Origin of the sequence: Pseudomonas sp. VS40 (assembly GCF_018587885.1) — a bacterium.
In the GTDB taxonomy this organism is placed as follows: Bacteria; Pseudomonadota; Gammaproteobacteria; order Pseudomonadales; family Pseudomonadaceae; genus Aquipseudomonas; species Aquipseudomonas pergaminensis.
Genome location: NZ_JAGYWD010000008.1, coordinates 173015 through 230222 on the forward strand (window position 1 = coordinate 173015; position 57208 = coordinate 230222).

Consider the following 57208-nt stretch of genomic DNA (forward strand, 5'->3'; position numbering starts at 1 on the left):
TCGGCGGCGAAAAAACGCTTAACTTGCATAACCCACTACCCTCAGCCGTTGGGCCCTACTGTCGCGACGATAGTCACTTGCTTGTTGTCAGGAATTTCCTGATAAGCCAAAACGTGCAAATTCGGTACTGCCAAGCGTCCAAACCGCGACAACATCGCCCTGACCGGGCCGGCCACCAGCAGTATCACCGGCTGGCCCTGCATTTCCTGGCGCTGTGCGGCGTCAATCAACGAACGCTGCAGTTTCTCAGCCATGCTTGGCTCCAGCAGAACGCCCTCTTCCTGGCCTTGTCCTGCCTTCTGAATACTATTGAGCAATATTTGTTCCAACCTTGGTTCCAAGGTGATCACAGGCAGCTCGGAGTCAAGCCCTACAATGCTTTGGACGATTGCACGCGACAATCCGACGCGCACCGCAGCCACCAGGGCGGCAGTATCTTGACTCTTGGCGGCATTGTTGGCGATGGCCTCGGCAATGCTGCGAATGTCGCGTACCGGCACCTGTTCGGCCAGCAGCGCCTGCAACACCTTGAGCAATTGCGACAGCGACAGGATGCCCGGCACCAGTTCTTCGGCGAGTTTTGGCGAAGCTTTGCCGAGCAAACCCATCAATTGCTGGACTTCCTCGTGGCCGATCAGCTCGTGGGAGTGCTTGTACAGGATCTGGTTGAGGTGGGTGGCGACCACCGTGCTGGCGTCCACCACGGTGTAACCCAGGGACTGTGCCTGGCTGCGCTGGCTGATTTCGATCCATACCGCGTCCAGGCCAAAAGCCGGATCTTTGGCGGTGATGCCGTTGAGGCTGCCGAACACCTGCCCCGGGTTGATCGCCAGTTCGCGGTCCGGGTAGATCTCGGCTTCGGCCAGGATCACGCCCATCAGGGTCAGGCGGTAGGCGCTCGGGGCCAGGTCGAGGTTGTCGCGGATATGCACCGTGGGCATCAAGAAGCCCAGGTCCTGGGACAGTTTCTTGCGCACGCCCTTGATCCGCGCGAGCAATTGGCCGCCCTGGTTGCGGTCCACCAGCGGGATGAGGCGGTAGCCGACTTCCAGGCCGATCATGTCGATCGGGGTCACGTCGTCCCAGCCCAGCTCCTTGGTTTCCTGGGCGCGGGCCGGGGATGGCAGCAGTTCCTGCTGGCGCGCTATCTCTTGCTGGGCCTGGACCTTGACCGCATTCTGCTTTTTCCAGAACAGGTAGGCACCGCCAGCCGCCATGGCCGCCATGCTCAGGAACGACACGTGAGGCATGCCCGGCACGATGCCCATGATCGCCATGATGCCTGCCGCCACGGCCAGGGCCTTGGGCGAGGCAAACATCTGCCGGCTGATCTGCTTGCCCATGTCTTCGGAGCCCGACGCACGGGTCACCATGATCGCCGCAGCTGTGGATAACAACAGTGATGGCAATTGCGCCACTAAACCGTCACCGATGGTCAGCAGCGCGTAAACCTTGCCCGCATCGCCGAAGGTCATGCCGTGCTGGAAGATCCCCACGGCCATGCCGCCGATAAGGTTGATGAACAGAATGAGCAGGCCGGCGATGGCGTCACCGCGCACGAATTTGCTGGCACCGTCCATGGAGCCGTAGAACTCGGCTTCCTGGGCAACTTCCAGGCGACGGGATTTGGCTTGGTTCTGGTCGATCAGGCCGGCGTTGAGGTCGGCGTCGATGGCCATCTGTTTGCCGGGCATCGCGTCGAGGGTAAAACGCGCGCTCACTTCGGAGATGCGCCCGGCGCCTTTGGTGACCACCACAAAGTTGATGATCATCAAAATCGCGAACACCACGATACCGACCACGTAGTTACCGCCGATCACCACCTCACCGAAGGCCTGGATCACCTTACCGGCGGCGGCGTGGCCGTCCTGGCCGTGCAGCATGACCACACGGGTCGACGCTACGTTGAGCGCCAGGCGCAGCAGGGTCGCCACCAGCAGAATCGTCGGGAATACCGCAAAATCCAAGGGCCGCAGGGCGTACACGCAGACCAGCAATACCACCACAGACAGGGCAATATTGAAGGTAAAGAACACGTCGAGCAGGAACGGCGGCATCGGCAACATCATCATTGCCAGCATCACCAGCAACAACAACGGCACACCCAGATTGCCTCGCGAGAGGTCAGTCAGGGTGCTGCGGGCGTTGCCGAGCATTTGAGAGCGATCCACCACCGGTATTCCTCGTGTCCTTTGAAGCAAAGTTTTGACGCAATTGGGCGTCTTGCAGGCGGTATTGCAAGAAGCCTTCCAACTTTTGCTCTAAGGGTCAGATCGCTCTCAGGGGCATTGCCTTGAAACCATCGGAGAGGACGAAACTACAAGGGTTTGACGTTATCGGCCTGGGGGCCTTTTGGGCCTTCAACGATGTCGTATTCGACTTTCTTGCCTTCTTCGAGGGTTCTGAAGCCATCGGTTTTTATTGCGGAATGGTGGACAAATACATCTGCGCTTCTATCGTCTGGCGAAATAAAGCCAAACCCCTTCTCCGCGCTAAACCACTTCACTGTACCTGTTGCCATTACCTTTCTCCCGGCCGCTCGCTCGATGCCCCCTATGGACATCGCGCGATGAGCTTGATATTGAACGCATAAACCCCTTTGGGCCGCTGGATCCTCGATAACTGCATGTGCAGGCCATTCTTCAGCCAGACCCCGGCTGAACTGAGAAGGTCAACACGTACAGGTTCATCCTCGCCATCCAGTGCAATCAAGCCTTCACCGGTTTTTCGACTATAAGATTTGATCGTGCCGGTTAGCGCTTCCATCACCGCTCCTCCGCACCGTTCAGGCATGCAGCGTGTAGCGCCATGGAACCGCGAGCTGGCAATACTGGCTACTGTTAACGTTGACAGGTAGAGCGACTTGGCGACGAACGGTATCCGCATTTCCTTCTTCCCCAAAACATGAGGGCGCATAGATCGTGTTAGACAAATGCGCCCTCATTTCCCGCCGCATAAAATACGCTTCAATATATTGACTACACAGACACTATCAACAACCCAGCATATTCAGCTTGATAGAAATGATCTGCTCCTCCAATGTCATCTCCTGCCCCTCATGCATTTTTTCAATGACATCCATTTCCCGACGAGTAGGCAAACCTTCATGGGTTAATATTGTTTCCAAGTCTTCTGTTTCAACCGGCACTGTTTGCGCTGTGAATTCAGTCGGGTCCATGGTCAGATATTTTTCCAGTTGACGCTCAACCACGGCAAACTTCTCAACCGCCCTTCGCTCCTCCGCTGTACGTGGATGACGCCCGTCGAGAAATTGGTACAGCCGTTGATCCTCGGGTGTAATCGTGGCTTTGGCTGTCTCCAGCACCTGCCCCATAACACTCTTATGGGCCTTAATCTCAGATTTGCCATCCACCCCTACAACCGGTTTTTCCGAGACATTCTGTGCGACGGAAGCACCAGGCATAAAGCCCTTGAGAAAACTCGCAAGCGTTTGTGCGAGCTGATGAAACAAATCACTCAAAGACTGAACGACTGGATTACTCAATGGCTGATTCGTCATCTCACCCACCCAATTGGTGCCAACAACCGGCTGTGTGTATGAACGCTTCATCACATGACCGTCGCGATCACCGGGCGCCAAAGCAACCGCTTTATATAAATGTTTCTCCCTTCCAAATCTATCACCACACTGTTCTTCACGATGATGGGCAGGCATAGATAAGTGCCGAGATGCAATATCCATTATTCATAGTCCCTCAGAGAGCGATTCATTGAGTGTTTCATTTAAAAAAACACAGCATAAGATGCAGCCCTGATTGAGTGGGATAATCCCCCTCCAAGTTCCGACCCATAAAATTCAAGAAATTACATACAACGAATAAACACCCCAATCACCGACCCACAACAGCAGCATTAAAGGAAAACCACACTATCAAGTCTGACTGAACAGAAAGAAACGTCCCACCCGCCGGTTTGCCGGCAAAAAAACCAAGGGCGTCGCGTTCAGCCTGTCTGCCTGCGTATTGTTAACGACCATCGCTGGCAAGCCAGTTCCTACAGCAGGTGGGTCTGCCGTTCGTCGTAAACTGTGCTTGACCTGTCAACTTTGACAGTAGTCACAGGGTGCTTCCCGTTGTTTATTACACGCCATGCACTTCGCGCATGTAGTAAACGAGATGCAGGAGAGCGGTATTGAAGGTGAGTAGAGGTATTGTCAAATCCTATGAATTGACCCGTGGTGAGTGGTTGATTGCGTTGGACGACGGAGAAGAAATCGTCTTCATCGATTGGAGCGACTGGCAATGGGCTGCGCTGTCGATTGGTGAGCCGATAATGTTCCAAATGGTCCATAAACCCCAGGGCGTTTATGCGCTTCCCATTCGTGCGCATAACGATACCGAGACGGGTCCAGAGGTGTAAAGGAGAGCGGCAGTGGCAACAGGCACAGTGAAGTGGTTTAACGCGGAGAAGGGGTTTGGTTTTATTGCCCCGGATGATGGGAGTGCGGACGTTTTTGCCCATTACTCGGCAGTTACGTCAGATGGGTACAAAAGCCTAAATGAAGGCCAAAGAGTAGAATTTGACGTAGTACAAGGACCAAAAGGTCTTCATGCGGCGAATATACGACCTATTTAAAGGTTCAAATGTGGAGCGGGCTTTCAGTCGCTAGATGGCTGGCTGATATTAGCCACATCAGGCTCGTTAGGTCTTGACCCCAATAGAAATACGCACCGGTATTCCCATCAAGCAATAGTTGGAAGGCGTCTTGCAATACCGCCTGCAAGACGCCCAACAGCGTCAAAACTTTGCTTCATGCATTGAGGTTCGACACCGCCCCCGGATTAAGTATCGCGGCGCAGTTCCGGGGGAATGGGTAGGTCTTTGAGCGGGTCCGGGCGCTTACCCTTGCCCGCGCGGTACTGGCGAATCTGATAAACGTACGCCAACACCTGCGCGACGGCCAGATAGAGCCCGGCGGGGATTTCCTGGTCCAGGTCGGTGGAATAGAAGATCGACCGCGCCAGCTCCGGCGACTCCAGCAGCAGGATGTCGTTGGCCACGGCGATTTCGCGAATCTTCAGCGCCGTAAAGTCACTGCCCTTGGCCAACAGCATCGGCGCGCCGCCCTTCTCCGGGTCGTATTTGAGCGCCACGGCGTAGTGGGTCGGGTTGGTGATGACCACGTCGGCGTCGGGCACCGAGGCCATCATCTTGCGCTGGGACATTTCCCGCTGCAGTTGGCGAATGCGCTGCTTGACCTCGGGGCGGCCCTCTTGGTCCTTGTGCTCGTCGCGCACTTCCTGCTTGGTCATCAGCAGTTTCTTGTGGCTTTCCCACAGCTGGATCGGGGCATCCACGGCAGCGATGATGATCAGCCCGGCGGCCATCCACAGCGCGCTCCAGCCCACCACCTGCACGCTATGGATGATCGCTGACTCCAACGGTTCATGGGCGATGCGCAGCAGGTCGTCGATGTCGGACGACAACACCATCAGCGCCACAAACAGAATCAGGATGAATTTGGCCAATGCCTTGAGCAACTCCACCAGGGCCTTGGTGGAAAACATGCGCTTGAGCCCGGCAGCCGGGTTCATGCGGCTGAACTTGGGCGCCATGCTGCCGGCAGCGAACAGCCAGCCACCCAGGGCGACCGGGCCGATCAGCGCGGCCAGCAGCAAGGTGATGAGGATCGGTTGCACCGCCAGGATCGCGATCTTACCCGAGTGCAGCAGGTACTGGCCCATGGCATCAGGGTTGAGCAGCACCTCGCGGGGCAAGGCGAAGTTATGCTTCATCAACTCCATCAAGTCCAACGCCAGCCCGCCGCCATAGATCAACAAGGCGCCGGCACCGGCCATCATGGTGGCGACGGTATTGAGCTCTTTGGAGCGCGCAATCTCGCCCTTTTCCCTGGAGTCCTTTTTACGTTTCTCCGTGGGGTCTTCTGTTTTGTCCTGACCACTCTCGCTCTCGGCCATGGCTCAGCGCGCCCGTGCCAGATCACGTAAGAACTGCAAGGCATCGGTCGCCAGCGGTTGATACTGATTGAGAATGTCGGCCAGGCCGACCCAGAAAATCCCCATGCCCAACACCAGGGTCAATGGGAAACCAATCGAGAAAATGTTCAGTTGCGGCGCTGCACGGGTCATGACGCCAAAGGCGATGTTGACCACCAGTAACGCGGTGATCGCCGGCAGCACCAGCAACAGCGAAGCCCCCAGCACCCAGCCGAGGCGCCCCACCACTTCCCAGAAGTGATTGACCACCAGCCCCGAGCCCACCGGTAAGGTGGTGAAGCTTTCGGTCATCACTTCGAAGGCCACCAGATGGCCGTTCATGGCCAGGAACAGCAAGGTCACCAGCATGGTCAGGAATTGCCCGATCACCGCCGCCGACACACCGTTGGTAGGGTCGACCATGGACGCGAAGCCCATACCCATCTGGATCGAGATGATTTGCCCGGCAATCACAAACGCCTGGAAAAACAGTGAGAGGGAAAACCCCATCAGCGCGCCGATCAGGATCTGCTCGGCAATGAGCAGCAATGCACTCAGATCGATCGCGTTCACCGCCGGCATCGGCGGCAACCCAGGCACGATCACCACGGTGATCGCCACCGCAAAGTACAGGCGTATCCGGCGTGGCACCAGGGTCGTGCCGAACACCGGCATGGCCATCAACATCGCTGTTACCCGAAACAGCGGCAGGATGAAGGACGCCACCCAGGTGCTGATCTGGGTGTCGGTCAATGCCAGCAAGGACTGCATCGGGTCAGCCGATCAACTGCGGAATACTGCCGTACAACTGCAGGATGTATTCCATGAAGGTCTGCACCAGCCACGGGCCAGCCACGATCAGGGTGACCAGCATCACCAGCAGGCGCGGCAGGAAGCTCAAGGTCTGTTCGTTGATCTGGGTCGCGGCCTGGAACATCGCCACCAGCAAGCCCACCAACAGGCTTGGCACCACCAGCACGGCGACCATCACGGTGGTCAGCCACAACGCTTCACGGAACAGGTCGACGGCGACTTCTGGCGTCATTGCGCTATACCCCGCCGAAACTGCCGGCCAGGGTGCCGATAATCAGCGCCCAGCCGTCCACCAGCACAAACAGCATGATCTTGAACGGCAACGAGATGATCAACGGTGACAGCATCATCATACCCATGGCCATCAACACGCTCGCCACCACCAGGTCGATGATCAGGAACGGGATAAAGATCATGAAGCCGATCTGGAACGCGGTTTTCAATTCGGAGGTGACGAACGCCGGCACCAGGATGGTCAGTGGCGCCTGGTCCGGGGTGGCGATGTCGGTGCGCTTGGACAAGCGCATGAACAGCTCAAGGTCGCTGGAACGGGTCTGCGACAGCATGAAATCCTTGATCGGGCCCTGGGCCTTGTCGATCGCGTCCTGGGCGGTCATTTTCTCCGCCAGGTAGGGTTGCAGGGCTTGCTGGTTCACCTTGTCGAACACCGGCGCCATGATGAACAGCGTCAGGAACAAGGCCATGCCGGTGAGGATCTGGTTCGACGGCGTCTGCTGCAGGCCCAGGGCCTGGCGCAGGATCGAGAACACGATGATGATCCGCGTGAAGCTGGTCATCAGCATGACGAACGCCGGGATAAAACTCAGCGCGGTCATGATCAGCAGGATCTGCAGGCTGACCGAATACTCCTGCGCACCCGCCGCGTTGGTCCCCAGCGTAATCGCCGGGATCGACAACGGGTCGGCGCCGAACGCCAATGGCGCCGCCAGCAGCAGCATGAGCGTCAATAAAACGCGCATTACTTCTTATCCTTCTGATCCTTGCCCAGCAACTCCATCAGGCGCTGGGCGAATTCTGGCGTGGCGGACTGGCTCTGATCCACGCTCACCGGGGTCTTGAGCACATGCAGCGGGGTGATGCGACCGGGCGTGATGCCGAGCAGGATCTGCTCCTCGCCCACTTGCACCAGCACCAGCCGATCACGCGGACCGAGGGCGCGGGCGCCGATCATCTCGATCACCTGGCCGTTGCCCGGGCCCACGCGCTGCACGCGGCGCATCAGCCAGGCCAGCGCAAAGATCAAACCCACCACCAGCAACAGGCCCAGTACCAGCTGGGTCAGTTGCCCGCCGATGCCGCTGCTCACCACCGGCGCTGCCGTCGCAGCCGCTTGCGCGACCGGCTCAGCCGCGAGGGCGCTCAATGGCAGCGCCAGAAACAGTCCCGCCATCGAATACTTCATATCAGCGCAACTTCTTGATGCGTTCGCTTGGGCTGATCACGTCCGTCAGGCGGATGCCAAACTTCTCGTTGACCACCACCACTTCGCCGTGGGCGATCAGGGTACCGTTGACCAGCACGTCCAGCGGCTCACCGGCCAGGCGGTCCAGCTCGATCACCGAACCCTGGTTGAGTTGCAGCAGGTTGCGGATGTTGATTTCGGTGCTGCCCACTTCCATGGAAATCGACACCGGGATGTCGAGGATCACATCCAGGTTCGGGCCGTCGAGGGTCACCGGGTCGTTGTTTTTCGGCACGCTGCCGAATTCTTCCATCGGCAGGCGGTTGCCGGCCGGCGCGGTGGCGGCGTCAGCGGCCAACAGCGCATCGATATCGTCCTGGCCAACATCGCCGGTTTCTTCCAGGGCTGCCGCCCATTCGTCAGCCAGTGCCTGGTCTTCGGCGGAAGTGTTTTCGTGTTCGGTAGCCATTACATGTCCTCGGCGGAGCAGAAATTAATGTGGATCAGCGACGGTTGATCGGTTCAATCACTTGCAACGCCAGGTTGCCTTTGTGAGAGCCGAGCTTGACCTTGAACGACGGCACGCCGTTGGCGCGCATGATCATTTCTTCCGGCAGTTCGACGGGAATCACATCCCCCGGCTGCATGTGCAAAATATCGCGCAAACGCAACTGGCGACGGGCCACGGTGGCGCTCAGGGGCACGTCGACGTCCAGCAGGTCTTCGCGCAGGGCCTTGACCCAGCGTTCGTCCTGGTCGTCCAGGTCGGACTGGAAACCGGCGTCGAGCATCTCGCGCACCGGTTCGATCATCGAGTACGGCATGGTCACGTGCAGGTCGCCACCACCGCCATCGAGTTCGATGTGGAAGGTCGACACCACAATGGCCTCGCTGGGGCCGACGATGTTGGCCATGGCCGGGTTCACTTCCGAGTTGATGTACTCGAAATTGACTTCCATGATCGCCTGCCAGGCTTCCTTCAAGTCGATGAAGGCCTGCTCCAGCACCATGCGCACCACGCGCAGCTCGGTCGGGGTGAATTCACGCCCTTCGATCTTGGCGTGGCGGCCGTCGCCACCAAAGAAGTTGTCCACCAGCTTGAACACCAACTTGGCGTCGAGGATGAACAGCGCGGTGCCGCGCAGCGGCTTGATCTTGACCAGGTTGAGGCTGGTGGGCACGTACAGCGAGTGCACGTACTCGCCGAACTTCATCACCTGCACGCCGCCTACCGCCACGTCCGCCGAGCGGCGCAGCATGTTGAACATGCTGATCCGGGTGTAGCGGGCAAAACGCTCATTGATCATCTCCAGGGTCGGCATGCGTCCACGGACGATACGATCCTGGCTGGTGAGGTCATAACTTTTGACGCTGCCGGGCTCGGCAGCCATTTCGGTCTGTACCAGACCATCGTCGACGCCATGCAGCAGCGCGTCGATTTCATCCTGGGACAGCAGGTCTTGCACGGCCATGTCGTGATCCTACTGCAATACGAAGTTAGTGAAGAGCGCCTGCTCGACCACGACTTTGCCGAGTTCCTTCTGGGCCACTTCCTGCACGCTGGCCGTGACCTTCTGGCGCAGCATTTCCTGGCCCACCGGGGTGGCGAGTGTGTCGAAGCTCTGGCTGGAGAACAGCATCACCAGGTTGTTGCGGATCACTGGCATGTGCACCTTGAGGGCGTCCAGGTCCGACGCGTTGCGGGCCAGCAAGGTGATGCTCACTTGCAGGTAGCGCTGACGACCGTTCTGATTGAAGTTGGCGACAAAGGCCGGGAGCATCGGCTCGAAGATTGCCGGTTGCTTGACGTTAGTGGCGGTTTCGGCGGCGGGTGCCGGTTTGCTTGCACTGCTGTGCATGATGTACCAGGTGCCACCCACCGACGCGCCGATGGCCAGGAGCAGGCCCAGGACTATCAGCAGGATAAGCTTGAGCTTACCTTTGCCTGCGGGTGCTTTTGCTGCGTCGTCGCTCTTCGCCATGCCAATAATCCGTCACTATTCGGGGATTCATAGATCTACGGAATGGCAAGAGCAAGTGTTATGCCAGAGTTGTCTGGAAGTCGAGGAGGTACGGGCGCAGCAAATCAAATTGTGGGAGGGGGCTTGCCCCCGATGAGGGTGTATCAGTCACCCATGTTTCAGCTGACACACCCTCATCGGGGGCAAGCCCCCTCCCACATTTCGTCCGGATCAGGCGTAGTAGTCGACCGCACTGGAGCCGATTACGGTTGAGGTGACCGGCGTCACGGCTTCAGCCACATCAAGGTGGTTGCCGCTGTCGCCATTGTCACCACCGCGCCCGCCGCTACCGCTCACACCACGGGTCTGGGCCTGTTGCTGCTGTTGCTCCTGGCCACGGGACTGGTCGGACACGTTCACATCCACCTGCCCCATGCCCTGCTGGGCGAACATCTCCCGCAAGCGGCCGGACTGGCTTTCCAAGGCTTCACGTACCACCGGGTGGGCGCTCATGAAGTTGACCTGGGCTTGCTGGTCGGCGGTCATGTTGACCTTGATATCCAAGCGACCGAGTTCAGCCGGCTGCAACTGGATCTCGGCCGACTTGAGGTTGGCGCTGGACAGGTACATCACACGGTTGACGATTTCGTCGGTCCAGCCGCTCTGGTGCATGGCCAACGGCGCATTGGTCACCGGCGGCAAGGCATTGGCGGTTTTCGGCGTGGCCGCTTGCGTCAACGCGGCCAGGCGGTTGGCGAAGTCATCGACACGGGTGTCGCTGCTGGCATTCTTCAGGTCCTTGAGGCCGTCGTCGATCAGCCCGCTGAAGGCCTTGTCGCCGCCCTGGTCGGTGCTGTCCTTGGTGGCTTGTTGGTCAACCATATTGGCCAGGCCAGCGGCGAAGTTCTGCGCGGCGGTCGGCTGATCCTGGGTCGGTGCCGGCGCGGTTTTGGCCGAGGCCTGGCTGCTGGCCGACACGTGGCCACCCTGCTCCATCGCCAGGCGCACGGTCGGCATGGCGTCGAGGGGATCGGCCTCCGGATCGAAGGCCGGCTTGGCCTCCTCGGTCGCGGCGACCGGCGCTGCCACCACCGGCTGGGTTTTGTCGTCCTTGGCGGTGGTGACAGGCGCTGGGGTTTCAACCGGCACTGGCACGGCCACCGGGGTGACGGTGGCAATCAGTGCCGGATCGACCACCGGGTCTGTCGGGGGCTGCTGTACCAGGGATGGGTCGGCAGGCGCGTCGTCGTCCTTGCTGGCACTGTCGTCGGTGTTGGCCGGTGGCTTGGCAGGCAAGGTATTGCCGCTATCGGCAACCGCTGGCGTGCTGGCGGCAGGTTTGTCGTTGCTTGCCGCTGGCTTGGCACTGGCGTCGGAAGACTTGCCGGCGGTGGGCTTGGGCGAATTGTCGTCGGCCTTGGCCGTGGGTTTGGAAGCCTGGTTGGCGAACACTTGAGCGAAGCCAGGGCCCTTGTCCCGTGGGTCCGCAGCCACTGCCGGTGGGTTGGCGGCGGGCGCTTGAGGCTTGGCCGCGGGGGCAGCCTGAAGGAGCGAATTCGGGGCGACTGGCATAGGTAAAGGTCTCCACTGCATGGGGGTCGGGGATGCAGTATTGGGAGGTAGAGCAAGAGTCGGGCCAGGTTTGGGGGCGGTTGGTTTTATTGAGTACATATCCGTTTTTTAGGTAACGGCTGATATTGGTTCCGCCCTTACGGCGGGTCACTTTTGAAAAGAGCCCAAAAGTAACCAAAAGGCTCTTGCCCCAACACTCGGTACCTCGCCTAGGCTCGGTATGCCCGTAATCCGACAGTGATTTGTGGGGCCGCCGCCACGCGCCATCCATGGCGCGGGGCGGCTAAACCGGCATCCCTGCCGGTTTACCCCCCAAATCCCTGCCGAATTCCGGCCAGCGTGTTTGACGGGGCGCCTAAGATCAAAATCAAAAGCAAAAGCACAGCGGCCTGACAGCCGGCTTGAGTGGTGTGAAGCAAAGGCAAAAGCCAACGCGGTCCTGTAGGAGCCGGCTTGCCGGCGATGGTCGTTAACGATGATGGGGGTACATCTGGATAAACGCGGCGATCTCACGTTTTTCGCCGGCAAGCCGGCTCCTACAATGGACCGCGTATCCACGATGCGAAGCGAGTCGCTCTTGATCTTGATCTGAGGCGCCCCGTTAAACACGCTGGCCGAACGCAGGCTTTGGAGCGTGGGTAACCCGGCAGGACGCCGGGTTAGCCGCGCTGGGCCAAGGATGGCCCATCGCGGCGGCCCACGCTCCAAAGCCGGAGTGAGGGCACACCGAGCCTAAGCGAGGTGCCGAGTGTTGGGGCAAGAGCGTTTTGCTTACTTTTGCGCTTTTCAAAAGTGAGCCGCCGTAAGGGCGGAACCGATACCCGCCGTTACCTAAATAACGGATATGTACTCAATCAGATCTGAAACCGCTGCCGCTCCGTCTCATACAACGGCTTCACCAACGCAAACTCCCGAACAATCTGATCCACCAATGCCCCCAAATCCCTAACCTCAGCCCCAACGGACTCAACCTCCAACCGCTGACACAACTGCGCCAACCGCACCGCCCCAAGGTTCCCACTGCTCCCCTTGAAGCTATGCGCAATGCGCCCCAACGCCTTCGCATCATCCCTGGCCTTGCGCAACGCTTCGACGCGCTTCTGGGAATCATCGAGAAAGGTATCAAGCAACTTGGGATACTCGCCTTCCATGACTTCCTGCAGACCCGACAACACCTCCGGGTCCAGATGTAGATCAACCACTTGCTCGCTCCTTGATCAAGAATCGGCGGATTATGCCAGAGCCTCCCAGCAAAACTCCACGCAGACACTGCGCCCGCCATCAGACCAGCGTACATCGCTGCTCAACTGACGCACCAGGCTCAAACCCCGGCCAGACAGACGGTCAATATCCAGCGGCCGCGCCAGCACCTGTTCCACGTCAAAACCAGGCCCGCTGTCCTCGACGCGCAGGGTCATGCGGCCGCCCGCCGCGGTCGGCAGCACTTGCACATGCACGCGTATGTAGCCGCTGTTGAGCTGCGCCAGGCGGTCATTGCGCTGGCGGTAATACTCGGCAAACCCCTGGGCATCGCGCTTGAGCCGCGAATCCAGGCCCAACACCCCGTGTTCCAGGGCATTGGAATACAACTCGGCCATCACGCTGTAGAGCGCCCCGCTCTGCTCCCGCAGGCCATGGATCTCCAGCAACAATTGCAGCAGGTACGGCAATGGGTTGTAACGCTTCAAGGTCTCTGCGCGGAATTCAAAACTCACCGACCAGTCCAGCGGGCACGACTGGCCGCTGTCAGCATACAACGGCCCGCTGGCACGCAGTTGCTGGCCGGCTTGCAGGGTGATCTCCACCATGCTCACGTCATCTCGCGCCTCACCCCGAAACGCCGCCAAGGCCTGTTCAATGTCTTCAAACAGACGATCCGGCTCACGGTTGGCAGCGAATACCTGCTGCAAGCGTTCGGCGCCAAACAGCTGATCATTGGCATCGGCGGTATCCAACACACCATCGGACAGCAGGAACACCCGGTCACCCAACGCCATCGGCCAGACTTCGGTGCGGTCATCAAATGCTTCGGCCGACAACACCCCCAACGGCAAATGCCGCGACGCCAGCGGTGTACGCTTGCCGCTGGCGACTTCATGCACATAGCCTTCGGGCATGCCGCCGTTCCACACTTCCACCACGCGCCGCTGCGTGCTCAGGCACAACAGGGTGGCGCAGCAGAACATGTCCACCGGCAGGATGCGCTTGAGCTTGGCGTTCATCTCGCGCAGGGTCTGTGCCAGGCCGTAACCCTTGGCGGTCATGCCATAGAACACTTCCGCCAGGGGCATTGCGCCCACCGCCGCCGGCAAGCCATGGCCGGTAAAGTCGCCGAGCAGCACGTGCATATCGCCGGACGGTGTGTAGGCGGCCAGCAGCAGGTCGCCGTTGAACAACGCATAGGGCGATTGCAGGTAGCGAATGTTCGGTGCGGCATTGATGCAACCGGAATGCGCGACCTTATCGAATACCGCCTTGGCCACCCGCTGTTCATGCAGAAGGTAGTCATGATGCTTGGCAATCAGGTCGCGCTGCTGCAAGACCGTGGCCTGCAACCGCCGCAGGCGGTCCATGGCGTTGATCTTAGCGGCGAGAATAAGCTGGTTGTAGGGCTTGGGTAAAAAGTCATCGCCGCCCGCATCCAGGCACTGCGCCAGCGCTTCGCTCTCGCGCAGGGAGGTAAGGAAGATCAGCGGCACCAACTCTTCACCCGCCAGTTGCTTGATCCGGCGCGCCGCCTCAAAGCCGTCCATCACCGGCATCAATGCGTCCATCAACACCAGTTGCGGGCGCTCGCGGATAAATACCTCGACCGCTTCGGCACCATTGGTGGCCGTGAGCACCTGGTGCCCTTGGCGCCGTACGATGGTCGACAGCAACAGCAGGTCGGCGGCGCTGTCTTCGGCGATCAGGATCGTCAGCGGCTCAAGGACCGGGGCCAGGGCGCTCAACTTATGTCGAACAGTTTGTCGAAGTTGGAGATGGCGAGGATCTTGCGCACATCGGAGTTGCTGTTGATCACCTGCACTTCGGCATTATCGCCACCGGCATGGTCACGCAACAGCAGGAGCATACCCAGGGCGGAGCTGTCCATGTAGGTGGCTTCCTTCAAGTCGACGACGTACAACTCAGGCACTTTATAGAAACGCTCGTAAGCATCACGAAACGCTTGATGGCTGCCGAAATCAAACCGGCCCTTGACCGCGATCGTCAACTTCGTCCCATCCAGGGATACTTCCGACTCGACTGACATGCGACTGCTTCCTTGTCTTTGGCAATGAGACAAGGTTTAGCAGGCGAACCCGATCTGAGCAACACCACACATCAACTGTGGGAGCGGGCTTGCTCGCGAATACGGTGTGTCAGTTGATATATCTGTGACTGACCCACCGCATTCGCGAGCACATTTAGAACTGGGATTGGCGTGGGAGGCGCTGGGACAGTTCGTCGAGCAGCTTTTGCTCGCGCTTGTCTTCAAGCGCGCGCGCTTCGTCGATATAACGCTGCACCAATTTGCGCAAACCTTCGACCCGGGCAAACGCCGCTTGCCAGCTCTCGCGGGCTTTATCGAGATTGTTCTGGTGCCACGCCAGGCTCTGGCGCTGCTGGCCGACAGCCGTTTCCAACTGATTGAGAAAGCCCTGGTAGCCCATCAACCACTGGCCCGATACGCCTTTGCTGCCGCGCTCGATCCACTGCTGCTGGTACTCACCCCGGAAACGCTCCAGGTCGCCCAGTTTGCTTTCGGCCAAGCGCACCTGCCCCTGGAAATAACCCAGGCGCTGAACGGCGGTTTTCTCGGCCTTTTCGGCCATGTCCACCACCGGAGCCAGGCGTGCGGCGCGGCTGTTGGCCATGGCTTAGCCGCCCGGCGCGGGGGCGAAGATCGTCTGCAAGTGTGCTTCGCTCTCGCCCATGCTGATCTTGTCGTTGAGGCCCTGGCGCAGGTAGGTCACCAACTGCGGTTGCAGGGCGATGGCCAGGTCGGTGTCGCGATCACCGCCGGCCACGTAGGCGCCAACGCTGATCAAATCGCGGCTCTGTTGGTAGCGTGACCACAGTTGTTTGAAATGCTGGGCGCGGGCCATGTGTTCCGGCGTAACCACCGCCGGCATCACCCGGCTGATGGACGCTTCGATGTCGATGGCCGGGTAGTGCCCTTCTTCAGCCAGGCGCCGCGACAGTACGATGTGGCCGTCGAGCACGCCCCGCGCCGAGTCGGCAATCGGGTCCTGCTGGTCATCGCCTTCGGACAATACAGTGTAGAACGCGGTGATCGAGCCACCACCGGCTTCGGCGTTACCGGCGCGCTCCACCAACTTGGGCAGCTTGGCGAACACCGACGGCGGATACCCCTTGGTGGCCGGCGGTTCGCCGATGGCCAGGGCAATTTCCCGCTGGGCCTGGGCGAAACGCGTGAGCGAGTCCATCAGCAACAGGACGTTCTTGCCCTTGTCGCGGAAATATTCGGCGATGCGTGTGCAGTACATCGCCGCACGCAAACGCATCAGCGGTGCATCGTCCGCCGGGGATGCAACCACCACCGAACGCTTGAGGCCTTCTTCACCGAGGCTGTGTTCGATGAATTCCTTCACCTCGCGACCCCGCTCGCCGATCAGCCCCACCACGATGATGTCGGCCTCGGTAAAGCGGGTCATCATGCCCAGCAACACCGACTTACCCACGCCGGTACCGGCGAACAGGCCCAGACGCTGGCCGCGGCCGACCGTCAATAATCCGTTGATACTGCGAATGCCCACGTCCAGCGGCACGCTGATCGGGTTACGGTTGAGCGGGTTGATGGTAGGGCCATCCATCGGCACCCAGTCCTCGGCCTTCATGCCGCCCTTGCCATCCAGCGCGCGACCGGCACCGTCGAGCACGCGACCAAGCATGCTCATGCCCATCGGCAGGCGGCCGGTGTCAGCCAATGGCACCACGCGGGCGCCGGGGGCGATGCCCGCCAGGCTGCCCACGGGCATCAGGAAAATCTTGCTGCCGGAGAAGCCCATCACTTCTGCTTCGACCTGCACCGGGTGGTAGCTGTCGTCGTTGATCACCATGCAGCGGCTGCCCATGGCGGCACGCAGGCCTTCGGCTTCGAGGGTCAGGCCAACCATGCGCAGCAAGCGTCCTTCGAGGATCGGCTGGCCGGGCAACTCGGCGGCCTCGGCATAACCGCTCAAGCGCTTGGCGAAGCTGGTGCGATCAAGGCGCATCGGGGGCGTCCAGGTCCACGCTCAGGTCGGGCTCGGCCGGGTTCAACACCTGCTCGTGGGCTTGATCCAGCAACTTGGCCATGATCTGGCTGATGCGGGTTTCCACCGTGGCATCGATGCGGCTGTGTTCGGTTTCGACGCGGCAACCACCGGGCTGCAACGAGGCGTCCTCGACGATGCGCCAGGTTTCTTCGTGGCGCTCGCGCAGGGCTTTGACCTGTTCGAAATCCTGCGGGTTGATGTACAGCCGCACATTGCCGACACCCAGTGGCAGCAGTTTGAGGGCCTCGCGCATGACGCTTTCGATATGGCTGGAGTCCAGCACCAGCTCGCGCTGGATCACCTGCCGGGCGATGTGCTGCACCAGGTCGACCATGGCTTTTTCGATCTGTGAATCCTGCTCGGCGATCGGGTCGAACAACACCCCCATCAAGCGTTCCAGGCTGGCGAGCTTGACGCTCAGCGCCTCCTCCGCTTCCTGGCGCACCTTGAGGGTGGTGCTGCGAAAACCGTCTTTTTCACCCGCCGCGAAGCCCTCGTTGTAGGCCTCCTGGCGGATGGCTTCCAACTCTTCCAGGGTCAGTGGCTGGACTTCATCCAGCGGCACTTCTTCCATCTCCGCCGGAGGCTCTTCAACCGGTTCCGGCTCAGGCTCGGGCAAATGTGGGTCGAAGCTGGGCAACGACCAGATGTCGAACCCACCGACGTCCCGCGCGCGAATCAGATCGCTGGGCGCCTCATCTTTGTTCGACATGAAAGGCGCCTTAGATCATTTCTTCGCCGCCCTTCCCGCCGAGAACGATTTCTCCGGCTTCGGCCATACGGCGGGCAATGGTGAGGATTTCTTTCTGCGCGGTTTCCACGTCGCTGACGCGCACCGGTCCTTTGGCTTCCAGGTCGTCGCGCAACAGCTCCGAGGCACGCTTGGACATGTTCTTGAAGATCTTCTCTTTGACGTTTTCGTCCGAGCCCTTGAGGGCCAGCACCAGCACGTCCGAGGACACCTCGCGCAGCAACGCCTGGATGCCACGGTCGTCGACATCGGAGAGGTTGTTGAACACGAACATGAGGTCTTCGATCTGGCCGGACAGGGTGTCGTCGATCTCGCGGATCGAGTCCATCAACTGGCCTTCGACCGAGCTGTCGAGGAAGTTCATGATGTCGGCCGCGCGCTTGATACCGCCCAGGGTGGTACGCGAGGCATTCGAGTTGCCAGAGAACTGCTTCTCCAGAATCGTGTTGAGTTCTTTCAGGGCCGCCGGCTGCACGGTGTTCAGCGACGACACGCGCAGGATGATATCCAGGCGCACCTTATGGTCGAAGTGGCCGAGCACTTCACCGGCCTGGTCCGGGTCAAGGTAGGCCACCACGATCGCCTGGATCTGCGGGTGTTCGTAGCGGATCACGTCGGCAACGGCACGCGGCTCCATCCATTTGAGGCTGTCGAGGCCGCTGGTGTTGCCACCGAGCAGGATACGGTCGATCAGGCCGTTGGCTTTGTCTTCGCCCAGGGCCGAGGTGAGCATCTTGCGGATGTAGCTGTCGGAGCCGACGCCCAGGCTGGTCTGGTCGCCGACGATCTCGACGAACTCGCTCATCACCTGCTCGACTTGCTCGCGGTGCACATTGCGCATTTGCGCCATGGCCACGCCCACCCGTTGAACCTCTTTGGGGCCCATGTGGCGCAGCACTTGGGCGGCGTCGGTTTCACCCAGGGACAGCAGCAGGACTGCGGCTTTGTCGACCTTGGTGAGCTTGGCAACAGCGGCTCGATTATCACTCATCTGCGTTGATCCACTCTTTCACGACCTGGGCCACACGGCCCGGGTCTTCTGCCACCAGACTCTTGATTGCATTCAGCTGAGCGTCATAGCCTTCGCTCGGGCTTGGCAACAGGATACTTTGCGGGCCACCGAGGCTGACGCGGTCGTTGGCCAGTTCGCCGTCCAGGCCGCCCATGCCACCCAACTCGACGTCGCCGCCTGCCAGGGCAAGCTGTTTCTTGCCGTTGCCGGTGATGTTGTTGAGCACCGGGCGCAGCACGCCGAACACCAGTACCAGGATAAACAACACACCCAGTACTTGCTTGACGATGTCCCAGAACCACGGCTGCGAGTAGAACGCCGGCTCGGCGATCACTTCGCCACGCTCGGCGGAGAACGGCATATTGATCACGCTGACACTGTCACCACGGCTCGCGTCGAAACCGACGGCGTCCTGCACCAGGCGCGTGAAGCGCGCCAATTCGTCGGCGCTCCAAGGAGCACGGGTGACGGCGCCATCCGCGGCATTGACCTTGACCTGGTCATCCACCACCACCGACACCGACAGGCGATTGACGCGGCCTTGTTGCTGCTTGGTGTGGCTGATGGAACGGTCGAGCTCGAAGTTCTTGGTGGACTGGTTACGCTTGTCCGCCGGGTACGGGGCGAGCATCGGCTGGCCGGTGGCCGGGTCCATGATCTGCTGGCCGTTGGCATCCAGCAATGGCTGGCCTGGCTGAATCGCGCCAGCGCTGGCGGTAGCGCCACCGGTGGTCTGCGGCGCAGAGGCCGGGGCCGGCGGCTGGTTGCTCAATGCGCCCGGCACACCTTGCGGCGGGCCATTGGCGGCGGTGCGTTGTTCGCTGGTGGACTGCTCGCTGCGCAAGGCAGGCTGGTCTGGGTTGAATTGCTCGGAGGTCGACTCGACGGCGCTGAAGTCCACGTCTGCGGACACTTCCGCCTTGTAGCGGTCGTTGCCGAGCACCGGTTGCAGAATGTTGTGTACACGCTGGGTAAGCATGCTTTCGACGCGGCGGCTGTAGTCGAACTGCTTGCCGGCCTGGGTCAACGCGGAATTTTCCGCCTGGTCGGACAGCAGGTTGCCCTTCTGGTCCACCACGGTGATCTGCGATTTGCTCAGTTCAGGCACGCTGGTGGCGACCAGGTTGACGATCGCCAGGACCTGGCCAGGCTCCAGGGAGCGGCCCGCAAACAGTTCTACCAAGACCGAGGCACTTGGCTTGCGCTCGTCGCGCACAAACACCGAGCTTTTCGGAATGGCCAGGTGCACGCGGGCACCCTTGACGTTGTTCAGGCTGGAGATGGTACGTGCCAGTTCGCCTTCCAGGCCACGACGGTAGCGGGTGGCTTCCATGAACTGGCTGGTGCCCAGGCCCTGGTCCTTGTCGAGGATCTCAAAACCGATGTTGCTGTCGGACGGGGTTACGCCGGCGGCGGCGAGTTTCATGCGCGCACGGGCCACATCGTCGGCCTTGACCAGCAGCGCCCCGGAGTTGGGCTCTACGGTGTAGGCGATGTCGGCGGCGGCCAGGGTTTCCATGATCTGCTTGGAATCCATGCCCGCCAGGCTGCCATACAGCGGCCGGTAATCGGGTTGCTGCGACCACAGCACCACGGCAAAACCAATCGCCACGCTGGCAGCCAGGCCGACCATCAGGCCCACCTGACGCAACATGGTCATTTCGGAGAGGTTTTCCAGGAACGACAGGCCAAACAGCGGCGGTTTGCCGTCTGCCTTGGCGGGTACGTTGTCCACGACTGCTTCTGCCATGACTTAAATCTCGTCCTTAAACCGGCATCTGCATGATGTCTTGGTAAGCCTGAACCAGCTTGTTACGCACCTGGGTCAACGCCTGGAACGAAACGCTGGCCTTTTGCGAGGCGACCATCACGTCGGTGAGGTCCACGCCGCTCTTGCCGATCTCGAACGCGTTGGCCAACTGGCTGGAAGCTTGCTGGGTGTCACTGACTTTGTTGATGGCCTGGCCGAGCATGTCGGCGAAGCTGCTTTGGCCCAATTCCGGCGCTGGCGCGACGGATTTCGGTTGAGCCATGGCATCCATTTGCATGGAGCGCATATCCAACATCAACCGATTGAACTCAATACCCTGGCTCATGAACTTCTCTCTCCGACAACCCGCATTTTTTTTGACGCTACGCCGCACTTACTAGGGGAGGTAGCAACAAGGGTGCCAGCTCTGGTTCAACTCGTAAGAAAAGGCGACAAACCTTGTCGGCCTCGATACTAATCAGGTGGCGAACAGATACGCCTCGACATCCATCCCCGCGTCACGCATCTGCGCCAGCTTGTAGCGCAAGGTGCGCGGACTGATGCCCAGGCGCTCGGCGGCCTCTTTGCGACGGCCACGCTCGGCGCGCAGGGTGTCGATGATCATCTGGAATTCGCGGCGACGCAGGTCGTCGCCCAGCGCACCGGCGGTTTCGGTTTCGGCCACCACGGGCGCCGGCGCCAAGGATGGCAGCGGCGCGGCCCCGCTGCCCATGGCCAGGCAGAAATCCTGGGGCTGGATCAGGCCGCCCTGTTGCAGGATCAGCGCACGCTGGATGGCGTTGTCGAGCTCCCGCACATTACCCGGCCACGGGTAGGCGATCAGGCAGGCCTGGGCCTCAGCCGACAGCCGCGCCTGGGCGTGCTTCATTTTTTTGACATGGTTGTTCAGCAGGCGCTCGGCCAGCGGGATGATGTCCGCCGGGCGTTCGCGCAACGGGCGCCAGGCCAGGGGGAATACCGACAGACGGTAGAACAGGTCTTCGCGAAAACGCCCCGCCGCCACTTCGCCCGCCAAGTCACGGTTAGTCGTAGCAACCACACGAATATCCAGCTGGATCGGCTTGCGGGCGCCGACGCGCTCCACTTCACGTTCCTGCAGCACCCGCAGCAACTTGGCTTGCAGGCCCAGGGGCATTTCCGAAATTTCATCGAGCAGAATGGTGCCGCCGTCAGCCTGCTCGAACTTGCCCGCCTGGGCCGCGATAGCGCCGGTAAAGGAGCCTTTTTCGTGACCGAACAGCGTGGCTTCGAGCATGTTGTCGGGGATCGCCGCGCAGTTGATGGCGATAAACGGCTGCTTGGCGCGGGTCGATTGCTGATGGATATAACGCGCCAGCACTTCCTTACCGGTGCCGGACTCGCCGGAAATCAATACGGTGGAATCGCTGCGCGCCACACGGGCCGCCAGCTCCAACAATTGTGCGCTGGCCGGCTCGAAGGCAATCGGACCTTCGCCGTCGCTGGCCGGGATCACGCCCAGGGCATGCCGTGCGACCAGTTCGATCAAAGCTTTGGGTTCGAAGGGTTTGACCAGGTAATCCGCCGCACCCTGGCGCATGGCATCGACCGCACGCTCAACGGCGCCATGGGCGGTCATCAGCAATACCGGCAACTGCGGCTGACGCGCGCGCAGCAGGCCGAGCAACTGGTGCCCGTCCATGCCGGGCATGTTCACATCGCTGACCACCAGGCTGAAGGACTCCTGCTCCACCGCCTCCAAGGCGTCTTCGGCAGAACCGACCGCCCGGTAGTCATGGCCCGCCAACAGCAGCGTGTCAGCCAATGCTTCACGCAGGGCGCGATCGTCTTCCACCAACAGAACCTTGATTGCCATAGCCTTCCTACTCCGCGCTTGCCGCGCATGAAAACAGCGGCAAGGTCATCAATGCACAGGTGCCCCGCCCAACCCGGGAGTGCAATTGCAATTCTCCCTGATGAGCACGTGCCACTGCCTTGACCACGGTCAGGCCCAGGCCGGTGCCGTTGGTCTTGGTGGTGAAAAAAGGTTCGCCCAGACGCTGCAACACGGCGGGCTCGATACCGCTGCCGCTGTCACTGATGCACAGGCGCAGGTTTTGCTCGCGGTTGTACAGGTGCACCTTGAGCCGCGCTCCTGGGCCGCTGGCTTGGGTAGCGTTCTCGATCAGGTTGAGCAGCGAGCCGACGAGGGTGTCACGGTTGCACAGCAGTTCACCAAGGTGGCTGTCGCACTGCCAACGCACGTGCACGTCTTGAATATGGGTGGCGGCCGCCGCTTGCAGGGCCTGCATCAACTCGGCCGGCGTGATGCGGTCGGTCAGCGGCAATTCGCCACGGGCAAACACCAGCATGTCGCGCACCTGATGCTCCAACTCGTGCAGGCGTTCCTTGAGCCGCCCGGCAAACCGTTGGTGGGTGGCGGCAGGCAACTGTTCGTCAGTCAAATGACTGGCGTAGATCAGCGCCGCCGACAGCGGTGTACGGATCTGATGCGCCAGAGAAGCGACCATGCGCCCCAGCGACGACAGACGCTCGTGCCGCGCCAACTGGTCTTGCAAGTGACGGGTTTCAGTCAGGTCATTGAGCAGCACCAACTGACCCGGCTCCGCGTCCAGGGAACGGGTGGCGATGGACAAGCGGCGGCCGTCCTTGAGGGAGATTTCATGGCCGTCGTCTTCACGCGGCGCAAAGCAGCGGGTGATGACATGGCGCCAAAGCTCACCTTCCAGCGGCAGGCCGAGCATGTCGCAGGCCGCCGGGTTGGCTTCGCGCACGCGGCCTTCTTCGTCGATGACGATCACGCCACCGGGCAGTAGCGACAGTAGGTTTTGCAGGCGGTTGGCCAGGCGCTCTTTCTCGGCCAACTCTTCCATGCGCTGGGCACTGACCACGGCCAACTCGCCTTTAAGCTCGGACACACGGGCTTCGAGCAGGCTGTAGGAGTCGGTCAATTGGCTGGACATCTGGTTGAACAGCGAAAAGGCCTGTTCCAGGCCTTGGCGGCTTTGCTGTTCTACAGAGGGAACCAGCCCTGCAATGGCAGGACTGGAAGAATGTTGGGCGGCGTGGGGCATCATGCTCTCTCGCTTGGCTGACCGTCAGTTAAACGGAACGTTGCGAGGGCTGTAGCAATACTTGTGCCGAAAAAAAACCGCTGATAAATCAGCGGCTTGAAAAACAGGCGTCAATCATCTGCCTGTTCATCACCTTCTTTGCGGCTCATACCGTACTTGCGCATCTTCTCCACCAGGGTGGTACGACGGATGCGCAGGCGCTCGGCGGCACGGGCGACGATGCCGTTGGCGTCGTCCAGGGCTTGTTGGATCAGGCCTTGTTCCAGGTTGCCGAGGTAGTCCTTCAGGTCCAGGCCTTCGGGCGGCAGCATGGCGGTCGAACCAAAGTCCGGGGTATGGCCGTTGATGGCCACCCGCTCTTCCATGTCGCTGCGCAGGCTGTCGACCAGTTGCTCGTCTTCGTCGTCGACGTAGCGGAATTTCTTCGGCAGCTCGACCACGCCGATCACACCGTAGGGGTGCATGATCGCCATGCGCTCCACCAGGTTGGCCAGCTCGCGCACGTTGCCCGGCCAGCCGTGGCGGCACAGGGACATGATCGCGGCGGAGTTGAAGCGGATCGAACCGCGCTTTTCGTGCTCCATGCGCGAGATCAGCTCGTTCATCAGCAACGGGATGTCTTCCACGCGCTCACGCAGCGGGGCCATCTCGATCGGGAATACGTTGAGGCGGTAGTACAGGTCTTCGCGGAAGCTGCCGACCTCGATCATGCTCTCGAGGTTCTTGTGGGTCGCCGCGATGATGCGCACGTCGACGCTCTGGGTCTTGTTACTGCCCACGCGCTCGAAAGTACGCTCCTGCAACACGCGCAGCAGCTTGACCTGCATCGGCAGCGGCATGTCGCCGATCTCGTCGAGGAACAGGGTGCCGCCGTTGGCCAGCTCAAAACGCCCGGCACGGCTGGTGATCGCCCCGGTAAAGGCGCCCTTCTCGTGGCCGAACAATTCGCTTTCAAGCAGCTCTGCCGGAATCGCCCCGCAGTTGACCGGCACAAAGGGCCCGTCGCGGCGCTTGGAGTGATAGTGCAGGTTGCGCGCAACCACCTCCTTGCCAGTGCCGGACTCGCCAAGGATCAGCACGCTGGCGTCGGTATCGGCCACTTGCTGCATCATCTGGCGCACGTGCTGGATGGCACGGCTGGTGCCGACCAGGCTGCGGAACAGGTTGGGTTCGCGATGGCGACCGCGCTCGCGGGCCTGGTCGTACATCTCGCGATAGACCTGGGCACGGTGCAGGGAGTCGAGCAATTTGCTGTAGCTGGGGGGCATTTCCAGGGTGGAAAGCACCCTGCGGCGCTGGTCTTCCGGCAGGTCGACAGAAGAAATATCGCCCATTAGCAACACTGGAAGGAACTCATCCCAGGTCGACAGTGTCTTTAACAAGCCCAAAACAGCGCCAGGAGCGTTCACCGTCCCGATCAGCACACAAATGACTTCACGGCTCGATGACAATGAGCTGACCGCCTGCTGCCAGTCATGGCTGCCGCAGGGCAAATTTTCTTCGCCAAGAAAATTCAAAATCACCGCTAAATCGCGGCGGCGGACGCTATCGTCATCAATCAGCAGAATTTTGGTTTCACGCCACATGCAATAGCAACTTCCCTAGTAAAACTTCCTGCCCCGATGTGAGGGCAATCGAGACGCCTGTAAGACTTTGTACCTTACTAGACGTCTGAAATCTGAAAACAGCACTAGTTAAGTCAAAAATGCTGGCACAGTCAAATATATGACGCGCCGTTCGGACTAACTGAGCCCATTCAGCCGAACAGATGGTAAACCTTTGACGCGTTTTTAGCTTGGTTGATCTGCGACATCTCTTCGAAAATCGCCTGGCGCTCGCCAGTCGTCACCTCAAGCAATTGCTGGTACACCGCCAGCAGGCTCTCAAGCTTTTCACGCAACGCATCCTCATCGACCGGCGCTTCACTGAGCACCTCGTCGATGACATGACGACAGCCCAGGTCCAGTTCGCCAATGGCGTCCCAGTTACGGTCCGCCAGCGCGCCGATCAGCGCCTCACGGGTTTCATCAATGCGTTGCAATGCTTGGCTCATGACGTGTTCCTCAAGGCCGATGGCCTTATTGTGCGGCGGTCTGTGGCGCGCCGATGGCATCCCAGCCTTCTTTCACGGTGATCAGCAAACGCGCGACTTCGTCGATCATGTCGGCGTCGTTGTGCAAATTGGCTTCCATCAAACGGTTGGTCATGTACGCGTACAGACTTTCCAGTTGCTGGACATAGGCTGGGTTTTCGCTTTTTTCGGCATCCAGTCCGTCGCGCAAGCCAATAATAATGTCCACAGCTTTGCCAAGCATCAGGCCCTTCTGCGCAACATCTCCACGAGCCAATGCACCTTTAGCCTGCGCCATGCGGTCAAGGCCGCCTTCCATCAGCATTTGCACCAGGCGATGCGGACTAGCCTCAGAGATCTGGGCATGGGAATTGACCTTCTGGTATTGGCGAAGGGCTCTCATGGGATTCATGTATCTACCTCGTGACAGGCATATCGAAAAAGTTTTCTGTTACCAATATGTCGTCCGGAGCATAAAAAGCTTTAGGTGGCTCTCTAAGCGATGCTAATGACTCCGGAGCAATATCAATTGTTCTTCTGGTTGTTCAAAGCGTTGAGCGTCCCAAGGATGTTGTTACTTTGCTGGCGAATTTGCGCAACCAGGGTGTCCATGGCGTTGTACTTGTCTTGCAAACTCTTTTGCAAAGCAGTCATCCGCTCATCCAAAGCCGACTGCTGGGTCACCAAGTCTTTCAGACTGTCGGACAAGCTCGTCGAACGAGTAGCAAGAATACCCGTTGCAGGCTTGGCGTAATCATCGGTTGCCGTCTTCAGGCGAGCGAGCAGGCCGGTCTTGCCAGTGAAGATACTGTTGATATCGGCTGCGTTATTGACCATGGCAGCGTCCCACTTTTTGTCATCCATCACCAACTGGCCAGTGGTCGAGTTGGTACTGATGCCAAATTGAGCCAGGGATTTCAACGCCCCAGTCCCTCCCAGCGAATTGAATTCATTGCGCAGCGCTGTCTGCAGGGTACGCATCGTCGAATCGCCGGTGAGTGTTGACGCCGTGGTTGTGCCATCCGGGTTTTTCGTAACTTTAGTCTCTGCCGTCATCGCCGTCAGCAAGGCATTGTAGGTGTCGACAAACCCTTTGACCCCAGACTTGAGTGTCGCAGTGTTAGTACTCACCGTGATCAGCGTAGCAATAGGTTTGCTTGTATCACCGGTTGTCGGGAACGGAGACGGCGAGAGCAATTTGATGCTTACACCACTTAACGCATCGGAGATGTCGTTTGTCTTGGACGTCGCTGGAATACCGTCGATGCTGTATTTGGCGTCTTTTGGCGTATCAACCACCGTGGAGCCGACGTCCAGGCCGGAATTACCGGACAATGTCAGGTCCGACCCAACCCCCATGGTGGTGGACGTCAAGATCAGACGCGAGCCACTGGAGTCAGTCAGGACGTTGGCACTCAAGCCTGCCGTCGCGAATTGAGTGTTGATGGAATCACGCACTTGTTGCAGGGTCGCTCCTGGCGGCACACTCACATCGAACTTCTTGCCCGACTGCGTGATCGTCAGCGTTGTCGCCTGATCACTTGCATTGACGACCGATTGAGGGCCCGCTGCAAACGTCTTGCTTGACAACTTGGAAGCCACTGCCAGGTTATCGACTACCAGCCTGAAACTACCGTTGGAGGCAGTATTACTCGCCTTCATGGTGGCGACCTTTTCATCCGAAGATGAGCCGGTAAGACCAGTAAAGCTGGCACTATTGGTCATTGTGTCTAGAGCGCCGCGGAAAGCATCCAGAGCAGCCTGAATTTTGCCGATCGAAGACAGCGTGGTGGTCGCTTTCTGCGTTTGGGTATTGATCTGAGTCTGCTTGGGTGCTCTCTCGGAGTCCACCAAGGACTTCACAATCGCTTGCGTATCGATATTCGAACCAATACCGCTAACCGTTGAACCCGCCATCATCTTTCTCCTAATCGGTGGCTGCCGTTTTCTTGACTAACAACACTTCAAGCCTCGACAGCAACAAGTTTCATGCCAGCTCAGGCTTTGTCATCAAACAACACATGGCTTGCACTGGACAAGCTCTGAGCCAGTTTCAATGCTGTTTCCGAGGGTATCTGGCGGATCACTTCACCGCTTTCAGTGGCAATGACCTTGACCACAACCCGATGGGTGGAATCATCAATGGTAAAATCCAGTTTACGCTGGGCCGCTTGTACGAATTCGCGTATGTCGGTCACCGCTTTTTCCAGATCGGCTCGCTCAGGCTCGCCTCCAGATGGTGCTACCGCCCCTACTTTTGCCTTCTCTTTGTCAGCCGCAATGACATGTGCCACTGCACTCTGAGGTGCAACCGGTGGATAAGACTGGTTCAACTTCACACTCATGTCCATGTCCAATCTCCTCTACAACTGAAAAGACGAAAGGGCACGTAAACGCGCCCTTCCGTCAGTTACCAAGCGCGCTGATTACTGAAGCAGTTTCAGTACAGCGGATGGCAGTTGGTTAGCCTGCGACAGGATCGCAGTGGAAGCCGACTGCAGAGTTTGTTGCTTGGTCAGTTCGGCGGTTTCAGCAGCGAAGTCGACGTCCTGAACAGTGGAACGTGCAGCGGTGGAGTTCTTCTGAATGTTCTGCAGGTTATCTACAGTAGTGGTCAGACGGTTCTGGGTAGCACCCAGACCGGAACGCACGCCGTCGATGGTGCCGATGGCTTTGTCGATAACAGCCAGGGCATTCTGAGCGTTGGTAGAGCTGGTGACGTCAGTCTGAGCAACGCTGGTTTTGGTCGATGCGGTAACGGCACCGAACACACCGGCGGCGCTTGTGCCGGTCAGCGAATAGCCGCTGGCCGAATCCAGGTTGACAGCACCAGTAGCGATCACGGCGTTGGCAACCGCCACGTCGGCACCGAACTTGCCCGAACCATCTTTGGTAGCGACAGTCACCGAAGCACCAGCAGTCACAGCGCTGAACGCGATGTTCTCACCCGAGTCGGATTTTACAGTCAGTACATCTTTGGACTGATCGTAGCTAACGCTGATGCCAAGCTTGGCAGCGTTGGACTTCAGTTGGTCAGCCAGGTTGGCGTTGCTGGTAACACCGATGAAGTCGACCTTCTGGCCACCCACATCCATGGTGAAAGTAGCAGGAGCAGCAGTAGCGGCAGTCTTGTCGACCTTGAACTGAGCTTCAGTGCTGGCAGTAGCGGTCAGGCCACCGATCGCGCCGTTCATGCCTTTGGCGATGTCTTTAGCCGAAGCGTTGGCAGCAACGTCAACGTCTGCGGTTTGACCGTTACCGGTCACGGTGATTTTGCCAGCTACAGCCAGGATGGTGCCGGACTTGATTTGCTGCGAACCGATGTTGTTCGCTGCAACGTTGTCCAGGCTCAGGTTGATGGTTTCGTTAGCGTTGGCGCCAACCTGAATAGCTTTGGTACCGTACGAACCGTCCAGCAGCTTCTGGCCACCGAAAGTAGTGGTCTGGGCGATACGGGTCAGTTCCGAAGTCAGGGCCTGGTATTCGTCGTTGTTCGACTTACGGTCGTCAGGGCTTAGGGAGCCGGTTGCCGAGGACAGAGCCAGGGTACGCATTTTTTGCAGAATGTCGGTCGAAGCCTGCATTGCGCCTTCAGCGGTCTGCGCGATGGAGATACCATCGTTGGCGTTTTTAACTGCTTGACCCAGACCGTTGATTTGGCTGGTCAGGCGGTTGGAGATCTGCAGGCCGGCAGCATCATCTTTGGCGCTGTTGATACGCAGACCGGAAGACAGGCGCTGCATGGAAGTGGCCAGGGAGCCGCCAGCTTTGTTCAGGTTGCCCTGAGTAGTGATCGAAGCAATGTTGGTGTTTACTGTTAAAGCCATGACGAAATCCTCGTTGGATGGATACTGCGGCTTCCGGCCCTGGCAACCGCCGGGTGTGGCCTGAGAACCTACGTAATAGTTATCGTCGTGCTAGCCGGTTGCTTGAGGATTTTTTTTGATTTTTTTACTGGCGCCGTGCCACCCCTTGCAATTCAAGGGTTTACGCGGACCCCAAACCCCGTTTTCATTGGGTTTTCTGGCGCCAAATAAAAAACGCCGATGATCTTTCGATCATCGGCGTTTTTTTGTGGACGCTATCAAGGCATCAAGGGCGATAGAGAATTGCCGAGCCCCACGACAGGCCCACACCAAAACCGCTGATAGCCACCCGCTTCCAGGTGGCGTCCATCACGTGCTTTTCCAGCAGCAAGGGAATGCTCGACGACACGGTGTTACCGGTCTCGACCATGTCCTTGATGAACTTGTCCACCGGCGCATCTTCAAAACGACGCGCCACGGCGTCGACAATCGCCGCACTGCCCTGGTGAATGCAGAAGGCATCGATCTCATCCGCCTTGAGCTGCGACTCATCGAGCAGCTCGTGCAAGTGCGCCGGCACCTTGAGCAAGGCGAAGTTGAAGACCTGGCGACCGTTCATAAAGAACACGCCATCGCTGACCTTCAGGTGCGGCGCGCCGGAGCCGTCGGTGCCGAATTTGGATTTGCCCAGCAACCACGGCGCGTCTTCACCCATCCAGGTGGCGGTAGCGGCGTCGCCGAACAGCATGGTGGTGTTGCGATCTTCCGGGTCGACGATCTTCGAATACGGGTCGGCAGTGATCAGCAGGCCGTTTTTCAGGCCGGCGGCTTCCATGAAGCCCTTCATCGCGTAGATACCGTAGACGTAGCCGGAGCAGCCCAAGGAAATATCAAAGGCCGCGACGTGGGTCGGCAGGCCGAGCTTGTCCTGGACGATGGCGGCCGTGTGCGGCAGGCCTTCTTCATCACCGTTCTGGGTGACGACGATCAGCGCATCGATGGACTCGCGCTTCAAATCCGGGTTATTGGCAAACAAAGCGTTGACCGCCTCGACACACAGATCGGAGGTTTCCTGCGCGGCATCCTTGCGCGGCAGGAACGCCGAACCGATCTTGCCAATGATGAATTCTTCATCCTTGGCGAATTTGGCACCCTGGGCGTAGTTATCGATCCCGTCTGCCGGCACGTAACTGGCGATGCTTTTTATGCCAATCATTGTGGCTTCCCAATACTAAATAGCTGGAGAACACCCCTGGGCCACGCCCGGAGTGCTGACAATAAAGGGGATAACCCCATAAAAATCTCGCTGAAAGCCGCCTCGCAAGGACCCTGTGACGACTTATCCTTTTCACACGATACAGTGAAGATGCGCTTTATGACTCACAGGTCACTCAATTTTGTGTGCTTTATGCAAAACCTTCAAACAATTAAATCCCAGAAACGACAACGGCCCGCCCTGTTTCCAGGGCGGGCCGCTTGATGTAGTGCCACTTACATCTTGTTGAAGAGGCTCAACTGGGCGATTTTCACAAAAGCCAGCTGAGAGGCTTGGAGCATGGTTTGCTGCAATGCCAGGTTGATCGCTGCTTCGCCCATGTCGATGTTGGCCAGGTCGCTCATGGTGCTCTTGTTGGCCGTGCCAATACTGGTGTTTTCCGCAGATTGGATATCCAGTGCGTTCATGCGCGCACCGATGGAGCCGCGCACGTTATCCAATTGTGTGCGGGAGTTGGCAAGGTTGCTCAAAGAAGCATCCAGAGTGTCCTTGAGCTTGACTTGTGCAGCCGGGTTACCGTCCGCCGGCTCTTCCAGGGCCTGGCGCAATTGGCTGAGGGTATCCAAGGCACTCTGTGTTTTTTTGGTGCTGGCCCCCACAGCGAACTGATCGCCGGCAGACGGCGTTCCTAGAGGAGTGCCGCCACTTATATCAAACGTGATGCCGGCTGCAGTAACGGTGGTCGCCCCTCCGGTGTCACCGCTGGCAATCGCCTTGCTGTTGGTTGTGTAGGGCTGGGCATACACTTCATAGGCGGTGGAACTGGTGAATTTGATCACCGCACCGCTATTAGGGAAAGTGCTGGCATAGTCTGCCTGACTACTGACTCGGGCACCTGTCAACTGGACGGTTGAGAGGTTGCTCGGGGTTCGTGAAACACTGAAGGTATCCGGCTTGGTCTCCAGGGTAAAGGCACGATCCTTGACCAACGCATCAGATTCCGCACCAGGCGTGACACCTTTGAGGTTCAAGGAGATTTCAAACTTCACACCACGCAGCGCAACAGTGGAACTGCCCTCTTTGGTGGAGTCGAATGTGCCGTTGCCGGGAATTTCAGATGTGACATCGTTGCCATCTTTGTCCGACACCTTGTACTGGGTACTGCTGGTAAAGGTCAGCTTGTAGGGTTGGCCATCAGCAAATTTGCGGGTGTAGTCAGTGCCCGAGGTGACCAACCCAGCGGACAGCGAAACCTTGTTGTCATTGACCGCTGGCGGAGCCGGCGGGACAGTAGCCGGCTGAATCCACTTGGCTTGCGTACGCCCAGAGTTGACCGCACCTTCCAGGACATTTTTACCGGTGTCACCTGCAGCGACGTTCAGGGTGTCAGACACTTGCAGGCTCAAGGGCGTTTCGTCGCCTTGATAACTGTAAGTACCATCGCTGTTACGAGAATACGGCGGTGTCTGAGTCGTTGACCCGGAAAATATATAGTTGCCAGACGAGTCCTTGCTGTTGAGTAGACCTAATACCTGATCCTCGATGGCACCGACTTCACTGGCAATGGACTTGCGATCGGCGTCACTGACTGAACCGCCCGCACGGAGCGCCAACTCACTGGCGCGCTGCATGGCGTCGTTGATTGCATCAAGCACACTTTGCTCGTTTGTCAGCGAGTTTTTCAAGCTGGTGATGTTGCCATTGAACTGACCCAGCATGTCCTTCTGCTGCTGCAACATTAGCAGGCGCGCCGCTGCAACCGGATCATCCGCAGCAGTTTGCACGCGTACGCCGGAACTCGCCTGATCCTGAGCCTTAACCACACCGGAGTAGTTCTCCGTGTACTTGGCGGAGCTGGTTTCAAAATACTGCTGTGTAGAAATACGCATCGTCCCAGACTCCTTTAAAGGGCATTGATCAGTGTGCTGAAGGTTTCTTGCGCAGCTTTGATAATCTGCGACGACGCGGTGTAGTACTGCTGAAACTTGATCATGTCGCCCGCCTCTTCATCCAGGTTGACCTGGGAGACCGAGTTGCGCGCATTCTTGTTGGCGGTCAGCAGCGCCCCGGTGGCCGTGCTGTCGGTACCGGCCGAAGCGGCCTTGGCGCCGACCGTCGAGACCAACTTGCTGTTGGCCCCCACCAGGCTGGTGCCGCCGCTGCCATCGGCCGCCGTGCCTACAGTCGCCTTGGTCTGCAGGTTGATCAGTTGCTGGGCGTTGCGATTGTCGGACTTGCCGGAGGCATTGAACGAGAACGTCGTGCTGTCGCCGTTAGCCGGCGAACCGCCCACCGTGGTGTCGAAACTGAAGCTCTTGGCCGGCACCACCAGGGCACCGTTGGCATCGCGCATCGGCACGTTGATCGTGACCTTGTTGCCCTGCCCCGGAACAATGCTGCCGGTGCCGATCGGGTTGCCCTGGGCATCATTGAGTGTGTACGGCTGGGTGCCGTCGGCTGCCGGCTTGCCGAATACCATCTTCACCGGCATCGAATGTTCAATCCCCGTGCGCAACTGGGCAGTGGCGGCGCCGCCCTGGATATCCAAAGGCACCGTCAGGGTCGGCGGGGTAAACGTGCCGGTACCTTCGTTGGTCTTACTGGCCTGCCCGGATAGTGGCGCGGCAAAAGCGATCTTGTTCGGATCCGTCATCACGGTGCCAATGTCCTGGGCACCATTGGCGGTCGGGCTGACCTTGAAGCTGTCCCCGGTAGCCATCGGCCCCTTGCCGTCGAGCGCCAACGTGAAACCATCGATCACGGCCGGTGGCGTGGCGGTGACGTCAAACGTCCCCATGGCCTTGCCATCGGAACGCACCACGGTGACGTTGTTCGGGTTGGCGCTGTCGTTGAAGGTGACCTTGTAATCGAAATTGGTCAGCTTGCTGCTGTCCTTGATCGACACGTTCAGGTTGCCGGAACCCGCGCTGTTGCCACCCGAAGCCTGGCTTCGCTGGGCAATGGCCGCGGCGCTGTTGATGTCCTTGAACAGCGAGCTGCCGAACTGGCCGTTGAGGTCCAGGCCCTGGCCCAACTGGTTGTTGATGGTGTCTGCGGTGGCGATGGCGATGCGCCCCAGGTCATTGATGGCAGGCATCAGGACATCGCTGCGATAACGCAACAGACCACCGATGCTACCGCCGCTGAGCACGTTGCCCAGATCGAGCGACTCACCGCCGCCCACGTTGAGCTGGATGGTGAACTGGCTGGTGTCGTTCTTGCTCGGTACGGCGGAGATGGTGTTGAACTGGTCACCCAATACCAGCGACTGGCCGGAACCGGTGCTGACGCTGAAGATGCCATTCTTCTCTGTGGCGGTCACGCCGACCAATTCGTTCAGCGAACGCACGGCTTCGGCACGCGCGTCCAGCAGGTTGGCCGGGGCCGTGTTCGACGAACCCTGCACCTGGGCGATCTGCTTGTTGAGCGAGGCAATGGACGACGTCAGCTTGTTGACCTGGTCACTCATCGACGACAGCTGGCTGTTGATGGTTTCTTTCTGCTGGCCCAACTGTGTAGAGATCGAGTTGAAGCGATTGCTCAGCGCCTGCGCCTTGGTGATCAACACCTGGCGGGCCGAGACATCGCTCGGGTTGGCCGAGGCAGTCTGCACGGCCGAGAAGAACTCACTGAGCACAGCCGACATACCGGTGGTCTTGTCCGACAGGGTCTTGTCGACAGCGCTGACCTGGTCGAGGTAAGCCTTGGCATCGCTGTTGAGCGAGGTGCTGTTCTGGTAGGCCGCGTCGAGGAACTCGTTATACACCCGGCGCACATCGGCCAGGGTGGTACCGCTGCCGATGTACACACCACCGTACTGGTTGGCCGCACTGGCGTTCTGGGTGGTCTGCTGACGCGAATAACCCGGAGTATTGGCGTTGGCAATGTTATTACTCAAGACCGACAGCGATCCTTGAGAGGCATTGAGCCCTGACATCCCGATACTGAGCAAACTCATGGTTCAGACCTTATAAATGTGTGGTTGCGCCAGCGGCAGCGTAATTCTGGTAACTGTCCATCGTTTTGGCGATCTGCGAAATCTTGCTGGCATAGGCCGGGTCGGTGGCGTAACCGGCTTTCTGCAACTCGCGTACAAACTGTTCCGGGTTGTCGGCCGATTTGATGACTTCTTTATAGCGATCATTGCTTTGCAGCAAGGTCACCAGGTCGTGGAAGCTGTCCTGGTATGAGGCGTAGGAACGGAACTGCGCCGTTTCCTTGACCATCGCCCCATCCCGGAACTCGCTGGTGATTGCACGTGCCTGGCCGCCCTGCCAACTCTGGCCGGCCTTGATGCCGAACAGGTTGTGGCTGCTGCTGCCGTCTTCGGCGCGCATCACCGATTTACCCCAACCGGTTTCCAGGGCAGCCTGGGCCACCAGGTACTTCGGATCGACACCGATGCGCGCGGCGGCCGCCTTGGCCATCGGCAACATGGTGGCGACAAATTCATCCTGCGAACTAAAGGCTTTCTTCGCCGGTGCCAAGGGTGGCTGGGCCACGGCGCGGCCATAGACCTGCATGCGCCCGCTCGGCACGGCGAAGGTGCGCGCGCTGCTGTTGATCACGTTGTCATCGGCCACGCTGTTACGCAGCGGCGCGCTTTTGGCATCGATAGCAACGGGCGCGTTCGGCACGATGCCGGCCAGCAGGCGATCGGTCAGCTTGCTCGGCAAGGCGATGCGACGCTGGTTCATCAGCTCCATGTCGTTGCTGTGGGACGCCGCGGCGCCGGCCTGCGGCTCAGCCACTCGGTACGCCCACAACGGACGCTGGCCATTGGAGCGGCCCAGCGGCCCTTCGGCCTGGGTGCCTGCCGCAATCTCGGTCGGCACATCGACTTTCTTCTCAGGCGTGGTACCTGCAGGGCCCTGCAAGGTGGCGGCCTGGGCCTCCACCGGCTTGTTCTTCTGCATCTGGCGCATCAGCACGTCGGCCAGGCCGATACCACCGCCCTCGCGGGACATCGAGACGGCCAGCTGCTGGTCGTACATTTCCTGGTATTGCTTGGCGGCCGGCGTGTTCATCGGGTTGTCTTTACCCAGCGCCTCGGTAGCCGAACGCATGGACTTGAGCATCTCGCTCAAGAACAGCGATTCGAACTCCTGCGCGACCTTGCGCATGTTGCCTTCGCTGTTCTTGTCGGCACCGACCTTGAGCTGGTTAAGCCGGTTCAGGTCGGAGTAAGACCCCGAATCCGCCGTGCTGCTGATCCCGCTCTTGCGCATATCCATGACCATGGCCTCAGATCACGATCAGGTCGGCTTGCAAGGCGCCGGCCTGTTTCAATGCTTCGAGGATCGCCATCAAGTCGCCAGGCGCTGCGCCCACCTGGTTCACCGCGCGGACAATCTCGTCCAGGGTAGTGCCAGGGCCGAACTTGAACATCGGCTTGGCTTCTTGCTGGGCATTCACCCGCGAACGCGGCACCACCGCCGTCTGGCCGTTTGACAACGGGCCAGGCTGGCTGACGATCGGGTCTTCGGTGATGGTCACGGTCAGGCTGCCGTGGGTCACGGCCGCAGGCGAGACCTTGACGTTCTGGCCGATCACGATGGTGCCGGTGCGCGAGTTGATGATGACTTTGGCCACGGCCTGGCCAGGGTCGACTTCAAGGTTTTCCAGGATCGACAGGTAGTCGACGCGCTGGCTCGGGTCCAGCGGCGCCGTCACACGGATCGAGCCGCCGTCGATGGCCTGGGCCACGCCCGGGCCGAGCATGTCGTTGATCTTGTCGACCACGCGCTTGGCGGTGGTGAAGTCGGAGCGGTTGAGGTTCAGGGTCAGGCTGTTGCCCTGGTTGAAACCACTTGGCACGGTACGTTCAACCGTGGCGCCGCCCGGGATACGCCCGGCCGACGGCACGTTGACGGTGATCTTCGAACCGTCGCGACCTTCGGCGTCGAACCCGCCTACCACCAGGTTGCCCTGGGCGATGGCGTAGACGTTGCCGTCGATACCCTTGAGCGGCGTCATCAGCAAGGTGCCGCCGCGCAGGCTTTTCGAGTTACCAATGGACGACACGGTGATGTCCACCACCTGACCCGGTTTGGAGAACGCCGGCAGGTCGGCGCTGATCGACACTGCCGCGACGTTTTTCAGCTGCACGTTGCCCGACCCCGCCGGCACCTTGATGCCGAACTGCGAGAGCATGTTGTTGAAGGTCTGCAGGGTGAACGGGGTCTGGGTGGTCTGGTCACCCGTACCGTTGAGCCCCACCACCAGGCCATAGCCGATCAACTGGTTGGAACGCACGCCGGAAATGCTGGCGATGTCCTTCAGGCGTTCGGCCTGGGCGACAGCGCTCAAGGAAAGCAGGAGTGCGGCCGCCATCAGCTGTTTGAAGTTCAAAGTGGCCACCTAGAAAGGGAACAGCGGGCTAAGGAAGAAACGGTCGAACCAGCCCGGCTGACTCGCATCAGCAAACGAACCCGTACCCGAGTAGGTAATGCGCGCATCGGCAATCCGTGTGGACGGCACGGTGTTGTCGGTGGAGATGTCATCGGCGCGGACCATGCCGGCAATGCGCACCAGCTCGTCGCCGGTGTTGAGGGTCATCCACTTTTCACCGCGCACGGCGATGATGCCGTTGGGCAATACGTCGGCCACGGTCACCGTGATCGAACCGGTCAGGCTGTTGCCCTGCCCTGCCGCGCTCTTGCCGTTGGTGGCACGATCGCCGCTGTAGCCGGCGCTGAGGCTGAGGTCGCCGTCACCCAATGGATTATTGGTGTTGGGCACCGCGCCGAACAACGAAGTCAGGCCGAGGTTGGCCTTGCTGGTCTTGCCGATCTGCGAGTTAGCGTTCTTGCTGGCCTGGGTGCGCTCGTTCAGGGTGATGGTGATGATGTCACCGACCCGGAACGCCTTACGGTCGCTGTACAGGTTCTGTTCGAAACCGGCCTGGTAGATCGAGCCATTATTGGCAGCCGCCGGCAACGGCGTGCGTGGCAACACCGGCGCGTAGTACGGGTCATTGGGTTTTGGCGTCGGGGCGACACAGCCCGCGAGCACGGCAATCCCACTCAATGCCAGAACAGAAACATAGCGATTCATGACCCTTACCTCACGGTGTTGCAGGCGCCCTCAAGAGCGCCCCATAGACTTGATTACAGATTCTGCGTTACGAACGAAAGCATCTGGTCGGCGGTGGAAATCACCTTGGAGTTCATCTCGTAGGCGCGCTGGGTGGTGATCATGTTGACCATCTCCTCAACGGTGCTCACGTTGGAAGTTTCCAGGGTGCTTTGCAGCGTGGTGCCGAAACCATTCAGGCCAGGGGTGCCGATCTGCGGCGCGCCGCTGGAGGCGGTTTCCAGGAACAGGTTGTTGCCCATCGCCTGCAGGCCGGCCGGGTTGATGAAGTCGGCGGTTTGCAGGTTGCCGATCACTTGCGACGCCGGGTTGCCGGCCACGGTGATGGACACGGTGCCGTCGTTGCCGACGGTGAAGGTCTTGGCGTCGGCGGGGACGACCACGGCCGGTTCCAGGGCAAACCCGTTGGCGGTGACGATCTGGCCATTGGAGTCCAAGTGGAACGTACCGTCACGGGTGTAGGAAGTGGTGCCATCCGGTTGCAGGATCTGGAAGAAGCCACGGCCGTTGATGGCCATGTCCAGCGGCTGGCCGGTCTGCTGCAGGTTACCGGCGCTGAAGTTCTTCTGGGTGCCGACGATCTGCACACCGGTACCCAATTGCAGGCCCGACGGCAGTTCGCTGTCCTGGGTCGACTGGGCGCCCGGCTGCTTCTTGATCTGATAGAGCAAGTCCTGGAACTCGGCACGGTCACGTTTGAAGCCCGTGGTCGACACGTTAGCCAAGTTGTTGGAAATGGTGGTCAGGTTGGTGTCCTGGGCGGACAGGCCTGTTTTGGCAACCCATAGAGCCGGAAGCATGCTGTTCTCCTTCGTGCGCCTGTTTGTTGGCGCTGCGCTGCAAAATTAGTAGTGGGTCAGTGACGCGGCGATCAGCTCATCTGCATGACGCGCGTCATGGCCTGGTCGTCTTCCTTGGCGCTGTTCATCATCTTGATGTGCAGCTCGAACTGCTTGGAAAGCGCCAGCACCGCGGTCATTTCTTCCACGGCATTGACGTTGCTCGCCTGCAGGAAACCCGAGGTCAGCGTAACGTTCGCGTCAGCCTGGGCTGGCTGGCCATCCTTGGTGTGGATGGTGCCGTCCAAGCCTTTGTTCATGTTCTTCAGGTCCGGCTGGACCAGCTTGATGCGGTCCACTTCAGCCATCACCCGCGGGCCTTCGCCCATGGCGCGGATGCTGATGGTGCCGTCGGAACCCACTTCGATTTTCTGCTGTGGCGGCACGGCAATCGGACCACCGTTGCCCATGATCGGCATGCCGTTGCCGGCACGCAGCACGCCCAATGCGTCGACGTTCATGCTCGCGCTGCGCACGTAGGCTTCGCTGCCGTCCGGGGTCTGCACGGCCATCCAGCCATTGCCGTTGATGGCCACGTCCAGGTCCCGACCGGTTTCGATCATGGCGCCAGGGGTGAAGTCGGTGGCTGGGCGCTCGGTCATGGCAAACGCCCGCGCCGGAAAGCTGTCACCGAACACCGGCATCGAACGCGCCTGCTCCAGGTCACGTTGGAAACCATTGGTGGAAATGTTCGCCAGGTTGTTGGCATGGGCCTTCTGCGCCAGAGCATTCTGGCTGGCGCCGGTCATTGCCACATAAAGGTACTTGTCCACGCTCTTTCCTCTTTCTGACGGACGCTTGCCGCCCACCGCTGTACTGATGAGGCTTAAGCAATTTGCGAACCAACTTTTGAAAACAGGGAGAAGTGCAGGCGGGGCGGGGGTTTGCGGCGAGGCGTGAGGATTGCCGGGTTGAGCGCGAGTCGAAAAAACGGCGGACTACTGCCGCCTGCGGCAAACGCCGTCCTTGAAAACGACAAAGATCAAATGTGGGAGGGGGCTTGCCCCCGATGGCGGTGGATCAGTCACATCACAACTGGCTGACACTCTGCCATCGGGGGCAAGCCCCCTCCCACCTTGGGTTATTTATCGCTCTTAAGGATTTCGTAATCGCGCAGTTTATTGGCGATGGTGGTGTGGGATACCCCCAGTCGCTTACCCAACTGCCGGCTGCTGGAATGCTCAGCGTACAAGGCTTCCAACACCGCTTTCTCAAACCGCCCGACGATGTCTTCCAGGCCACCTTCCAGGGAGAAGTCGCCAAGCGGCTGACGCACGCCATAATCGGGCAAGCGGATATGCTCAACCTTGACCATTCCGCCGTCGCACAACGACACCGCCTGGAACAGCACGTTTTCCAGCTGCCGCACGTTGCCTGGCCAGTGGTAGTGACTCAGGCGATCCATCGCGGCGGGAGCCAGCTTCGGCAGCGGGCAGCCGATTTGCCGGCTGGCCTGGTCGAGAAAGTGCTCGACCAAAGGCCCCAGGCCGTCAAGGCATTCGCGCAGCGGCGGGATATGCAGGGACAACACATTGAGGCGGTGGTAGAGGTCCTGGCGGAATTCGCCACGGGCACACAGCTCGGACAAGTCCACCTGGGTCGCGCAGATCACGCGCACGTCCAGGTACACCTCTTCATCACTGCCTACACGTCGGAAGCATCCATCCTGCAAAAAACGCAGCAACTTCACCTGTAGCCGCGCGCTCATCTCCCCGACACCATCGAGAAACAGCGTACCGCCCGCCGTCAGTTCCAATAGCCCCAACTTGCCTTCGGCCCGTGCGCCTTCGAACGCGCCGGGACCGTAGCCGAACAGCTCGGTCTCGGCCATCGACTCTGGCAAGCCCGCGCAATTAAGCGCCATCAACGGCGATTGCCCACGCGGGCTGGCCAAGTGACAGGCGCGCGCCAGCAGTTCCTTGCCGGTGCCGGTTTCGCCTTCTATTAATAGAGGCGCATCCAGCGGCGCCATGCGCCGGGCTTCGCGCACCACGGCGGCCATGACTTTGGAGCTTTGGAAGATGCTGTCGAAGCCACGCAACTCCTGCTTACGCACGTTGTAGATGCGCTCACCCACGCGGTCGGCGCGGTGCAGGGTCAACACGGCGCCGGCCATGGCCTCGCTGTCATCATGCTCGGAGGATTGCAGCGGCGCGATGTCCGCCAGGAACACGTCACCCTTGACCTTGACCCGCAGGCCGTTGATCCGCGATTTACTGGCGCGCACCAGCTCCGGCAAGTCGAAGTCCTCGGCATACCGCGACAACGGAATGCCCGGCACCTCATCCACCCGCACCCCGAGCAACTGCGCCGCCGCGCGGTTGGCGGCGACGATAGAACCGCCCATATCGATGGACAGCACCGGAAATTCCAGGGCGCCGAGCAGCGCGTTGAGTTCCATGTGCCGACGCTCACTGGGCATCAGCCCTACCCTTTTGACCCCGAACACTCCGGCAATCGCCTCGAACTGCGGGCGCAGCGCCTGGAACTGCATGTTCACCAGATTCGGGCAAAACAGGTAGATGGCATTGCCATGCTCACCGCCGACCTCGCCCTTGGCGACGTTGACGCCGTACTCCACCAGCAGGTTGAGAATGTCCCGCAGGATGCCAATGCGGTTCTGGCAGTGCACTTTGATACGCATGAAGAGGCCCGAAAAGTGGGGAGGCGCCGCGTCTTTTTTTCGCTGGCGCAGATAGTCGTCAAGATTATGTGACAGCTTGCAGGCTTTTCCCAGCCCAATGCAGCGGCCAGCCTCACAAGCGTAACGAATACTTTACGAAAAATGGTAAGTTTTCCTACGCAACACCGTTTTAAACGGGTGGAATCCGGCCGCGCGCGGGTTATCAATAGGCTCATCGCAGGACATAACAAGAACGAATGCCTAGCAGGAGAGCCGTATGAAGCAGACGCAGTACGTGGCCCGCGAGCCCGACGCGCAAGGTTTTATCCACTACCCGTCAGAAGAACACGCGGTGTGGAATACCCTGATTACTCGCCAGTTGAAAGTGATCGAGGGTCGCGCCTGCCAGGAATACCTGGACGGCATCGATAAGCTCGGCCTGCCCATGGACCGGATTCCGCAACTGGGCGAAATCAACAAAGTGCTGGCCGAGACCACGGGATGGCAAGTCGCCCGCGTGCCAGCACTGATCCCCTTCCAAACCTTCTTCGAATTGCTCGCCAACAAGCAATTTCCGGTGGCAACGTTTATCCGTACCCGCGAAGAATTGGACTACCTGCAAGAGCCGGACATTTTCCACGAGATCTTTGGCCACTGCCCGCTGCTGACCAACCCATGGTTCGCCGAATTTACCCACACCTACGGCAAGCTCGGCCTGGCGGCCAGCAAGGAGCAGCGGGTGTACCTGGCGCGCCTGTATTGGATGACCATCGAGTTCGGCCTGGTGGACACGCCCGAAGGTCGGCGCATCTACGGTGGCGGTATTCTGTCGTCGCCCAAGGAGACGGTGTACAGCCTGTCGTCCGAGCCTGAACACCAGCTGTTCGACCCGCTGGAGGCGATGCGCACGCCCTATCGCATCGACATTCTGCAACCTTTGTACTTCGTGCTGCCCAACCTCAAGCGGCTGTTCGAAGTGGCCCAGGAAGACATCATGGGCATGGTCGAGCGCGGCATGCAGCTGGGTCTTCACGCTCCAAAGTTTCCACCCAAACCCAAAGCGGCTTGAACCTTACATCTTGAGGCCAGGTGAGTCTGTTCCCTGGCCCCGCGTTGCTTTAGGGTGACGCTACTGACCTTCAACATTCGAATTCAGGACACCCCCATGACCACCTTGAACCAAGCCCACTGCGAAGCCTGCCGTGCCGATGCCCCTCAAGTCAGCGACGAAGAACTGCCGGTACTGCTCAAGCAGATCCCCGACTGGAACATCGAAGTCCGTGACGGTGTGATGCAATTGGAAAAGGTCTTCCTGTTCAAGAACTTCAAATTTGCCCTGGCCTTCACCAACGCCATGGGCGAGATCTCCGAGGCCGAAGGCCATCACCCAGGCCTGCTCACCGAGTGGGGCAAGGTCACCGTGACCTGGTGGAGCCACTCCATCAAGGGCCTGCACCGCAACGACTTCATCATGGCCGCGCGCACCGACGAAGTGGCCAAGGACGCCGAGGGCCGCAAGTAATGCATTTCGATGCCATTGGCCGCGTGCCCGGCGACCCGATCCTCGGGCTGATGGACCTGTATGCCCAGGACACCAACCCGAACAAATTCGATCTGGGTGTTGGCGTCTACAAGGATGACCAAGGCCTGACGCCCATTCCGCACTCGGTCAAGCTGGCCGAGCAGCGCCTGGTCGATACCCAGGCCACCAAGACCTACATCGGCGGCCACGGCAACGCCGCGTTCGGCAAGCTGATCAGCGAGCTGGTACTCGGCGCGGACTCCGCGCTGATCCGCGAACGCCGTGCCGGCGCCACCCAGACCCCAGGCGGCACCGGCGCCCTGCGCCTGAGCGCCGACTTCATCGCGCAAAACCTGCCTGGTCGCGGCGTATGGCTGAGCAACCCGACCTGGCCGATCCACGAAACCATCTTCGCCAAGGCCGGCATTCCGGTCAGCCATTATCCTTACGTGGGCGCTGATAACCGCCTGGACGTGGCGGCGATGCTCGCCACCCTGTCCACTGTGCCCAAGGGCGACGTCGTGCTATTGCACGCCTGCTGCCACAACCCGACCGGTTTCGACCTGTCACAGGATGACTGGCGCCAAGTGCTGCAGATCGTGCGCGAACGCCAGTTGCTGCCGCTGATCGACTTTGCCTACCAGGGCTTTGGCGACGGCCTGGAGCAGGACGCCTGGGCGGTGCGGCTGTTTGCGGCCGAGTTGCCGGAAGTGCTGGTCACCAGTTCCTGCTCGAAGAACTTCGGCCTGTACAGCGACCGTGTCGGCGCATTGATCGTGTGCGCGGCCGATGCCGAGAAACTGACGGATGTGCGCAGCCAGCTGGCTAACACGGCGCGTAACCTGTGGTCGACGCCACCGGATCATGGCGCCGCAGTGGTGGCGACCATCCTGGGCGATGCCGAGCTGAAAACGCTATGGAGCGACGAGGTCGAAGCCATGCGCTCGCGCATTGCACACCTGCGTTCGGGCTTAGTTGAGGCGTTGGCGCCACACGGTCTGTCGGAGCGGTTTGCGCATATCGGGGCGCAGCGTGGGATGTTCTCCTACACCGGATTGAGTGCCGAACAGGTGAAGCAACTGCGCGAGAAACACAGCGTGTACATGGTGAGTTCGGGGCGGGCTAACGTGGCGGGGGCTGATGCGACGCGTCTGGCATTGCTCGCCGAGGCCATAGCAGACGTCTCCAACTGACGAAATTGGAACCAAATGTGGGAGCGGGCTTGCTCGCGAATGCGGTGTATCAGTCAGTACATTTGGTGACTGACACATTGCATTCGCGAGCAAGCCCGCTCCCACATTTAGACCGAGTAGGGCCGTCAGCCTGTGACCATCTCTGCTTTCAGCAGTGCCTCTTTCGCCTGCGCATCCGCCAACCGATACAACTCGATACTCCCATCCCAGTGCTCGATCAATGCCGTGCACGACTCCACCCAATCCCCGCAGTTGAGGTAATCCACCTCGCCCACCTTGCGAATCTCCGCATGGTGGATATGCCCGCACACCACGCCGTGCAACTCGCGCTTGGTCACTTCGTGGGCGATGGCTTCTTCGAAATCACTGATGAAGTTCACCGCTGTCTTGACCTTGTGCTTGAGGTATGCCGACAGCGACCAATAGCCATAGCCATAGCGCGCACGCCAATGGTTCAGCCAGCGGTTCAGCGTAAGGGTGAACTCGTAGGCTGAGTCGCCAAGGAACGCCAGCCAGCGGTGGTAGCGGGTGATCACATCAAACTGATCGCCGTGGATCACCAACAAATGCCGGCCATCGGCAGTCACGTGCACGGCCTCGTCCACCAACTGGATATTGCCCAGGATCAGCTTGGAATAGCGGCGCAGGAACTCGTCGTGGTTGCCGGTGACGTAGATCACCTCGGTGCCGCGCTTGGCCATGGTCAGTAGGCGACGGATCACGTTGGTGTGGGCTTGGGGCCAATACATCCCGCCGCGCAGTTTCCAGCCATCAATGATGTCGCCGACCAGGTAGACCTTGTCCGCGTGGTACCCCTTGAGGAACTGCGACAAATGTTCGGCCTGGCAATCCCGGGTGCCCAGGTGCACATCGGAAATCCACAGGGTACGAACCCGTTGCTTGCGGCTGGGCTTGGTGAATTCGGCACTGGTCATGGGCGTCCCTCGACGGTGTTTTCGCGAGCTTGCGCCCTGGCGATTAATAGCCCATGACAGAAGTGCGTCAGTCTGATGACAGCGCCCGCAGACCGCGAAGCGTTGTAGACTGGCGCCAGCACCCAAGGAGACCGCGATGAGCCCCACTCTCACGCTACGCCACTACACCGAAGCGCCGCTCGCCCACAGCCATGACCATGCGCAGTTGGTGTTCGGCCTGTCCGGGCATTTGGACCTGGAAGTCGATGGGCGTAGCAGCCAAGTGCGCGAAAGCAGCGTGATGGTGCTGCCCTTCTCCGCCCACCATGCGTGCGGCAGTCGCGATGGCAGCCGCTGCCTGGTGCTGGACGTGCCCACCGAGCACTGGGTGCTGCAATCCTTGGGCGAACATGCCGAGGCCAGTCGCCGCCTGCTCGACCGACCCACGCGGTTGGCCCTGGACACGCGGCAAAGCCAGTTGGTGCACTGGCTGGCGCAGAGCCCGGTGGATGACCCGCTGATCGTCCAGCAGGGCGCGGTGCTGTTACTGGCCAGCCTCAATCATCCGCTGGCTCAACCACTGCCGGGGCGACGCCTGCCATATGCGGCGTTCAATGCGCACATCGAGCGTCATGTTGCGCACCCGTTGCAGGTGGCAGACCTGGCGCGTATCGCCGACCTGTCGGTGGCGCGTTTACACGCACGCTTCGTGGCCGAATGCGGGCAAACGCCCATGGACTATATCCGCAGTCGCCGCCTGCAAATGGCTCTGGACCTGCTGCGCAAAACCCCTTTGCCCATTGGTGAAATCGCCGACCGCGTCGGCTACACCTCGCAAAGTGCCTTTGCTGCCGCGATGCTGCGTGAGTTTGGCGCCTCACCAGGCGCATTGCGGCGCAACGCGCAGTAAGAGCCTTGCGATAAAAATCGCGAGCCGGACGACAGACACCTGCACGACGGAGCCACTAGACTGCGCTTCTGTCACCCGCTTGACTCAAGGACCGCAATGACTCCCCGCTCAGCCCTCGGCGCCCTGCATATCGGCGCATTGATGTTTGGCCTCACCGGCGTGTTCGGCAAACTGGCGGCCGCCTCGCCAGCCATCATCGTGTTTGGTCGCGCGGTGTTTGCCGTGGTGGCCCTGGCGGTCTTTGCCCGGTTCGCCAGCAACATGGCGTGGAAAAAGCTGGAACTGCGCGACTGGCGCCGGCTGCTGCTCAGCGGTGTCTTGCTGGCGGCACATTGGGTCACCTTCTTTATTGCGGTAAAAGTTGCCGGCGTGGCCGTCGCAACCCTGGGCTTTACCGCATTCCCGGCCTTTACCGTGATCCTCGAAGGGCTGATATTCCGCGAGCGCATCCGCGCCAACGAAGTGCTGCTGGTGGTGCTGGTCAGCATCGGCCTGGTGTTGGTGACCCCGGACTTCAACCTCGCCAGCGAAGCCACCGGTGGGTTGCTCTGGGGGATCGCCTCGGGGCTGCTGTTTTCGCTGTTGTCGCTGAACAACCGCGCCAGTTCCGGACGCATCCCGGCGGTGCAAGCGGCGTTGTGCCAGAACGTGGTGGTCGCCTTGTGCCTGCTGCCCGTGGCGGCACCAGGGCTGACCGAGGTGCGCGCAATCGACTGGCTGTGGATCGGCTTGCTCGGCGTGTTCTGCACCGGCTTGGCCCACAGCCTGTTTGTCGCCAGCCTCGCGGTGATCAAGGCGCGCACCGCCTCGGTGGTGTTTGCCATGGAGCCGGTCTACGGCATCACCGCGGCCTGGCTGCTGTTCGCCGAAACCCCGACACTGCGCATGCTGTTGGGCGGCGTGCTGATCATCGTCGCAATCGTGCTTTCCGGGTTGATGGGAGGTGCCAGCCAGGCCAAACAACCCGCTGCAACGGCTTGATCTACACTTTGAACATCCGCAACAGTTTGTCGTCGTTCAACGGATACAGACTCCTCGACGACAGCCATGCCAGTTGAAGTTGCTGCAAGCGAGTGGTCACTCCATTAACGCATGCAGGGGTTTCACTATGGAAATGCTCATAAACTTGTTGGTGCAGATCATCAGCGGTGCCGTCGGCGGCAATTTGGCCGGCATGACCAAACAAAGCCTGGGTACCGGTCTCAATACGTTTATCGGTGGTATTGGCGGGCTGATCCTGGGCCAAATCCTGGCGCTATTCACTGGCACCTCCGGTGGTGAAGCGCTGGATGTGGCGGCGGTCGGCAGCAACATTGTCGGCGGTGGTGTCGGCGGGCTGGTACTGACTTGGCTGGTTGGTTTCATCAAGCAAAAGATGGCCGCCAAATAATTCCACCCTGCAGGGTCACCGCCCTCACACGGCGGTGACGTCTACTGCGTACGGTCGTTGTGCCCCAGGTCACGCTGCGGGTCGATCTGGTCACGTACGCGCTGCTTGAGCACCTTGGCTTCCGGGAAGCCACCGTCGGCCTTGCGCTCCCAAATCTGCACGCCATCACAAGTGATACGAAACGTGCCACCGGTGGCCGGCGCCAGCGACACCTTGCCCAGGTCATCGGCAAACGTACTCAGCAGTTCCTGCGCCAGCCACGCCGCGCGCAGCAGCCACTGGCACTGGGTGCAATAGGTGATGACGATCTCGGGTTTAATCGACGACATAATTAGAGAGGCTCCTAGCATAACGGGCTCGGTGGATCGAGTGGCTATAATACCGGCCTTTATCGCCCAGCCTCGAGATTCATGATGCGCCGTCTGCTGTCCTGCCTGTTTCTGTGCCTACTTCCTTTTGTTGCCGACGCCGTCGAACCGCCACGCCCGAAAATCGGCCTGGTGCTGTCCGGCGGCGCCGCCCGTGGGCTGGCCCATATTGGCGTGCTCAAGGCGCTGGAAGAGCAAGGCATCCAGATCGACGCGATTGCCGGCACCAGCATGGGCGCGGTGATCGGTGGGCTGTACGCGTCGGGGTACAAGATCGACGAGCTGGAAAAACTGGCGCTCAATATTGATTGGCAACAGGCCCTGTCCGACGCGCCGCCTCGGGAAGATGTGCCGTTCCGGCGCAAGCAGGATGACCGGGATTTCCTGGTCAAACAGAAACTCAGCTTCCGCGACGACGGCAGCCTGGGCCTGCCACTGGGGGTGATCCAGGGTCAGAACCTGGCGCTGCTGCTGGAAAGCATGTTCGCCCACAGCAGCGACACGCGTAACTTCGACAAGCTGCCTATCCCCTTCCGCGCGGTGGCAACCGACATCACCACCGGCGAGAAGGTGGTGTTCCGCAAGGGCCACCTGCCCCAGGTAATCCGCGCCAGCATGTCGATCCCGGCGGTATTTGCCCCGGTAGAACTGGACGGCCGGCTGCTGGTGGACGGCGGCATGACCGACAACATCCCGCTGGATGTGGCGCGGGAAATGGGCGTGGATATCGCCATCGTCGTCGACATCGGCACCCCACTGCGCTCGCGCAAGCAACTGGCGACGGTGGTGGACGTGCTCAACCAGTCCATCACCTTGATGACCCGGCGCAACTCCGAGGAACAGCTCAAGGATCTACACCCCAAGGACGTGCTGATCCAGCCGCCCCTCGCCGCCTATGGCGTGACCGACTTCGGCCGCGCCAAGGACATGATCGACGCCGGCTACCGCGCCACCCGCGCCCTTGATGCGCGCCTGGCCCACCTGCGCCCCACCGAACCGATCGACCCGCAACTGGTGGCGGCCCGCACTCCGGGCGAGCGCACGCCAGTGATCACCGCCATCAACGTGGAAAACGATTCGAAAGTCAGCGACGACGTGATTCGCTACTACATCCGCCAACCCCTGGGCGAGCCGTTGAACCTGGGCCGCCTGCAGTCAGACATGGGCACCTTGTACGGCCTGGACTACTTCGAGCAGGTGCAGTACCGCGTGGTCAAGAAAGGCCAGGACAACACCCTGGTGATCAGCGCGCGCGGCAAACGCAGCGGCACCGATTACCTGCGCCTGGGCCTGAACCTGTCGGATGACATGCGCGGCGACAGCGCCTTCAACCTCGGCGCCAGCTACCGCATGAACGGCATCAACCACCTGGGCGCCGAATGGCTGACGCGGGTGCAGATCGGTGATCGGCAAGAGCTGTACAGCGAGTTCTACCAGCCGATGGACACCGGCTCGCGCTACTTTGTCGCCCCCTACATCAGTGCCCAGGCACAGAACGTCGAGCTGATCCTGGACAACGACCCCATCTCCGAATACCGCCTGGAACGCTACGGTTTTGGCTTGAACGTCGGCCGCCAGATTGGCAACAGCGGCGAGATCCGCTTTGGCGTCGGTGAAGCCTGGGGCAAGGCGGATGTGCGCATCGGCGACCGCGACCTGCCCAGCGTGAGTTTCAGCGAAGGCTTCTACGAACTGAAGTACTCCTTCGATTCCCTGGACAACGTGTACTTCCCCCATACCGGCGAAGACATCGGCCTGGCCTACCGCGAATTCGAACCGGGGCTGGGCTCGGATCAACGCTACCGCCAATGGGAATTCAAGCTGGACAAGGCCATGAGCCACGGCCCGGACACCCTGGTGCTGGGTGGACGCTACGGGCGCACCCTGGATGATTCGGACGTGGTGATTTCCAGCTTCCTGCTGGGCGGTGCGCGGCAGCTGTCGGGCTTTCGCCAGGATGCAATCTCGGGCCAGAACATCAGCCTGATGCGGGCCGTGTACTACCGCCGGCTCACACCACGTTCGTACCTGCCGCTGGACTTCCCGCTGTACCTGGGTGCGTCACTGGAACGCGGCCGGGCGTGGAACAACGACAATGAATTCGACAGCGGCTACATCAACGCGGCGAGTATTTTCCTAGGCTTTGATACACCGTTGGGGCCGCTGAATTTCAGTTATGGGTTCAACGATGACAATCAGAAGGCGGTGTACCTGAACCTGGGGCAGACGTTCTAAAAAGGACGTTCGCAAAACTAATGTGGGAGCTGGCTTGCCTGCGATGCAGGCACCTCGATTTTTTCAGTTGCTTCGAGGTGATGCTATCGCAGGCAAGCCAGCTCCCACATTTTCGACCTGCGGCGTATGCAAGGTCAGGATTTTTCCAAGTTAGCCAGGATGTGCCCATGCACGCGCATGCACACGCTCAAGTCGGCTTCGTCCACGCCTACAAACAGCTCATGGCGCAGGGCGGTGGCGATGGTTTCGATTTGTTCGATCAGCGGCCGGGCGGTATCGCACAGCAGGATGCGCTTGGCACGGCGGTCTTCCACCACGGCTTGGCGTTGCACCAGGCCCTGGCCTTCAAGGCTGTCCAGCAGGCGGGCCAGGGTTGGCCCTTCGACGCCGACGCTTTGCGCCAGCTCACGCTGGGTGGGTGCTTCTTCAAAACGAGCGAGGTGCAGCAGCACCAGCCAGCGCGCCTGGGACAGGCCTAGCCCGGCCAGGCGACGGTCCAGTTCGGCACGCCAACCTCGGGACATTTGCGCCAGTTGCATGCCAAATCGGTGTTGATCGGTTAACGGCATAAAAAACTCATGTTTTAGACTGAAAATAAAGTGTGGCTAATTATTAGTCAGCTAAGCATGAGCTTTGCCCATAGGCAAGAGTTGCTATGTACTGATTCGTTACATTGTCCTAATTGACGCACTAAATTTCGAATTCGGACTGCAAAGCCGCCCTTACGCAGTACAAAACACCCTCCGGAACGCGACCAGTAAACAGCGGCGCAATCTCCGCCACCGGTGGCAATTCGCCTTCTCCGTCGAGGAACGCGTCTTGGATTTCGCCGAGCAAATCCTCCGGCAAATCAAGCGCCTGCTCCAACGAGAGTTGCTGCTTGCCGATGGATTCGGCGAGCAAGGTGTAGACGTTTTTCTCCGAGCATTGCAGTTGACCCGCGATCTGGATCGGGGTCATGCCGGCACGTGCCAGGCTGATCAGTTCGTGGCGGATATCGGCGACTTCCTTCGGCGCTTCGGCCTGGCCGCCGAGCACTTCGAGGAAGGCCTGGCCGTAACGCTCCAGCTTGCGCGCACCCACGCCGCTGACGCGCGCCATCTCGGCCATGGTGGTGGGTTGCTCGCGCAGCATCTCCAGCAGGGTGGAGTCGGGGAAAATAACGTACGGCGGCACGCTGTGTTCCTGCGCCAGTTTGCGCCGCAGGGTGCGCAAGGCTTCCCACTGCTCGCGCTCTTCGCCACGCACCAGTTGGCTGGCTTGGCTGGTGCTGCTCTTGGCAGTGGTCTGCGGCTTGAGGTCGCGGCGCAGTTCCAGGCTGACTTCGCCCTTGAGCAACGGCCGGCAACTGTCATTCAAGCGCAACCCGCCGTAGCCCTCGATGTCGATGTCCACCAGGCCGCGCGCGACCATCTGCCGGAACAGCGAGCGCCACTCGCCTTCAGCGCGGGCCTTGCCGACGCCGTAGACCGAGAGTTTCTCGTGGCCGAAGCTGCGGACTTTTTCGTTGTCCTTGCCCAGCAGTACATCCACCAGGTGACCGACACCATAACGCTGGCCGGTGCGGTAGATGGCGGACAAGCCCTGACGCGCCGGCTCGGTGGCATCCCAGGTCTGCACGCCGTCGACGCAGTTATCGCAATGACCACAAGGTTCAGGCATGTCTTCGTCGAAGTAGGCCAGCAAGGTCTGGCGGCGGCAACGGGTTTCCTCGCACAGCGAGAGCATCGCGTCGAGCTTGTGCTGCTCAAGGCGCTTGTGACGCTCGTCGCCTTCGGAGTTCTGCAACATCTGCTTGAGCATCACTACATCCTGCAGGCCGTAGACCATCCAGGCATCCGCAGGCAGGCCATCCCGACCGGCGCGACCGGTTTCCTGGTAGTACGCCTCCAGGGATTTGGGCAAATCCATGTGCGCCACGAAACGCACGTTGGATTTGTCGATGCCCATGCCGAACGCGATGGTAGCCACCATGATCAGGCCTTCCTCGTTGAGGAAGCGTTTCTGGTGAGCCGACCGCGTTTCGTTGGGCAGGCCGGCGTGGTACGGCAGCGCCGGGTAGCCCTGCTCGCAGAGGAACGCGGCCACCTCATCGACCTTCTTGCGCGACAGGCAATAGACAATGCCCGCATCGCTGCGCCGCTCGGAGAGGAACGCCAGCAATTGCTTGCGCGGCTGCTCCTTGGGCACGATGCGGTAGAAGATATTCGGCCGGTCAAAACTCGACAGGAAGCGCTCGGCGTTCTGCAGATGCAGGCGCTCGACGATTTCTTCGCGGGTGCGCTTGTCGGCGGTGGCGGTCAGGGCAATGCGCGGCACATCGGGAAACAGCTCCGCCAGTTGGCCGAGCTGCAGGTATTCGCGGCGAAAATCGTGTCCCCATTGCGACACGCAGTGGGCTTCGTCGATGGCGAACAGGGCAATTTCCAGGCTCTGCAAAAAGGCCAGCATGCGCGGCTGCACCAAGCGTTCGGGGGCCAGGTAGAGCATCTTCACTTCACCGCGCTTGATCCGCGCGGCCAGGTCGCGTTGCTGCTCGGCGCTGAGGGTGGAGTTCAAGGACGCCGCGGCAACGCCCAGCTCTTCGAGGGTGGCGACCTGATCGTCCATCAGCGCGATCAGCGGCGACACCACCACAGCCAAGCCATTGCGCAACAGCGCCGGCACCTGGAAGCACAACGACTTGCCGCCACCGGTAGGCATCAGTACCAGTGCGTCACCGCCACTGGCCACGCGCTCAATGATCGCACCCTGGCGGCCACGAAAACTGTCGTAGCCGAAGATGTCCTTGAGGACGCGTTGTGCCTGCTCGAGCATGTAAAACTCCAAAATAGTGCCGAAATCCCTCTGTACAGGCTGGCCGAAAAAATGCGCGTTCACGGGAAATAATCCGTAAGCGAAGTTTTCTCGGACTGGCGCTTGGCCTGCAAGGGCATCACAAAACGCGGCAGTATACCCGAGCGATACGCGGCAAAGGGCGCCACTGACGAACAGCGAACGCTATCTAAAACCTGGCAAATATGCAGTGTGGCTGGCCTGGGCGCTCAAGAAGGCCTAGAATTCAGCATCGTTTATTCCCAAGGTAGTCCTTCAATGTCCTTCGCTGAGCAACTAACCCGCCTGCAAGCCTTCCTCGACGCCGATGAGCTGCATGACGAGGCGCTGGACTACGTGGCCGCCCACGGCTACCTGACCGCCCTGTCGATCTGCTCCGAGGTCGTGCCCGACCGTGAATGGATCGACGCACTGTTCGCCGAGGAGCCGCACTACGCCGACGCCGCCCAACGCGAAGAAATCGAATCCACCCTGCTGGCCCTCAAGGCCCACATCGGTCGCCAACTGGCCTCCGACGAAGAATTCGAGCTGCCATGCGAGCTGGACCTGGGTGAAGAGCCGGATGACTCCGACCTGCGCGGCTGGTGCATCGGCTTCATGGAAGGCGTGTTCCTGCGCGAAGCCGCCTGGTTCGAAACCGCCGAGGAAGAAGTCAGCGAAATGCTGCTGCCGATCATGGTCGGTTCGGGCCTGTTCGACGACCAGCCGGAGTTCTCCGACATCGCCGCCGACGCCAACCTGATGGACGACATGATCGTACAGATCCCGGAAGCCCTCACCGCCCTGTACCTGCTGTGCAACGCCCCTGACGAAAAACCGGCGATCCTCAAGCCACGTCACCACTGAGTCGCTTGCCCGTGACACCCATGGGCAATCGTTCGCTGCTCCTGCGCTACGTGCTGCTGGCCATCGGCTGGTTGAGCGTAGCGTTGGGGGTGATCGGCATTTTCCTACCGGTATTGCCGACTACGCCCTTCCTGCTGCTCGCCGCCGCCTGCTTCGCTCGAAGCTCCCCGCGCTTCTACCACTGGCTGGTGCAACACCCGCGCCTGGGCCCGTGGATCCGCGATTACCTGGACGGCAACGGTATCCCCCTCAAAGGCAAGGTCTACGCCATCGGTTTAATGTGGCTGAGCATCAGCGTGTCCTGCTATCTAGTGCCGCTGCCCTGGGCGCGTGGCTTCATGCTGACCAGTGCCGTGCTGGTGACGATCTACATCCTGCGCCAGAAAACCCTGCCACCGCGCTGAACGCCCCTGCGACATTCGATCCCACACGACCTTGGTCGACACTGACTAACCCCAGGCATCATGCGAGACTGTCCAACCGGGCCTGGAATGCCCGGGTGTTCCCATGCTCGGAGTTACCATGACGCTGTCCAGCGGGCTGATCGCCGCCGTTGCCCTGGCCTATATGGCCATTATGTTTGCCATCGCCTTCTACGGTGACCGTCGCCGAGCGCCGTTGCCGCCGCGCGTGCGTGCCTGGGTGTATAGCCTGTCGCTGGCGGTTTATTGCACCAGCTGGACCTTCTTCGGCGCCGTGGGCCAAGCCGCCGAACAGCTGTGGGCATTTTTACCGATCTACCTAGGCCCCGTGCTGCTGCTGGTGCTGGCACCCTGGGTGCTGCAGAAGATGATTCTGATCAGCAAGCAGGAAAACATCACCTCCATCGCCGACTTTATCGCGGCGCGCTACGGCAAATCCCAGTCCCTGGCCGTGGTGGTCGCGCTGATCTGCCTGGTCGGCGTGCTCCCCTATATCGCCCTGCAACTCAAAGGCATCGTGCTGGGGGTCAACCTGCTGATCGGCGCAGGCGCCGACACCACCGGTACCCGCGCCCAGGACACCGCGCTGATCGTGTCGCTGGTGCTGGCGCTGTTCACCATTGTGTTCGGTACGCGCAACCTCGACGCCACGGAACACCACCGTGGCATGGTGCTGGCGATTGCGTTCGAATCCCTGGTCAAGCTGTTCGCGTTTCTGGCTGTCGGCGCATTCGTGACCTTCGGCCTGTACGACGGTTTCGGCGACCTGTTCAGCCAAGCCATGCTGGCGCCAAGGTTGGAGGAGTACTGGAAGGAGACCGTCAACTGGCCGTCGATGGTGGTGCAGACCGGCGTGGCCATGATGGCGATTATCTGCCTGCCTCGGCAGTTCCATGTCACGGTGGTCGAGAACATCGACCCACAGGACCTGCGCCTGGCCAAATGGGTGTTTCCTGCTTACCTGATTCTTGCCGCACTGTTTGTCGTCCCGATCGCCCTGGGCGGCAAGATGATGCTGCCTGGCTCGGTACTGCCGGATTCCTACGTGATCAGCCTGCCCATGGCTGAAGCCCACCCGGCGCTGGCCGTACTGGCGTTTATCGGCGGCGCTTCAGCGGCCACCGGCATGGTGATCGTGGCAAGCATCGCGCTGTCGACCATGGTCTCCAACGACATGCTGCTGCCGTGGTTGTTGCGTCGCTCCAGTGCCGAGCGGCCGTTCGAAGTGTTCCGCCACTGGATGCTGTCGGTACGCCGGGTCAGCATCGTGATTATCCTGCTGCTGGCCTACGTCAGTTACCGCCTGCTGGGCTCGTCTGCGAGCCTGGCGACCATTGGCCAGATCGCCTTTGCCGCCGTGACCCAATTGGCACCGGCGATGCTGGGTGCGCTGTATTGGAAACAGGCAAACCGACGCGGCGTATTTGCCGGGCTGGCGGCGGGTACCTTCCTGTGGTTCTACACCTTGGTCTTACCGGTGACGGCGAAAAGCCTGGGTTGGTCGCTCAGCCTTTTCCCAGGGCTGACGTGGATGCATTCCCACCCACTGGGGCTGTCCGTCACCTCGTTGACCTTGGGCACCGTGTTCTCACTGGCGGGTAACTTCACATTGTTTGTGTGGGTGTCGATGCTCTCGCGCACGCGGGTGTCCGAGCACTGGCAAGCCGGGCGCTTTATCGGCCAGGAAATCAGCCAGCGCGCCAGTGCCCGCTCGATGTTGTCGGTGCAGATCAGCGACTTGCTCAGCCTGGCTGCGCGCTTTGTGGGCGAAGAACGGGCCCAGCAAAGCTTTATTCGCTTCGCCTATCGCCAAGGCAAGGGCTTCAACCCCAACCAGAATGCCGACAACGATTGGATCGCTCACACGGAGCGCTTGCTGGCCGGTGTACTCGGCGCTTCCTCGACCCGTGCGGTGGTGAAAGCCGCCATCGAAGGGCGGGAAATGCAGCTGGAGGATGTAGTACGCATTGCCGACGAAGCGTCGGAAGTGCTGCAGTTCAACCGCGCGCTGCTGCAAGGCGCGATCGAGAACATTACCCAGGGCATCAGCGTGGTCGACCAGTCGCTCAAGCTGGTGGCCTGGAACCGGCGCTACCTGGAACTGTTCAACTACCCGGACGGGCTGATCAGCGTGGGCCGGCCGATTGCCGACATCATCCGCTACAACGCCGAGCGCGGGCTGTGCGGGCCGGGCGAGGCCGAAGTGCATGTGGCGCGCCGCCTGCACTGGATGCGCCAGGGTCGTGCACACACCTCCGAACGTTTATTCCCCAATGGCCGCGTGATCGAACTGATCGGCAACCCGATGCCCGGTGGCGGTTTCGTCATGAGCTTCACCGACATTACCGCGTTCCGCGAAGCTGAACAGGCACTCACCGAGGCCAACGAAGGCCTGGAGCAGCGGGTCACCGAGCGCACCCACGAGCTGTCCCAGCTTAACGTAGCGCTCACCGACGCCAAGGGTGTGGCCGAGTCCGCCAGCCAGTCGAAGACACGCTTCCTGGCAGCCGTGAGCCATGACTTGATGCAACCGCTGAACGCGGCACGCCTGTTCTCGGCCGCCCTCTCCCACCAGAACGACGGCCTGTCCAGCGAAGCCAGGCAATTGGTGCAGCACCTGGACAGCTCGCTGCGTTCTGCCGAAGACCTGATCAGCGATTTGCTGGACATCTCGCGCCTGGAAAACGGCAAGATCACTCCACAGCGCCAGCCCTTTGTGCTCAATGAGCTGTTCGACACCTTGGGCGCGGAGTTCAAGGCGCTGGCCCAGGAGCAAGGCCTGCGCTTTCGCCTGCGCGGCAGCCATTTACGCGTGGACAGTGACATCAAGTTGCTCCGCCGGATTCTGCAGAACTTTCTCACCAACGCCTTCCGTTATGCCGACGGCCCGGTGCTGCTCGGCGTACGTCGCCGCAAGGGCGAGTTGTGCCTGGAAGTGTGGGACCGTGGCCCGGGGATACCGCAGGATAAACAAAAGGTGATCTTTGAAGAATTCAAGCGCCTGGACAGCCACCAGACCCGCGCGGAGAAAGGCCTGGGGCTGGGCCTGGCGATCGCCGACGGCCTGTGCCGCGTGCTGGGCCACCGCCTGAGCGTGCGCTCGTGGCCGGGCAAGGGCAGCGTATTCAGTGTGCGCGTGCCGCTGGCACGCAACCAGGCCAGCCCACAGGTCAAGACACCCCAGGAAACCGGCCTGCCGTTGAGCGGCGCGCAGGTGCTGTGCGTGGATAACGAAGAAAGCATCCTGATCGGCATGCGCAGCCTGTTGACGCGCTGGGGCTGCGAAGTGTGGACCGCCACCGACCAGGCGCAGTGCGCGGCGTTGCTGGCCGAGGGCGTGCGCCCGCAG

At 60.4% G+C, this 57208-nt stretch carries 56 protein-coding genes (2 of these 56 cut by a window edge); 12 read left to right on the plus strand and 44 right to left on the minus strand.

The features are described 5' to 3' along the window. The 5 genes from flhF to KHP07_RS23065 all read right to left on the minus strand — a co-directional run. On the minus strand, window positions 1-29 hold the 5' portion of the coding sequence (gene flhF, locus KHP07_RS23045) for a flagellar biosynthesis GTPase FlhF (protein ID WP_078049606.1). 1288 nt of this gene lie to the left of the window's left edge; 29 of the gene's 1317 nt are visible here — the first part of the coding sequence; its start codon is at window positions 27-29; its stop codon lies off the left edge, out of view. A 12-nt stretch (window positions 30-41) separates the two neighbouring features. Next, on the minus strand, window positions 42-2156 hold the full coding sequence (flhA, locus tag KHP07_RS23050) for a flagellar biosynthesis protein FlhA (protein WP_250883698.1): 2115 nt from the start codon (window positions 2154-2156) through the stop codon (window positions 42-44). A gap of 161 nt (window positions 2157-2317) precedes the next feature. Further along, window positions 2318-2521 (minus strand): cold-shock protein, encoded by a 204-nt coding sequence (locus KHP07_RS23055; protein WP_214498090.1) that lies wholly within the window; start codon window positions 2519-2521, stop codon window positions 2318-2320. 32 nt (window positions 2522-2553) lie between these two features. Beyond that, the gene (locus tag KHP07_RS23060) at window positions 2554-2766 is read right to left on the minus strand and encodes a cold-shock protein (protein WP_214498091.1); all 213 of its coding nucleotides are present in this window, start codon (window positions 2764-2766) and stop codon (window positions 2554-2556) included. Between the two features lie 226 nt (window positions 2767-2992). Next, window positions 2993-3703: a hypothetical protein gene (locus tag KHP07_RS23065; RefSeq protein WP_214498092.1), complete on the minus strand. Its 711-nt coding sequence runs from the start codon at window positions 3701-3703 to the stop codon at window positions 2993-2995. 455 nt (window positions 3704-4158) lie between these two features. Between KHP07_RS23065 and KHP07_RS23070 the strand changes: the two genes are divergently transcribed. Both KHP07_RS23070 and KHP07_RS23075 read left to right on the plus strand, forming a co-directional pair. Further along, window positions 4159-4380 (plus strand): hypothetical protein, encoded by a 222-nt coding sequence (locus tag KHP07_RS23070; protein ID WP_252994304.1) that lies wholly within the window; start codon window positions 4159-4161, stop codon window positions 4378-4380. Between the two features lie 12 nt (window positions 4381-4392). Then, a complete protein-coding gene (locus KHP07_RS23075) occupies window positions 4393-4596 on the plus strand; it encodes a cold-shock protein (RefSeq protein ID WP_214498093.1) in 204 nt (67 codons plus the stop codon). Window positions 4597-4802: 206 nt separating this feature from the next. Here the strand turns inward: KHP07_RS23075 and flhB are convergent, their stop codons facing one another. The 35 genes from flhB to KHP07_RS23250 form a co-directional block, all read right to left on the minus strand. Further along, window positions 4803-5939: a flagellar biosynthesis protein FlhB gene (flhB, locus tag KHP07_RS23080; RefSeq protein ID WP_099492345.1), complete on the minus strand. Its 1137-nt coding sequence runs from the start codon at window positions 5937-5939 to the stop codon at window positions 4803-4805. 3 nt (window positions 5940-5942) lie between these two features. Continuing rightward, window positions 5943-6728, minus strand: coding sequence for a flagellar biosynthetic protein FliR (fliR, locus tag KHP07_RS23085; RefSeq protein WP_078049613.1), 786 nt, complete (start codon window positions 6726-6728; stop codon window positions 5943-5945). Between the two features lie 4 nt (window positions 6729-6732). Beyond that, on the minus strand, window positions 6733-7002 hold the full coding sequence (fliQ, locus tag KHP07_RS23090) for a flagellar biosynthesis protein FliQ (protein WP_010208761.1): 270 nt from the start codon (window positions 7000-7002) through the stop codon (window positions 6733-6735). A 4-nt stretch (window positions 7003-7006) separates the two neighbouring features. After that, window positions 7007-7750: a flagellar type III secretion system pore protein FliP gene (gene fliP / locus KHP07_RS23095; RefSeq protein WP_016976565.1), complete on the minus strand. Its 744-nt coding sequence runs from the start codon at window positions 7748-7750 to the stop codon at window positions 7007-7009. Further along, window positions 7750-8193 carry a flagellar biosynthetic protein FliO gene (gene fliO, locus KHP07_RS23100; RefSeq protein WP_078049614.1) on the minus strand — a complete coding sequence of 148 codons (444 nt, stop codon included), beginning with the start codon at window positions 8191-8193 and terminating at the stop codon, window positions 7750-7752. The genes fliP and fliO overlap by 1 nt, the downstream gene beginning before the upstream one ends. 1 nt (window position 8194) lies before the next feature. After that, window positions 8195-8662: a flagellar motor switch protein FliN gene (fliN, locus tag KHP07_RS23105; protein WP_033900765.1), complete on the minus strand. Its 468-nt coding sequence runs from the start codon at window positions 8660-8662 to the stop codon at window positions 8195-8197. A 34-nt stretch (window positions 8663-8696) separates the two neighbouring features. Further along, window positions 8697-9665 carry a flagellar motor switch protein FliM gene (gene fliM, locus KHP07_RS23110; RefSeq protein ID WP_017735217.1) on the minus strand — a complete coding sequence of 323 codons (969 nt, stop codon included), beginning with the start codon at window positions 9663-9665 and terminating at the stop codon, window positions 8697-8699. A 9-nt stretch (window positions 9666-9674) separates the two neighbouring features. Next, entirely contained in the window at window positions 9675-10175 is a 501-nt protein-coding gene (fliL, locus tag KHP07_RS23115; RefSeq protein ID WP_071489823.1) for a flagellar basal body-associated protein FliL, read from the minus strand. 210 nt (window positions 10176-10385) lie between these two features. Then, the gene (locus tag KHP07_RS23120) at window positions 10386-11726 is read right to left on the minus strand and encodes a flagellar hook-length control protein FliK (RefSeq protein WP_214498094.1); all 1341 of its coding nucleotides are present in this window, start codon (window positions 11724-11726) and stop codon (window positions 10386-10388) included. Between the two features lie 854 nt (window positions 11727-12580). Beyond that, a complete protein-coding gene (locus tag KHP07_RS23125; protein WP_214498095.1) occupies window positions 12581-12928 on the minus strand; it encodes an Hpt domain-containing protein in 348 nt (115 codons plus the stop codon). Window positions 12929-12958: 30 nt separating this feature from the next. After that, a complete protein-coding gene (locus KHP07_RS23130) occupies window positions 12959-14677 on the minus strand; it encodes an ATP-binding SpoIIE family protein phosphatase (protein WP_099493525.1) in 1719 nt (572 codons plus the stop codon). Next, complete coding sequence (locus KHP07_RS23135) at window positions 14674-14979, minus strand: STAS domain-containing protein (RefSeq protein WP_033900756.1); 306 nt, start codon at window positions 14977-14979, stop codon at window positions 14674-14676. The genes KHP07_RS23130 and KHP07_RS23135 overlap by 4 nt, the downstream gene beginning before the upstream one ends. Window positions 14980-15133: 154 nt before the next feature. Next, complete coding sequence (gene fliJ, locus KHP07_RS23140) at window positions 15134-15583, minus strand: flagellar export protein FliJ (protein ID WP_028617325.1); 450 nt, start codon at window positions 15581-15583, stop codon at window positions 15134-15136. A 3-nt stretch (window positions 15584-15586) separates the two neighbouring features. Further along, window positions 15587-16945: a flagellar protein export ATPase FliI gene (gene fliI / locus KHP07_RS23145; protein WP_078049619.1), complete on the minus strand. Its 1359-nt coding sequence runs from the start codon at window positions 16943-16945 to the stop codon at window positions 15587-15589. Further along, window positions 16935-17699, minus strand: a complete 765-nt coding sequence (fliH, locus tag KHP07_RS23150; protein WP_100492400.1) for a flagellar assembly protein FliH — start codon at window positions 17697-17699, stop codon at window positions 16935-16937. The genes fliI and fliH overlap by 11 nt, the downstream gene beginning before the upstream one ends. Before the next feature lie 10 nt (window positions 17700-17709). Next, a complete protein-coding gene (gene fliG, locus KHP07_RS23155) occupies window positions 17710-18729 on the minus strand; it encodes a flagellar motor switch protein FliG (RefSeq protein WP_010208743.1) in 1020 nt (339 codons plus the stop codon). Next, complete coding sequence (gene fliF, locus KHP07_RS23160; RefSeq protein ID WP_078049621.1) at window positions 18722-20500, minus strand: flagellar basal-body MS-ring/collar protein FliF; 1779 nt, start codon at window positions 20498-20500, stop codon at window positions 18722-18724. Before fliF ends, fliG begins: the two co-directional genes overlap by 8 nt. 16 nt (window positions 20501-20516) lie before the next feature. Continuing rightward, window positions 20517-20846, minus strand: a complete 330-nt coding sequence (gene fliE / locus KHP07_RS23165; RefSeq protein ID WP_015885194.1) for a flagellar hook-basal body complex protein FliE — start codon at window positions 20844-20846, stop codon at window positions 20517-20519. 132 nt (window positions 20847-20978) lie between these two features. Continuing rightward, window positions 20979-22355, minus strand: coding sequence for a sigma-54-dependent transcriptional regulator (locus tag KHP07_RS23170; RefSeq protein WP_214498096.1), 1377 nt, complete (start codon window positions 22353-22355; stop codon window positions 20979-20981). A 7-nt stretch (window positions 22356-22362) separates the two neighbouring features. Continuing rightward, entirely contained in the window at window positions 22363-23574 is a 1212-nt protein-coding gene (locus KHP07_RS23175; protein ID WP_078050981.1) for a sensor histidine kinase, read from the minus strand. Between the two features lie 110 nt (window positions 23575-23684). Next, on the minus strand, window positions 23685-25160 hold the full coding sequence (locus KHP07_RS23180; RefSeq protein ID WP_033900748.1) for a sigma-54 dependent transcriptional regulator: 1476 nt from the start codon (window positions 25158-25160) through the stop codon (window positions 23685-23687). A gap of 170 nt (window positions 25161-25330) precedes the next feature. Beyond that, window positions 25331-25627 carry a flagellar protein FliT gene (gene fliT, locus KHP07_RS23185; protein WP_078049623.1) on the minus strand — a complete coding sequence of 99 codons (297 nt, stop codon included), beginning with the start codon at window positions 25625-25627 and terminating at the stop codon, window positions 25331-25333. A gap of 25 nt (window positions 25628-25652) precedes the next feature. Beyond that, window positions 25653-26057 carry a flagellar export chaperone FliS gene (gene fliS, locus KHP07_RS23190; RefSeq protein ID WP_100492397.1) on the minus strand — a complete coding sequence of 135 codons (405 nt, stop codon included), beginning with the start codon at window positions 26055-26057 and terminating at the stop codon, window positions 25653-25655. A 113-nt stretch (window positions 26058-26170) separates the two neighbouring features. After that, entirely contained in the window at window positions 26171-27562 is a 1392-nt protein-coding gene (gene fliD / locus KHP07_RS23195) for a flagellar filament capping protein FliD (protein ID WP_033900746.1), read from the minus strand. Window positions 27563-27642: 80 nt separating this feature from the next. After that, a complete protein-coding gene (locus tag KHP07_RS23200; protein WP_100492396.1) occupies window positions 27643-27996 on the minus strand; it encodes a flagellar protein FlaG in 354 nt (117 codons plus the stop codon). 75 nt (window positions 27997-28071) lie between these two features. Then, the gene (locus KHP07_RS23205) at window positions 28072-29472 is read right to left on the minus strand and encodes a flagellin N-terminal helical domain-containing protein (protein ID WP_100492395.1); all 1401 of its coding nucleotides are present in this window, start codon (window positions 29470-29472) and stop codon (window positions 28072-28074) included. Between the two features lie 265 nt (window positions 29473-29737). After that, window positions 29738-30667, minus strand: a complete 930-nt coding sequence (locus tag KHP07_RS23210; RefSeq protein WP_214498097.1) for a ketoacyl-ACP synthase III — start codon at window positions 30665-30667, stop codon at window positions 29738-29740. 275 nt (window positions 30668-30942) lie between these two features. After that, the gene (locus KHP07_RS23215; protein ID WP_100492394.1) at window positions 30943-32556 is read right to left on the minus strand and encodes a flagellar hook-associated protein 3; all 1614 of its coding nucleotides are present in this window, start codon (window positions 32554-32556) and stop codon (window positions 30943-30945) included. Between the two features lie 14 nt (window positions 32557-32570). Next, complete coding sequence (flgK, locus tag KHP07_RS23220; protein WP_214498098.1) at window positions 32571-34625, minus strand: flagellar hook-associated protein FlgK; 2055 nt, start codon at window positions 34623-34625, stop codon at window positions 32571-32573. Between the two features lie 10 nt (window positions 34626-34635). Further along, a complete protein-coding gene (gene flgJ / locus KHP07_RS23225; protein WP_100492392.1) occupies window positions 34636-35907 on the minus strand; it encodes a flagellar assembly peptidoglycan hydrolase FlgJ in 1272 nt (423 codons plus the stop codon). A 4-nt stretch (window positions 35908-35911) separates the two neighbouring features. After that, on the minus strand, window positions 35912-37000 hold the full coding sequence (locus tag KHP07_RS23230; protein WP_033901075.1) for a flagellar basal body P-ring protein FlgI: 1089 nt from the start codon (window positions 36998-37000) through the stop codon (window positions 35912-35914). 27 nt (window positions 37001-37027) lie between these two features. After that, the gene (flgH, locus tag KHP07_RS23235) at window positions 37028-37723 is read right to left on the minus strand and encodes a flagellar basal body L-ring protein FlgH (RefSeq protein ID WP_028617341.1); all 696 of its coding nucleotides are present in this window, start codon (window positions 37721-37723) and stop codon (window positions 37028-37030) included. A gap of 53 nt (window positions 37724-37776) precedes the next feature. Further along, entirely contained in the window at window positions 37777-38562 is a 786-nt protein-coding gene (gene flgG, locus KHP07_RS23240; RefSeq protein WP_005790105.1) for a flagellar basal-body rod protein FlgG, read from the minus strand. Between the two features lie 71 nt (window positions 38563-38633). Continuing rightward, window positions 38634-39374 (minus strand): flagellar basal body rod protein FlgF, encoded by a 741-nt coding sequence (locus KHP07_RS23245; RefSeq protein WP_078049631.1) that lies wholly within the window; start codon window positions 39372-39374, stop codon window positions 38634-38636. A gap of 308 nt (window positions 39375-39682) precedes the next feature. After that, window positions 39683-41245, minus strand: a complete 1563-nt coding sequence (locus KHP07_RS23250) for a sigma-54-dependent transcriptional regulator (RefSeq protein WP_078049632.1) — start codon at window positions 41243-41245, stop codon at window positions 39683-39685. Between the two features lie 256 nt (window positions 41246-41501). On the opposite strand from KHP07_RS23250, the gene phhA reads away from it, so the two are divergent. The 3 genes from phhA (at window position 41502) to KHP07_RS23265 (ending at window position 43939) form a co-directional block, all read left to right on the plus strand. Further along, on the plus strand, window positions 41502-42293 hold the full coding sequence (gene phhA / locus KHP07_RS23255) for a phenylalanine 4-monooxygenase (protein WP_214498099.1): 792 nt from the start codon (window positions 41502-41504) through the stop codon (window positions 42291-42293). Between the two features lie 96 nt (window positions 42294-42389). Beyond that, window positions 42390-42746 carry a 4a-hydroxytetrahydrobiopterin dehydratase gene (locus KHP07_RS23260; protein WP_010208721.1) on the plus strand — a complete coding sequence of 119 codons (357 nt, stop codon included), beginning with the start codon at window positions 42390-42392 and terminating at the stop codon, window positions 42744-42746. Then, on the plus strand, window positions 42746-43939 hold the full coding sequence (locus KHP07_RS23265) for an amino acid aminotransferase (protein ID WP_214498100.1): 1194 nt from the start codon (window positions 42746-42748) through the stop codon (window positions 43937-43939). The genes KHP07_RS23260 and KHP07_RS23265 overlap by 1 nt, the downstream gene beginning before the upstream one ends. A 125-nt stretch (window positions 43940-44064) precedes the next feature. Here the strand turns inward: KHP07_RS23265 and KHP07_RS23270 are convergent, their stop codons facing one another. After that, window positions 44065-44874, minus strand: coding sequence for a UDP-2,3-diacylglucosamine diphosphatase (locus KHP07_RS23270; protein ID WP_078049635.1), 810 nt, complete (start codon window positions 44872-44874; stop codon window positions 44065-44067). A 136-nt stretch (window positions 44875-45010) separates the two neighbouring features. Between KHP07_RS23270 and KHP07_RS23275 the strand changes: the two genes are divergently transcribed. The 3 genes from KHP07_RS23275 to KHP07_RS23285 all read left to right on the plus strand — a co-directional run bounded on the left by KHP07_RS23275 (window position 45011) and on the right by KHP07_RS23285 (window position 47153). Continuing rightward, window positions 45011-45763 (plus strand): AraC family transcriptional regulator, encoded by a 753-nt coding sequence (locus KHP07_RS23275; RefSeq protein ID WP_214498101.1) that lies wholly within the window; start codon window positions 45011-45013, stop codon window positions 45761-45763. A 96-nt stretch (window positions 45764-45859) separates the two neighbouring features. Continuing rightward, on the plus strand, window positions 45860-46744 hold the full coding sequence (locus KHP07_RS23280) for a DMT family transporter (protein WP_099493536.1): 885 nt from the start codon (window positions 45860-45862) through the stop codon (window positions 46742-46744). Window positions 46745-46871: 127 nt separating this feature from the next. Next, on the plus strand, window positions 46872-47153 hold the full coding sequence (locus KHP07_RS23285; protein WP_078049638.1) for a hypothetical protein: 282 nt from the start codon (window positions 46872-46874) through the stop codon (window positions 47151-47153). Between the two features lie 41 nt (window positions 47154-47194). Here the strand turns inward: KHP07_RS23285 and KHP07_RS23290 are convergent, their stop codons facing one another. Further along, complete coding sequence (locus tag KHP07_RS23290) at window positions 47195-47482, minus strand: Rdx family protein (protein WP_078049639.1); 288 nt, start codon at window positions 47480-47482, stop codon at window positions 47195-47197. Window positions 47483-47566: 84 nt separating this feature from the next. Here KHP07_RS23290 and KHP07_RS23295 point away from each other — a divergent pair, with 84 nt between their 5' ends. Beyond that, window positions 47567-49756, plus strand: coding sequence for a patatin-like phospholipase family protein (locus tag KHP07_RS23295; protein ID WP_214498125.1), 2190 nt, complete (start codon window positions 47567-47569; stop codon window positions 49754-49756). Window positions 49757-49890: 134 nt separating this feature from the next. Here the strand turns inward: KHP07_RS23295 and KHP07_RS23300 are convergent, their stop codons facing one another. Next, window positions 49891-50325 (minus strand): MarR family transcriptional regulator, encoded by a 435-nt coding sequence (locus KHP07_RS23300; protein ID WP_028617350.1) that lies wholly within the window; start codon window positions 50323-50325, stop codon window positions 49891-49893. Between the two features lie 121 nt (window positions 50326-50446). Continuing rightward, entirely contained in the window at window positions 50447-52573 is a 2127-nt protein-coding gene (gene recQ, locus KHP07_RS23305) for a DNA helicase RecQ (RefSeq protein WP_078049641.1), read from the minus strand. 276 nt (window positions 52574-52849) lie between these two features. Between recQ and KHP07_RS23310 the strand changes: the two genes are divergently transcribed. The 3 genes from KHP07_RS23310 to KHP07_RS23320 form a co-directional block, all read left to right on the plus strand. Further along, the gene (locus tag KHP07_RS23310; protein WP_015885221.1) at window positions 52850-53437 is read left to right on the plus strand and encodes a UPF0149 family protein; all 588 of its coding nucleotides are present in this window, start codon (window positions 52850-52852) and stop codon (window positions 53435-53437) included. A gap of 20 nt (window positions 53438-53457) precedes the next feature. Continuing rightward, window positions 53458-53841: a YbaN family protein gene (locus KHP07_RS23315; RefSeq protein WP_065873769.1), complete on the plus strand. Its 384-nt coding sequence runs from the start codon at window positions 53458-53460 to the stop codon at window positions 53839-53841. Window positions 53842-53959: 118 nt separating this feature from the next. Beyond that, a protein-coding gene (locus KHP07_RS23320; protein WP_214498102.1) for a hybrid sensor histidine kinase/response regulator crosses the window boundary here: on the plus strand, window positions 53960-57208 show its 5' portion. The gene runs 222 nt beyond the window's last position; the window shows 3249 of its 3471 coding nt (coding positions 1-3249); the start codon lies at window positions 53960-53962; the stop codon falls past the right edge of the window.

Coding starts and splice junctions, on each gene's coding strand:
- flgJ (WP_100492392.1), bottom strand. CDS start 35,907: ATGGTCATGGATATGCGCAAGAGCGGGATCAGCAGCACGGCGGATTCG.
- KHP07_RS23315 (WP_065873769.1), top strand. CDS start 53,458: ATGGGCAATCGTTCGCTGCTCCTGCGCTACGTGCTGCTGGCCATCGGC.
- flgH (WP_028617341.1), bottom strand. CDS start 37,723: ATGAATCGCTATGTTTCTGTTCTGGCATTGAGTGGGATTGCCGTGCTC.
- flgG (WP_005790105.1), bottom strand. CDS start 38,562: ATGCTTCCGGCTCTATGGGTTGCCAAAACAGGCCTGTCCGCCCAGGAC.
- KHP07_RS23065 (WP_214498092.1), bottom strand. CDS start 3,703: ATGGATATTGCATCTCGGCACTTATCTATGCCTGCCCATCATCGTGAA.
- KHP07_RS23270 (WP_078049635.1), bottom strand. CDS start 44,874: ATGACCAGTGCCGAATTCACCAAGCCCAGCCGCAAGCAACGGGTTCGT.
- flhB (WP_099492345.1), bottom strand. CDS start 5,939: ATGGCCGAGAGCGAGAGTGGTCAGGACAAAACAGAAGACCCCACGGAG.
- flhA (WP_250883698.1), bottom strand. CDS start 2,156: ATGCTCGGCAACGCCCGCAGCACCCTGACTGACCTCTCGCGAGGCAAT.
- KHP07_RS23260 (WP_010208721.1), top strand. CDS start 42,390: ATGACCACCTTGAACCAAGCCCACTGCGAAGCCTGCCGTGCCGATGCC.
- fliG (WP_010208743.1), bottom strand. CDS start 18,729: ATGAGTGATAATCGAGCCGCTGTTGCCAAGCTCACCAAGGTCGACAAA.
- fliR (WP_078049613.1), bottom strand. CDS start 6,728: ATGCAGTCCTTGCTGGCATTGACCGACACCCAGATCAGCACCTGGGTG.
- KHP07_RS23265 (WP_214498100.1), top strand. CDS start 42,746: ATGCATTTCGATGCCATTGGCCGCGTGCCCGGCGACCCGATCCTCGGG.
- KHP07_RS23285 (WP_078049638.1), top strand. CDS start 46,872: ATGGAAATGCTCATAAACTTGTTGGTGCAGATCATCAGCGGTGCCGTC.
- KHP07_RS23180 (WP_033900748.1), bottom strand. CDS start 25,160: ATGTGGCGTGAAACCAAAATTCTGCTGATTGATGACGATAGCGTCCGC.
- KHP07_RS23060 (WP_214498091.1), bottom strand. CDS start 2,766: ATGGAAGCGCTAACCGGCACGATCAAATCTTATAGTCGAAAAACCGGT.
- phhA (WP_214498099.1), top strand. CDS start 41,502: ATGAAGCAGACGCAGTACGTGGCCCGCGAGCCCGACGCGCAAGGTTTT.
- fliF (WP_078049621.1), bottom strand. CDS start 20,500: ATGGCAGAAGCAGTCGTGGACAACGTACCCGCCAAGGCAGACGGCAAA.
- KHP07_RS23300 (WP_028617350.1), bottom strand. CDS start 50,325: ATGCCGTTAACCGATCAACACCGATTTGGCATGCAACTGGCGCAAATG.
- flgK (WP_214498098.1), bottom strand. CDS start 34,625: ATGAGTTTGCTCAGTATCGGGATGTCAGGGCTCAATGCCTCTCAAGGA.
- fliM (WP_017735217.1), bottom strand. CDS start 9,665: ATGGCCGTGCAAGACCTGCTGTCCCAGGATGAAATCGACGCGCTGCTG.
- KHP07_RS23135 (WP_033900756.1), bottom strand. CDS start 14,979: ATGTCAGTCGAGTCGGAAGTATCCCTGGATGGGACGAAGTTGACGATC.
- KHP07_RS23205 (WP_100492395.1), bottom strand. CDS start 29,472: ATGGCTTTAACAGTAAACACCAACATTGCTTCGATCACTACTCAGGGC.
- KHP07_RS23280 (WP_099493536.1), top strand. CDS start 45,860: ATGACTCCCCGCTCAGCCCTCGGCGCCCTGCATATCGGCGCATTGATG.
- fliJ (WP_028617325.1), bottom strand. CDS start 15,583: ATGGCCAACAGCCGCGCCGCACGCCTGGCTCCGGTGGTGGACATGGCC.
- fliE (WP_015885194.1), bottom strand. CDS start 20,846: ATGAGCCAGGGTATTGAGTTCAATCGGTTGATGTTGGATATGCGCTCC.
- fliQ (WP_010208761.1), bottom strand. CDS start 7,002: ATGACGCCAGAAGTCGCCGTCGACCTGTTCCGTGAAGCGTTGTGGCTG.
- recQ (WP_078049641.1), bottom strand. CDS start 52,573: ATGCTCGAGCAGGCACAACGCGTCCTCAAGGACATCTTCGGCTACGAC.
- KHP07_RS23170 (WP_214498096.1), bottom strand. CDS start 22,355: ATGGCAATCAAGGTTCTGTTGGTGGAAGACGATCGCGCCCTGCGTGAA.
- KHP07_RS23290 (WP_078049639.1), bottom strand. CDS start 47,482: ATGTCGTCGATTAAACCCGAGATCGTCATCACCTATTGCACCCAGTGC.
- KHP07_RS23210 (WP_214498097.1), bottom strand. CDS start 30,667: ATGATTGGCATAAAAAGCATCGCCAGTTACGTGCCGGCAGACGGGATC.
- fliN (WP_033900765.1), bottom strand. CDS start 8,662: ATGGCTACCGAACACGAAAACACTTCCGCCGAAGACCAGGCACTGGCT.
- KHP07_RS23250 (WP_078049632.1), bottom strand. CDS start 41,245: ATGCGTATCAAAGTGCACTGCCAGAACCGCATTGGCATCCTGCGGGAC.
- fliD (WP_033900746.1), bottom strand. CDS start 27,562: ATGGCGGGTTCAACGGTTAGCGGTATTGGTTCGAATATCGATACGCAA.
- KHP07_RS23200 (WP_100492396.1), bottom strand. CDS start 27,996: ATGGACATGAGTGTGAAGTTGAACCAGTCTTATCCACCGGTTGCACCT.
- fliP (WP_016976565.1), bottom strand. CDS start 7,750: ATGCGCGTTTTATTGACGCTCATGCTGCTGCTGGCGGCGCCATTGGCG.
- fliS (WP_100492397.1), bottom strand. CDS start 26,057: ATGAATCCCATGAGAGCCCTTCGCCAATACCAGAAGGTCAATTCCCAT.
- KHP07_RS23215 (WP_100492394.1), bottom strand. CDS start 32,556: ATGCGTATTTCTACACAGCAGTATTTTGAAACCAGCTCCGCCAAGTAC.
- KHP07_RS23120 (WP_214498094.1), bottom strand. CDS start 11,726: ATGCCAGTCGCCCCGAATTCGCTCCTTCAGGCTGCCCCCGCGGCCAAG.
- KHP07_RS23055 (WP_214498090.1), bottom strand. CDS start 2,521: ATGGCAACAGGTACAGTGAAGTGGTTTAGCGCGGAGAAGGGGTTTGGC.
- KHP07_RS23175 (WP_078050981.1), bottom strand. CDS start 23,574: ATGCCCCACGCCGCCCAACATTCTTCCAGTCCTGCCATTGCAGGGCTG.
- fliO (WP_078049614.1), bottom strand. CDS start 8,193: ATGAAGTATTCGATGGCGGGACTGTTTCTGGCGCTGCCATTGAGCGCC.
- KHP07_RS23230 (WP_033901075.1), bottom strand. CDS start 37,000: ATGGCGGCCGCACTCCTGCTTTCCTTGAGCGCTGTCGCCCAGGCCGAA.
- KHP07_RS23310 (WP_015885221.1), top strand. CDS start 52,850: ATGTCCTTCGCTGAGCAACTAACCCGCCTGCAAGCCTTCCTCGACGCC.
- fliH (WP_100492400.1), bottom strand. CDS start 17,699: ATGTCGAACAAAGATGAGGCGCCCAGCGATCTGATTCGCGCGCGGGAC.
- KHP07_RS23275 (WP_214498101.1), top strand. CDS start 45,011: ATGAGCCCCACTCTCACGCTACGCCACTACACCGAAGCGCCGCTCGCC.
- KHP07_RS23295 (WP_214498125.1), top strand. CDS start 47,567: ATGCGCCGTCTGCTGTCCTGCCTGTTTCTGTGCCTACTTCCTTTTGTT.
- fliL (WP_071489823.1), bottom strand. CDS start 10,175: ATGGCGAAGAGCGACGACGCAGCAAAAGCACCCGCAGGCAAAGGTAAG.
- fliT (WP_078049623.1), bottom strand. CDS start 25,627: ATGAGCCAAGCATTGCAACGCATTGATGAAACCCGTGAGGCGCTGATC.
- fliI (WP_078049619.1), bottom strand. CDS start 16,945: ATGCGCCTTGATCGCACCAGCTTCGCCAAGCGCTTGAGCGGTTATGCC.